The 57671-nt window shown below is 39.6% G+C and carries 47 protein-coding genes and 2 tRNA genes (2 of these 49 only partly in view); 31 read left to right on the forward strand and 18 right to left on the reverse strand.

Features of this window, described 5'->3' with window-relative positions; genetic code table 11:
* From rpoC to htpG, 8 genes are all read left to right on the forward strand, one after another.
* Window positions 1-3624, forward strand: the 3' portion of a protein-coding gene (gene rpoC, locus H0S58_RS01095; protein ID WP_053579374.1) for a DNA-directed RNA polymerase subunit beta'. Its footprint begins 576 nt before the window's first position; the window shows 3624 of its 4200 coding nt (coding positions 577-4200); its start codon lies off the left edge, out of view; its stop codon occupies window positions 3622-3624.
* Window positions 3625-3803: 179 nt separating this feature from the next.
* A complete protein-coding gene (locus H0S58_RS01100; RefSeq protein WP_195726908.1) occupies window positions 3804-4346 on the forward strand; it encodes a hypothetical protein in 543 nt (180 codons plus the stop codon).
* A 163-nt stretch (window positions 4347-4509) separates the two neighbouring features.
* Window positions 4510-4869: a DNA transfer protein p32 gene (locus H0S58_RS01105; protein ID WP_193893799.1), complete on the forward strand. Its 360-nt coding sequence runs from the start codon at window positions 4510-4512 to the stop codon at window positions 4867-4869.
* Window positions 4870-5384: 515 nt separating this feature from the next.
* Window positions 5385-6254, forward strand: a complete 870-nt coding sequence (locus H0S58_RS01110) for an alpha/beta fold hydrolase (protein ID WP_195726909.1) — start codon at window positions 5385-5387, stop codon at window positions 6252-6254.
* A gap of 129 nt (window positions 6255-6383) precedes the next feature.
* Complete coding sequence (locus tag H0S58_RS01115; protein ID WP_053579378.1) at window positions 6384-7796, forward strand: Na+/H+ antiporter family protein; 1413 nt, start codon at window positions 6384-6386, stop codon at window positions 7794-7796.
* Window positions 7797-8076: 280 nt separating this feature from the next.
* Window positions 8077-8679, forward strand: coding sequence for an OmpW/AlkL family protein (locus H0S58_RS01120; protein WP_195726910.1), 603 nt, complete (start codon window positions 8077-8079; stop codon window positions 8677-8679).
* 165 nt (window positions 8680-8844) lie between these two features.
* A complete protein-coding gene (locus H0S58_RS01125; RefSeq protein WP_053579380.1) occupies window positions 8845-9189 on the forward strand; it encodes a lysozyme inhibitor LprI family protein in 345 nt (114 codons plus the stop codon).
* Window positions 9190-9281: 92 nt separating this feature from the next.
* The gene (gene htpG, locus H0S58_RS01130; protein ID WP_195726911.1) at window positions 9282-11207 is read left to right on the forward strand and encodes a molecular chaperone HtpG; all 1926 of its coding nucleotides are present in this window, start codon (window positions 9282-9284) and stop codon (window positions 11205-11207) included.
* A 203-nt stretch (window positions 11208-11410) separates the two neighbouring features.
* On the opposite strand, the gene H0S58_RS01135 is transcribed toward htpG, so the two are convergent.
* From H0S58_RS01135 to H0S58_RS01150, 4 genes are all read right to left on the reverse strand, one after another.
* A complete protein-coding gene (locus tag H0S58_RS01135; RefSeq protein WP_195726912.1) occupies window positions 11411-12541 on the reverse strand; it encodes a hypothetical protein in 1131 nt (376 codons plus the stop codon).
* Window positions 12542-12626: 85 nt separating this feature from the next.
* The gene (locus H0S58_RS01140) at window positions 12627-14189 is read right to left on the reverse strand and encodes a hypothetical protein (RefSeq protein WP_195726913.1); all 1563 of its coding nucleotides are present in this window, start codon (window positions 14187-14189) and stop codon (window positions 12627-12629) included.
* A gap of 9 nt (window positions 14190-14198) precedes the next feature.
* Entirely contained in the window at window positions 14199-14378 is a 180-nt protein-coding gene (locus H0S58_RS01145; protein WP_092718825.1) for a hypothetical protein, read from the reverse strand.
* Window positions 14379-14857: 479 nt separating this feature from the next.
* Window positions 14858-15073: a hypothetical protein gene (locus H0S58_RS01150; RefSeq protein WP_053579385.1), complete on the reverse strand. Its 216-nt coding sequence runs from the start codon at window positions 15071-15073 to the stop codon at window positions 14858-14860.
* Window positions 15074-15346: 273 nt separating this feature from the next.
* On the opposite strand from H0S58_RS01150, the gene H0S58_RS01155 reads away from it, so the two are divergent.
* Window positions 15347-15547 carry a dodecin family protein gene (locus H0S58_RS01155; RefSeq protein WP_053579386.1) on the forward strand — a complete coding sequence of 67 codons (201 nt, stop codon included), beginning with the start codon at window positions 15347-15349 and terminating at the stop codon, window positions 15545-15547.
* A gap of 118 nt (window positions 15548-15665) precedes the next feature.
* Here the strand turns inward: H0S58_RS01155 and H0S58_RS01160 are convergent, their stop codons facing one another.
* Complete coding sequence (locus H0S58_RS01160; RefSeq protein ID WP_195726914.1) at window positions 15666-16367, reverse strand: DsbA family oxidoreductase; 702 nt, start codon at window positions 16365-16367, stop codon at window positions 15666-15668.
* A gap of 176 nt (window positions 16368-16543) precedes the next feature.
* Here H0S58_RS01160 and H0S58_RS01165 point away from each other — a divergent pair, with 176 nt between their 5' ends.
* Window positions 16544-17293, forward strand: a complete 750-nt coding sequence (locus H0S58_RS01165) for a hypothetical protein (RefSeq protein ID WP_195726915.1) — start codon at window positions 16544-16546, stop codon at window positions 17291-17293.
* A gap of 119 nt (window positions 17294-17412) precedes the next feature.
* Here the strand turns inward: H0S58_RS01165 and H0S58_RS01170 are convergent, their stop codons facing one another.
* From H0S58_RS01170 to ompR, 3 genes are all read right to left on the reverse strand, one after another.
* Complete coding sequence (locus H0S58_RS01170) at window positions 17413-18930, reverse strand: acetyl-CoA hydrolase/transferase family protein (RefSeq protein WP_195726916.1); 1518 nt, start codon at window positions 18928-18930, stop codon at window positions 17413-17415.
* Between the two features lie 205 nt (window positions 18931-19135).
* Window positions 19136-20596, reverse strand: a complete 1461-nt coding sequence (locus tag H0S58_RS01175; RefSeq protein ID WP_053579390.1) for an ATP-binding protein — start codon at window positions 20594-20596, stop codon at window positions 19136-19138.
* 256 nt (window positions 20597-20852) lie between these two features.
* A complete protein-coding gene (gene ompR / locus H0S58_RS01180; protein ID WP_004650626.1) occupies window positions 20853-21617 on the reverse strand; it encodes a two-component system response regulator OmpR in 765 nt (254 codons plus the stop codon).
* A gap of 336 nt (window positions 21618-21953) precedes the next feature.
* On the opposite strand from ompR, the gene H0S58_RS01185 reads away from it, so the two are divergent.
* Window positions 21954-24317 (forward strand): Tex family protein, encoded by a 2364-nt coding sequence (locus tag H0S58_RS01185; protein WP_195726917.1) that lies wholly within the window; start codon window positions 21954-21956, stop codon window positions 24315-24317.
* Window positions 24318-24372: 55 nt separating this feature from the next.
* Here the strand turns inward: H0S58_RS01185 and H0S58_RS01190 are convergent, their stop codons facing one another.
* The 3 genes from H0S58_RS01190 to H0S58_RS01200 all read right to left on the reverse strand — a co-directional run bounded on the left by H0S58_RS01190 (window position 24373) and on the right by H0S58_RS01200 (window position 27246).
* Window positions 24373-24687, reverse strand: a complete 315-nt coding sequence (locus H0S58_RS01190) for a hypothetical protein (protein ID WP_092718807.1) — start codon at window positions 24685-24687, stop codon at window positions 24373-24375.
* 80 nt (window positions 24688-24767) lie between these two features.
* A complete protein-coding gene (locus H0S58_RS01195; RefSeq protein ID WP_092718804.1) occupies window positions 24768-25655 on the reverse strand; it encodes an SDR family NAD(P)-dependent oxidoreductase in 888 nt (295 codons plus the stop codon).
* 313 nt (window positions 25656-25968) lie between these two features.
* Window positions 25969-27246: an O-acetylhomoserine aminocarboxypropyltransferase/cysteine synthase family protein gene (locus H0S58_RS01200; protein ID WP_195726918.1), complete on the reverse strand. Its 1278-nt coding sequence runs from the start codon at window positions 27244-27246 to the stop codon at window positions 25969-25971.
* A gap of 312 nt (window positions 27247-27558) precedes the next feature.
* On the opposite strand from H0S58_RS01200, the gene ettA reads away from it, so the two are divergent.
* The 5 genes from ettA (at window position 27559) to H0S58_RS01225 (ending at window position 35693) form a co-directional block, all read left to right on the forward strand.
* Window positions 27559-29220 carry an energy-dependent translational throttle protein EttA gene (ettA, locus tag H0S58_RS01205; RefSeq protein WP_053579395.1) on the forward strand — a complete coding sequence of 554 codons (1662 nt, stop codon included), beginning with the start codon at window positions 27559-27561 and terminating at the stop codon, window positions 29218-29220.
* Between the two features lie 197 nt (window positions 29221-29417).
* Window positions 29418-29828 (forward strand): cation efflux protein, CzcI-like, encoded by a 411-nt coding sequence (locus H0S58_RS01210; RefSeq protein ID WP_195726919.1) that lies wholly within the window; start codon window positions 29418-29420, stop codon window positions 29826-29828.
* A 58-nt stretch (window positions 29829-29886) separates the two neighbouring features.
* The gene (locus H0S58_RS01215) at window positions 29887-31248 is read left to right on the forward strand and encodes a TolC family protein (RefSeq protein WP_195726920.1); all 1362 of its coding nucleotides are present in this window, start codon (window positions 29887-29889) and stop codon (window positions 31246-31248) included.
* Between the two features lies 1 nt (window position 31249).
* Entirely contained in the window at window positions 31250-32506 is a 1257-nt protein-coding gene (locus H0S58_RS01220) for an efflux RND transporter periplasmic adaptor subunit (RefSeq protein ID WP_195726921.1), read from the forward strand.
* Between the two features lie 76 nt (window positions 32507-32582).
* Entirely contained in the window at window positions 32583-35693 is a 3111-nt protein-coding gene (locus H0S58_RS01225) for an efflux RND transporter permease subunit (RefSeq protein ID WP_195727536.1), read from the forward strand.
* Between the two features lie 48 nt (window positions 35694-35741).
* Here H0S58_RS01225 and H0S58_RS01230 read toward each other — a convergent pair whose 3' ends face one another.
* Window positions 35742-36542: a DUF4198 domain-containing protein gene (locus H0S58_RS01230; protein ID WP_193890817.1), complete on the reverse strand. Its 801-nt coding sequence runs from the start codon at window positions 36540-36542 to the stop codon at window positions 35742-35744.
* A 150-nt stretch (window positions 36543-36692) separates the two neighbouring features.
* Here H0S58_RS01230 and H0S58_RS01235 point away from each other — a divergent pair, with 150 nt between their 5' ends.
* Complete coding sequence (locus H0S58_RS01235; RefSeq protein WP_195726922.1) at window positions 36693-37658, forward strand: cation diffusion facilitator family transporter; 966 nt, start codon at window positions 36693-36695, stop codon at window positions 37656-37658.
* Between the two features lie 34 nt (window positions 37659-37692).
* On the opposite strand, the gene H0S58_RS01240 is transcribed toward H0S58_RS01235, so the two are convergent.
* The 5 genes from H0S58_RS01240 to H0S58_RS01260 all read right to left on the reverse strand — a co-directional run bounded on the left by H0S58_RS01240 (window position 37693) and on the right by H0S58_RS01260 (window position 40345).
* A complete protein-coding gene (locus H0S58_RS01240) occupies window positions 37693-38034 on the reverse strand; it encodes a hypothetical protein (protein ID WP_053579405.1) in 342 nt (113 codons plus the stop codon).
* 131 nt (window positions 38035-38165) lie between these two features.
* Window positions 38166-38241 (reverse strand) — tRNA-Glu (locus H0S58_RS01245).
* Between the two features lie 34 nt (window positions 38242-38275).
* Window positions 38276-38351: transfer RNA gene (locus H0S58_RS01250), tRNA-Ala, on the reverse strand.
* Window positions 38352-38408: 57 nt separating this feature from the next.
* Window positions 38409-39917 carry a glutamate--tRNA ligase gene (gene gltX / locus H0S58_RS01255; RefSeq protein WP_195727537.1) on the reverse strand — a complete coding sequence of 503 codons (1509 nt, stop codon included), beginning with the start codon at window positions 39915-39917 and terminating at the stop codon, window positions 38409-38411.
* Between the two features lie 125 nt (window positions 39918-40042).
* Window positions 40043-40345, reverse strand: a complete 303-nt coding sequence (locus tag H0S58_RS01260; RefSeq protein WP_195726923.1) for a hypothetical protein — start codon at window positions 40343-40345, stop codon at window positions 40043-40045.
* A 506-nt stretch (window positions 40346-40851) separates the two neighbouring features.
* Here H0S58_RS01260 and H0S58_RS01265 point away from each other — a divergent pair.
* From H0S58_RS01265 to H0S58_RS01305, 9 genes are all read left to right on the forward strand, one after another.
* A complete protein-coding gene (locus H0S58_RS01265; protein ID WP_227592247.1) occupies window positions 40852-41853 on the forward strand; it encodes a sulfate ABC transporter substrate-binding protein in 1002 nt (333 codons plus the stop codon).
* Window positions 41854-42087: 234 nt separating this feature from the next.
* Window positions 42088-43107 carry a sulfate ABC transporter substrate-binding protein gene (locus H0S58_RS01270; RefSeq protein ID WP_227592248.1) on the forward strand — a complete coding sequence of 340 codons (1020 nt, stop codon included), beginning with the start codon at window positions 42088-42090 and terminating at the stop codon, window positions 43105-43107.
* Window positions 43108-43309: 202 nt separating this feature from the next.
* On the forward strand, window positions 43310-44233 hold the full coding sequence (rsmH, locus tag H0S58_RS01275) for a 16S rRNA (cytosine(1402)-N(4))-methyltransferase RsmH (protein ID WP_195726924.1): 924 nt from the start codon (window positions 43310-43312) through the stop codon (window positions 44231-44233).
* Complete coding sequence (ftsL, locus tag H0S58_RS01280; RefSeq protein ID WP_053579410.1) at window positions 44233-44565, forward strand: cell division protein FtsL; 333 nt, start codon at window positions 44233-44235, stop codon at window positions 44563-44565. Before rsmH ends, ftsL begins: the two co-directional genes overlap by 1 nt.
* Window positions 44566-44578: 13 nt before the next feature.
* On the forward strand, window positions 44579-46402 hold the full coding sequence (ftsI, locus tag H0S58_RS01285; RefSeq protein ID WP_053579411.1) for a penicillin-binding protein PBP3: 1824 nt from the start codon (window positions 44579-44581) through the stop codon (window positions 46400-46402).
* A 10-nt stretch (window positions 46403-46412) separates the two neighbouring features.
* On the forward strand, window positions 46413-47906 hold the full coding sequence (locus H0S58_RS01290; RefSeq protein WP_195726925.1) for a UDP-N-acetylmuramoyl-L-alanyl-D-glutamate--2,6-diaminopimelate ligase: 1494 nt from the start codon (window positions 46413-46415) through the stop codon (window positions 47904-47906).
* Window positions 47907-47918: 12 nt separating this feature from the next.
* The gene (locus H0S58_RS01295; protein ID WP_195726926.1) at window positions 47919-49325 is read left to right on the forward strand and encodes a UDP-N-acetylmuramoyl-tripeptide--D-alanyl-D-alanine ligase; all 1407 of its coding nucleotides are present in this window, start codon (window positions 47919-47921) and stop codon (window positions 49323-49325) included.
* Window positions 49325-50443, forward strand: coding sequence for a phospho-N-acetylmuramoyl-pentapeptide-transferase (gene mraY, locus H0S58_RS01300; RefSeq protein WP_053579414.1), 1119 nt, complete (start codon window positions 49325-49327; stop codon window positions 50441-50443). Before H0S58_RS01295 ends, mraY begins: the two co-directional genes overlap by 1 nt.
* A gap of 68 nt (window positions 50444-50511) precedes the next feature.
* A complete protein-coding gene (locus H0S58_RS01305; protein WP_195726927.1) occupies window positions 50512-51315 on the forward strand; it encodes a putative RNA methyltransferase in 804 nt (267 codons plus the stop codon).
* A gap of 307 nt (window positions 51316-51622) precedes the next feature.
* On the opposite strand, the gene ponA is transcribed toward H0S58_RS01305, so the two are convergent.
* Entirely contained in the window at window positions 51623-54151 is a 2529-nt protein-coding gene (ponA, locus tag H0S58_RS01310) for a penicillin-binding protein PBP1a (RefSeq protein ID WP_195726928.1), read from the reverse strand.
* Between the two features lie 165 nt (window positions 54152-54316).
* Here ponA and H0S58_RS01315 point away from each other — a divergent pair, with 165 nt between their 5' ends.
* From H0S58_RS01315 to pilQ, 5 genes are all read left to right on the forward strand, one after another.
* Window positions 54317-55378 (forward strand): pilus assembly protein PilM, encoded by a 1062-nt coding sequence (locus H0S58_RS01315; protein ID WP_195726929.1) that lies wholly within the window; start codon window positions 54317-54319, stop codon window positions 55376-55378.
* Complete coding sequence (locus H0S58_RS01320) at window positions 55378-56007, forward strand: PilN domain-containing protein (protein WP_053579418.1); 630 nt, start codon at window positions 55378-55380, stop codon at window positions 56005-56007. Before H0S58_RS01315 ends, H0S58_RS01320 begins: the two co-directional genes overlap by 1 nt.
* Complete coding sequence (locus tag H0S58_RS01325; RefSeq protein WP_195726930.1) at window positions 56004-56744, forward strand: type 4a pilus biogenesis protein PilO; 741 nt, start codon at window positions 56004-56006, stop codon at window positions 56742-56744. Before H0S58_RS01320 ends, H0S58_RS01325 begins: the two co-directional genes overlap by 4 nt.
* The gene (locus tag H0S58_RS01330; protein WP_195726931.1) at window positions 56744-57271 is read left to right on the forward strand and encodes a pilus assembly protein PilP; all 528 of its coding nucleotides are present in this window, start codon (window positions 56744-56746) and stop codon (window positions 57269-57271) included. The genes H0S58_RS01325 and H0S58_RS01330 overlap by 1 nt, the downstream gene beginning before the upstream one ends.
* A gap of 61 nt (window positions 57272-57332) precedes the next feature.
* On the forward strand, window positions 57333-57671 hold the 5' end (the start) of the coding sequence (gene pilQ / locus H0S58_RS01335; RefSeq protein ID WP_195727540.1) for a type IV pilus secretin PilQ family protein. 1791 nt of this gene lie beyond the right edge of the window; only the first 339 of its 2130 coding nucleotides appear in the window; its start codon is at window positions 57333-57335; its stop codon lies beyond the right edge, outside the window.

A 57671-nucleotide genomic window follows, 5' to 3' on the forward strand; every position in this document is an offset into this window, starting at 1 on the left:
TTGTTGAAAGACATCGATCTTGAAAACGAAATTTCGCGTCTTCGTGAAGAAATTCCACAAACAACGTCTGAAACGAAGCTTAAAAAAGCGTCTAAGCGTTTGAAATTGATGGAAGCATTCAAAGAGTCGAACAACAAACCAGAATGGATGGTGTTGACTGTACTTCCAGTACTACCACCTGATCTTCGTCCGTTGGTTCCGCTTGAAGGTGGTCGTTTCGCGACTTCTGATTTGAACGATCTTTATCGTCGTGTGATTAACCGTAACAACCGTTTAAAACGTCTTCTTGATCTTTCAGCGCCAGACATTATCGTACGTAACGAAAAACGTATGCTGCAAGAGTCTGTGGATGCATTGTTAGATAACGGTCGTCGTGGTCGTGCAATTACGGGTTCGAACAAACGTCCGCTTAAATCTTTGGCTGATATGATCAAAGGTAAGCAAGGTCGTTTCCGTCAAAACTTATTGGGTAAACGTGTCGACTATTCAGGTCGTTCAGTGATTACCGTAGGTCCGACTTTACGTTTGCATCAATGTGGTCTTCCAAAGAAAATGGCACTTGAGTTATTCAAACCATTTATTTTTGCGAAACTACAAGCTTCGGGTCAAGCCACCACCATTAAAGCTGCGAAGAAAATGGTTGAGCGCGAGACTCCAGAAGTTTGGGACGTTTTAGCTCACGTGATTCGTCAACATCCAGTGATGTTGAACCGTGCGCCAACGCTTCACCGTTTGGGTCTTCAAGCATTTGAACCGACCTTGATTGAAGGTAAAGCGATCCGTCTTCACCCACTCGTATGTGCTGCGTTCAACGCCGACTTCGATGGTGACCAAATGGCGGTACACGTACCATTAACGTTAGAAGCGCAATTAGAAGCGCGTGCGTTAATGATGTCGACCAACAATATCTTGTCTCCAGCCAACGGTGAGCCAATCATCGTACCTTCTCAAGACGTGGTCTTGGGCTTGTATTACATCACACGTGATGCAATCAATGCCAAAGGTGAGGGCATGGTATTTGCTGATACTGATGAAGTAAACCGTGCACTTGCTACCGGTCAAGTGGATTTACATGCTCGCGTTAAAGCACGTGTACATCAGACTGTGATTGATGAAGATGGTAATCGTGAAGATCAAACCATTATTGTTGATACGACTCCTGGTCGTTGTTTACTTTGGGAAGTTGTGCCTAAAGGGATGGACTTCCAGCAAATTAATCTTGAGATGAATAAAAAGAACATCTCGAAGTTGATTAACTCTTGCTACCGTAAATTGGGTCTGAAAGATACTGTAATCTTTGCGGATCAATTGATGTACTTGGGCTTCCGTCAAGCGACGCGTTCAGGCGTATCAGTCGGTATGGAAGACATGCTTATTCCACCGAATAAGCAAGCGATTATTGATAAAGCTGAAACTGAAGTTCGTGAAATTGAACAACAGTTTGAACAAGGTTTTGTTACTGCTGGTGAGCGTTATAACAAAGTGGTCGATATTTGGGCACGTACCAATGACCAAGTTGCAAAAGCGATGATGGACAACTTGTCTTTCACGACTGTTAAAAACAAACAGGGTGAAGATGAGAAGCAGAAATCATTTAATAGTATCTACATGATGTCCGACTCTGGTGCCCGTGGTTCGGCAGCGCAGATTCGTCAGCTTGCAGGTATGCGTGGTCTAATGGCGAAACCAGATGGTTCGATCATTGAAACCCCAATTAAAGCAAACTTCCGTGAAGGTTTGACAGTACTTCAGTACTTCATTTCAACACATGGTGCACGTAAAGGTTTGGCCGATACCGCACTTAAAACTGCAAACTCAGGTTACTTGACACGTCGTTTAGTCGATGTAGCACAAGATTTGGTGATTACTGAACCTGATTGCGGTACTTTAAGTGGTCTTGTAATGACACCGTTCATTCAAGGTGGCGATGTCATCGAAAACTTAGGTGCACGAGTATTAGGTCGTGTTGTTGCAGAAGATGTGACGCGCGTTGGTTCAGAAGAAGTTCTTCTACCACGTAATACTTTAATTGATGAAAAACTTGCTGCCTTTATTGAAGAAGCAGGCGTCGATGAAGTTAAAGTACGTTCAGTCGTATCTTGTGAATCGACCTTCGGTGTATGTGCGAAATGTTATGGTCGTGATCTTGCACGTGGTCATCAGGTGAACCCTGGTGAGTCGGTTGGTGTAATGGCTGCACAATCTATTGGTGAACCGGGTACCCAGTTAACCATGCGTACATTCCACGTGGGTGGTGCTGCAAGCCGAACATCTGCTGCCAACAGTATCCAAGTACGTAATAAAGGTACAGTACGTTTCCACAATGTGAAAACTGTAGAGCATATCAAGGGTCACTTGGTGTCTACGTCTCGTTCAGGTGAAATTGGTATTGCTGATGACCTAGGTCGTGAACGTGAACGTTACAAAATCCCATATGGTGCTTCTATTATCTTAAAAGATGGTGAAGCTGTCGCTGCAGGCGGCATCGTTGCTACTTGGGATCCGCATACGCATCCACTGGTAACTGAAGTTGCAGGTAAAGTACGTTTCAGCCAAATCGCTGATGGTGTAACTGTAACCTCAAAAACTGATGATGCAACAGGAATGAGCACGATTGAAATCTTACCAGTGACTTCTCGTCCTGCGTCAGGTAAAGATTTGCGTCCTGCAGTTGTACTCGATACAGTTGAAGGCGGTGAGCAGTTCTACTTCTTACCACAAAATACGATTCTTTCTGTCCGTGATGGCGAAACCATTGGTGTTGGTGACGTTATTGGTCGTGTACCTCAGGAAACTTCACGTACTCGTGATATTACCGGTGGTCTGCCGCGTGTAGCTGACTTGTTCGAAGCACGTAAACCGAAAGAGCATGCAATTCTTGCTGAAATTTCAGGTGTTGTGAGCTTTGGTAAAGAGACCAAAGGTAAAAATCGCTTAGTGATTACGCCAGACGATGGCTCTGAAATTTATGAAGAGTTGATTCCGAAATGGCGTACCATGAACGTGTATGAAGGCGAACATGTGAACCGTGGTGAAACTGTTTCTGATGGTCCACAAAACCCGCATGACATTTTACGTCTGAAAGGTGAAGTGGCGTTGACCAATTACATCGTGAACGAAGTTCAGGACGTTTATCGTCTACAAGGTGTAAAAATCAACGATAAACACATCGAAGTGATTGTGCGTCAAATGTTGCGTAAAGTTGAAATTACTGATGGTGGTGATACCAGCTTTATTAAAGGCGAACAAGTGGATTACATCCGCATGGTTGCCGAAAACCAAGCAGTATTGGCTCAGAATAAGTTCCCTGCGAAGTATGAACGTCAATTGATGGGTATTACCAAAGCATCGCTTTCGACTGACTCATTCATCTCTGCTGCATCGTTCCAGGAAACCACACGTGTGTTGACTGAAGCTGCTGTAACAGGTAAAGAAGATGAGTTACGTGGCTTGAAAGAGAATGTAGTCGTGGGTCGTTTGATTCCAGCGGGTACAGGTCTTGCATATCACTTAGAGCGTCGTCGTCAAGAAGCAGAAGCTGCTGAACACGAACTTGTAAATGACTTTAGTGATGTTGACCAAGCATTAAGTCAAGCATTTAGCGATGAGTTTAACGGTCTGTAATTCGTCAGTTAAATCGTAAAAAAAGACGCTTTCGAGCGTCTTTTTTTATGTCTTTTGTTACTCAGAAGGTATAAATCTTCAATCAAAATCATATTTTTCTTATAATAATTAAAGGTAATTTAAATTGCTGAGTTATTGAAATCAAATGTATTTATATATTGTAAGAGGATAATTAAAACATGAAAATTCTAAAAAAATTATTCAGTATGGCTATTTTGGCGACAGCTGTGAATGCTGCTTTTGCTGCCCCTATGCCATCGACTATTGTCGTGCAAGATAAAGCAGTTGTACCTATTGTGAAAACTCAAACAATTCAAACGATGCAAGGTGAACAGCCAATACGCACCACAGAAGCTACGATTTTTGAAGTAAGCAATCAAGGTCAAGATATTGTTGCACGTGAAATGATTTCAAAAGATCATGAGCAGCACTTTTCAGATAAACCGTTGTCTACACCTGTAATAAAGAAAGGAGCAGTGGTTGTCCCGACCTCTAAAGTCGAAGAGAAATCTACCCTTAAGCAAGCAGGAAGTGTGATAGCAGAAACGAAACAAATTGATGCAAAAGGGATAGCGTTTAAGAAAGGTCAAAGTCCTACTCAAAAAGAACTTCAACTTAAGCAGCTAAAACAAGCTGAGGAGAATAAAAGTATGAGTCACGCGGTTATTCAAGAAAATGGTAAAATTACCCAAGATATGATTTTGCTTAAAGACAATGATTAAAGTGCTGAGAATGATTATTTTTGAATTCGTGAGCAATATTGATCATGCTTGATTAGCTGCTTGTTACAAAATACTGCATATTCGCTGTAGTGAGTAACATTTAAAACTTAATCATTGCATTAAATAAGTCTAAGCTAAATAGAATGAAAAAAGGGGAAAGACCATGAAAAAATTAATGAGTATCGCTGCTATTGCGACAGTTTCTGCTTTAATATTTACAGGTTGTGAAAGTATGTCTGCCAATGAGCAGCGTATTGGTGCTGCTGCTTTAGGTGGTGCTGTTGGTGGTGGTGTAGGTAATAATGTTGGTGGTGGCGTGGGTGCTGCAATTGGCGGCGGTGCAGGTGCAGCTGTTGGGAGTAAAACCCAAAATGGTTCTAATCGTAATGCGACGTATAGTGGTGTAGGTGGTGCAATTGGTTCTGCCGTGGGTAAAAGCATTTTCGGTGGCAATTCAGGTGCTGCGATTGGTGGTGCAATCGGTGGCGGTGCAGGTGCTGCGATTGAGCAGAAAAATCGTTAAAAACCATTCATGAAATTAAAAAAAGCGTTTATCTATAAACGCTTTTTTTAATTTCGATAGGTCTGTCTTTTTGCTATACAGCGATGGCATCAATTCTAAAATAAGAATAATGATCTAAATCTTGTTGGTGTTTAAACAAATAAAATTAATACGTATTCATCCAGCCAAAAGGCTACATATTGACCCCAAATGATGTCTAAGAAGCATATATCATAATAATCAAGCTAAAACATACACAGATCGATTTCTGTACTGATCCTATTTTAAGTGTATATACCTCTGATCGTATCTTAAAATTTAACCTTCCATTTTAATGATGGCTTCCATGAAGTGGGTAAAATTAATAGCGTAATAGGGAAAATAGGCATTGTCGGAAGTCATCAAAAAAAGGGTGGATAAAGGTCAATTATTTTTCCATCTGTTTTCAACATACTGAACAGAACAGTGAGATTGAAACATGGATGATCATATTCCATGGATAGAATAAATCGCCAATAAAAAAATAGGAAAAAATGATGCAAGCTATCACTCAATGGGTTGCGACCCAAGACCAACAGCGTTTAAATGTTAAGTTATGGGGCGATCCAGAAAAACCTGCTTTGGTTTTGGTACATGGTTATCCAGATAATCAAGAAGTGTGGGAACCCATTATTCAGCAACTGATCGACGATTTTTATATTGTGACTTATGATGTACGTGGAGCAGGTCAGTCTTCGCTGCCACGCTGTATCAAAGACTATCGTTTAGAGCAATTATCATTGGATTTAGAAAGTGTGGTCCAAGCTGTTTTGAAGGATAAAGTTTTTCATTTGGCGGCACATGACTGGGGATCTATCCAATCTTGGGAGTCAGTCACTGAAGCAAAATTTCGTGATCAGCTGCTTTCTTACAGCACTATTTCTGGTCCATGTTTAGACCATGCTGCATTCTGGATGCGTAATCAATTTAAACAAAATAAATCTAAATTTTTTAAACAACTCACTAAATCTTGGTACATTGCAGCTTTTCAGTTGCCTTGGCTTGCGCCGACCGTATGGCGCTTCTTTAAACCTGATCAATGGAGCAAAGTGCTTGAGCAGTTAGAACATAAAAAAAATCTACCTTCAAATACCAATATTGCCTCGGATGGAAAACACGGCATTGGATTGTATCGTGCGAATTTTATTCCGCGTCTAACTCAGCCACGCCAGCGTTTTGCAGTTTGTCCTGTACAGGCGATTGTCTTAAAAAGAGATAATTTTGTCAGCCCTGAACTGATTGATGAAATGCCTAAATGGGTTGAAGACTTTCATCGAGTCGAAGTAGATGCCAATCATTGGGCAATATTAAGTCAGCCAGAATTGATAGCAACTTATATCCGTAACTTTGCATTACAGTATGAATAAGTATGTATCTTTTTTTATAATTTATTGAATTTTAAAAATAAATCAGGCGGTGGATAAAAGCGATCAATTTACAGTTTCAACAGATTGGATCTGTTAAAATGTCGGCTTTTCGTCTTCCTTAAAATTTTCATGAATGCAGTAATAATTGCGATTGCCGTGATGTTTATTCTCTCACTGGCGCGAGTTTCTGTTGTTTTGACTTTGGTCATTTCAGCAATTATAGGTGGTTTGGTTGCGGGGCTAAGTCTGTCAGAGACTGTTGCAGCATTTAATGCGGGGCTAGGCGATGGGGCAGAAGTGGCCTTGGCTTATGCAGTATTGGGTGCGTTTGCTTTGGCTTTATCTAAATCAGGTTTGCCTGATTTGTTGGCGCACAAATTGATTGGCTTATTGGGTGCAGAAGCCAGTCATCAAAAAACCAAAAAGGTCAAATATTTGCTGCTGACGATTTTATTGATCGCTGCAATTTGTTCTCAAAACTTAATCCCAGTCCATATTGCCTTTATTCCTGTTTTAGTTCCGCCTTTATTAAAAGTCATGAATCACATGAATTTAGACCGTCGTGCTGCTGCATGCGTATTGACCATGGGCTTAGTCGGAACTTATATTTTTCTACCTGTTGGTTTTGGTGCTATTTTCCTAGATCAAATTTTGATGGGTAATATCAATAAAATTGGCGCTGCTTACAACTTACATGTGGAACGTTGGATGATGCCCATGGGAATGGCAATTCCTGTGATTGGTATGTTGATAGGCACCATTTTTGCTGTATTCGTAAGCTATCGTAAACCGCGTCATTATATTGATCATGCCGTGGCACGTGTGACCACCATTGATTTAGATAAACCGATTCGTGCTGGCGAAGTAACGTTACAAGCCGATGCTAAAGAGCTTCAGCAAGAAGCTGAACGTGCACCTATTATTGCGAAAAAAACAATTTTTATGGCTTTGCTTGCCATTATCTTGACCTTAATTGCACAGTTATATTCGGGTTCTATGATTTTAGGTGGGTTGGTTGGTTTTGCAGTCTTGTCTGGTGCAGGCATTTTTAAATGGCAAGAAGCAGACGATGTCTTTGTTCAGGGCATGCGAATGATGGCTTTGGTGGGTTTTATCATGATATCAGCAGCAGGCTTTGCCTCTGTCATGACCCATACAGGAGATATCAACAGTTTGGTCAATGGTGTGGTTCACATTATTGGGGAAAATAAAGCATTGGCTGCCTTCTTAATGTTGTTCATTGGTTTATTTGTGACGATCGGCATTGGTTCATCATTCTCCAGTGTGCCTGTTCTGGCCGTGATTTATGTACCACTTTGTGTACAATTCGGTTTTTCACCTTTGGCAACCGTAGCATTGATTGGTACAGCAGCAGCACTTGGGGATGCAGGTTCACCAGCTTCAGATTCGACCTTGGGGCCAACAGCAGGTTTAGGCGTAGATGGTCAACATGATCATATTTGGGATACGGTTGTACCAACCTTCATTCATTTCAATATTCCATTATTAATCTTTGGTTGGATTGCTGCGATGGTACTTTAAATTGAAAAATATTTACTCAATTTAAAATGATTTAATGGCTTTATTTAAAATAAATTTTTTAGTATTTCTTTATAATAAAACCAAGTAATATAATCGGAATACAGTCAATTTAATCCATTTAAATGGTTGATTTAAAAACCAACCATTTAAATAGGATATAAATAAATATTTATAAATATTAATATCTTGAAAATAATATAAATGAATATATAAATACCACTCTTGCATATTAATAATCCGATAGGTTTAATATTTATTATTCATTCTAAGAGTTTTTATAATGTTAAGAAAAACTATAGTTATTGCTTTATTGGGTTTTTGTTCTTCAGCGATGGCAGAAGGATGGCAAGTCAAGGTTGGTGCTTCTGCGATTGCACCCAGTAATGATACTTTTGTAAATGGTGTGGGCGTGATAAAGGTAGACAGTGAATTGGCCTTTACACCCTCTATCGAATACTTTTTTGCCAACAGTGCATTTTCAACTGAACTTTTATTGGCAGCTCCTGTAAACCATAGTATTACAATTAATGGGGTAGATGCGCTAAAACTTAAACATCTGCCACCAACACTCACTGCAAAATACCATTTTAAAAATTCAACGGGTTTTACACCTTATATTGGATTAGGTGGTACTGCATTTATTGCCTGGGATGAGCAAACAAAAGGTGGTTTGACAGGTACTACCGTTAAAGTGAAAGAAGAATTTGGTTTTGCAGGTCAAGTCGGATTTAATTATCAACCTGCCGATGCTAAAAATTGGGGCATCTTTATGGATGTTCGTTACGCACAATTAAGTCCAGATGTTGAAGTAGAAAAAGTCACAAGTTTTGATTTAGACATTGATCCAGTAATCTATAGTCTAGGGTACAGTTATAAGTTCTAAAAGATAAAATCCATAATAAGAATCCATCTTTTGATAGATTCTTATTATTTAATAATGCATGAAGTCAGCAAAACAGATCAAATCAATTACACAAAGTATCTTCTTTATAAAGCACTGTTGTTGTTAAAGTAAGTTTAGAAAAATGACCAATAAAAAAGGAAAAAAATGAAAGCAGGGATATTAATTTTTTTAATAGGTTTGAGTGGGTGGGGTGCTTCGATCCATGCAGCCAGTTTTAATTGTGAGAAAGCGCGAACTCAGACAGAACATGCCATTTGTGAACATCGAGCAGTAAATGATGCTGATGTAAAAATGGTCACGACCTATAATATTATTAAGCGTTTGGTCCCCATGGGAACCCGAGGTGTTATACAGGATGAACAAGTGAGGTGGCTACAATTACGTGATCAATGTGTCGATTCGAGTCGTTGTTTAATTGAAGTCTATAAAATGCGTCAACAAAAACTAGAAACTTATATGGATCGGGTCTATCGGCAAGGGCCTTTTTAATAAAATTTTTCCTTTAACTATTGAAATTTTTTCAAGTCACTCCATTCATTAAGCATTCTAGAAAAATGTTTAATGAATTTAAGGAGCGATTAATGAGCGACCAAAACCCACAAAAACATAGTTTCCAAGCGGAAGTAGCCCAACTTTTACATTTGGTGACGCATTCACTCTATTCAAATCCTGAAATTTTCTTACGCGAATTGATTTCTAACGCTTCAGATGCGTGCGATAAGTTGCGTTTTGAAGGGATTAATCATCCTGAATATTATGAAAATGACCCTGAATTGCATGTTCGTATTCATTTGGATAGAGAGCAAAAAACCCTCACCATTTCAGACAATGGGATTGGTTTAACTGAACAAGAAGCAATTGATAATTTGGGAACCATTGCTAAATCGGGTACCAAGGACTTTATGTCTAAATTATCGGGTGATCAAAAAGCTGATGCACAATTGATCGGTCAGTTTGGCGTCGGTTTCTACTCAGGATTTATTGTTGCTGAAAAAATTACGGTTGAATCTCGTCATGCGGGTATAGCAGCGTCGGACGGTGTGCGCTGGATCAGTACAGGTACAGGTGAGTTTGAAGTAGAACAAGTCACCAAGGAAAGCCGCGGTACAGATATTATTTTACATTTGCGTGATGATGCGCTGGAGTATTTAGAAGCACACAAAGTGAAGCAGATTGTAAATAAATATTCTGATCACATTAGTCTACCCATTGAAATGCAAAAAGAAGTTTGGCAACAAGATGAAGTTGCTGAAGGTGAAGAAGCTCAAGAAAATGCTGGCCAGATGGTTAAAACAGATGATTGGGAAGCCATTAATTCTGCGAGCGCACTTTGGACGCGCAATAAGAATGAGATTACTGAAGAACAATATATTGAGTTCTATAAAAATTTAAGCCATGACTTTGAAGCACCATTAGCATGGGCACATAATCGTGTAGAAGGCAGCACTGAATATACACAATTGTTATATATTCCAAGTAAAGCGGCTCACAATATTTTTACCCGAGAAGCCAAAGCGGGCATTAAGTTGTATGTAAAACGCGTGTTTATTATGGATGAAGCAGATAACCTGATTCCAAATTATTTACGCTTTGTACAAGGGGTCGTCGATAGCGCAGATTTACCACTCAACGTCAGTCGTGAATTGCTACAAGAAAGCCGTGATGTCAAAACTATTCGTGAAGGAAATACCCGCCGTATTTTGACCATGCTAGATGGTTTAGCGAAATCGGAAGATGAAAAAGATCAAGAAAATTTCAAACAGTTCTATGCTGAGTTTGGTTCAGTAATTAAAGAAGGTTTGGGAGAAGACTTTGGTAATCGTGAACGTATTTTAAAACTGTTACGTTTTTCAACGTCAAACAATGATGAGGTTTCAACTTCTCTGGCAGATTATAAAGCACGCATGAAAGAAGGTCAGAAGGCCATTTATTATGTGACTGCGGATAGCCTAAATGCTGCAAAAAATTCACCGCAACTTGAGTTATTCAAGAAAAAAGACATTGAAGTACTTTTGATGGCTGATCGTGTAGATGAATGGTCGATGGAATTCGTGAATGAGTTTGACGGTACGCCTATGCAAAATGTATCTAAAGGTGCTGTAGATTTAGGAGATTTACAAGACGCTGAAGAGAAAAAAGCATTAGACGTTGCAGCTGAACAGTTTAAACCTGTGGTCGATAAAATGACCAATTCATTAAAAGCCAAAACTAAACAAGTTCGTGTGACGACACGTTTAGTCGATTCACCTGCATGTTTGGTGACAGGTGAGGGTGAACTTTCTCCTCAGCTTATCCGTATGCTTAAGCAGGCAGGTCAGGCGATTCCAGAAAGCAAACCAATTTTAGAAATCAATCCAGAACATCCACTGGTGAAAAAACTAGAATCTTCAAATCAGTTTGATGATTTGGCGCATGTGATTTTTGATCAGGCTGTCATTGCTGAAGGTGGTTTACCTGAAAATCCAGCTGAATATGTAAAACGTATTAATAGTTTGTTATTAAAATAATATTACGTAATTCAGCGCAAGATAAAAATATTTTGTGATGAATACCAGTCAGTTAAACCACTGACTGGTATTTTTATTTGTAGAAGAACGGTATTCAAAAATGGGTTATGGTTTTATGACACAAAAACATTCACGATTTGAATCACAGTAGAACATTCAGTTTTTATGGTTTTCTCGCTTGAATCCTATCAATGAAAAGAAATTTAGAATAAAGCTTCCAGACGAATCATCGTACTCAGAAAATGACTACGATCTTCTCTATGATCATTAAAATAATTTAAATTTCCTTGAACATAAAACCATTCACGCCATACCGGTTGTCGCCACGACATAAAAGGCCCCCAGCTGTTTAATCGTAAATCTTTGTTATTCAGGAAACCGCCGGTATAGAGACCATAACTAAAACTATTTTCATGAAAAAACTGATGTTGTCTAAACAGATTATTATCCCAAGTGAAGTCATCATCTTGTTCATCTGCATAGGTCAAATTCAATTGATTGGAGAGAAAAGCCTGATTGGGGCGAGCATGAATCAACTCTAAATTGGTTCTTAAATAATTTTCACTATCCACGCCATAGCGATAAATTTGCTCGGCATGGAATTTGAAATCATTTTCTAACTGCCAATCTTTAGAGGCTTTTAGACGTAGATAAACATCATCCCCCGAACGTAAACCTAAATCTAAATCTGTTTCGAAAGGAATATACTTAGAAAAATCTGACCAGCGTAAGGCAAAAGAGCTGTTATTTTCTCGGGTGCGCTGTGGGTCTAAGGTTTTATTATTGAGGTTACTGGCATTTTCATTGGTAATCGCGACATTATTCTCTAATTCATTGTCGAGTGAATCATCACCAAAAACCAGACTCACTTTACGCTCTAAAGTAGGTAGCTTAATCCGGCCACGTATACGGGGTTTAATTTCGTAACCATCGTGTTTGTCCCAGCTGTTGTCTAGCAAGATCCTTAAGCTGGCAGAAGCAGGTTGATCGGGATCAGTTTCACCAAACCAGTTATCAATTTTATGGGAGGTACGATCTGCCCAATTCTTAATTTTGACTTGCTTACGATCGACCCAAGTACGATCTTCAGTTTCAATCACTGGAGGAACAATTGGTTCATTGGATTGTTGTGGTAAAAAAGTGGGTGTTGCATCAATCCAACTGGGAATTTGATAGAGTAAATTTCCATCGACTTTTGGACTGGATAATGAATTCTGATTTTCAGGTAAATCAATTTGTGTGGTTGATGTTTCCGCTGCATAAGCAGAATACATCATTGCTGATAAAACCGTAAATAAGAGTAATTTTGATAACATTTTTTTGTCTTGAGACATAGCCCTGCTCTTATAATTTTAACCCTGACCTAGTGTGATAAAAAAATAGGTGAAAAAGCAAGTTTTTTCTACAAAAAATAGAGACTTAATGGGTAATGTTTTTTTGAATTGCGTCATAGAGTTGGGTCACATGAATTGGTGAGTTTAACTGGTTGATCACCGATTGAATGCGTTGCCAAGTGATACCTTGTTGGCGATCTAATAATAGATAAGGATAAGCAGATTCTTGTAAGGATAAATTTAAACGATTTTTGCCATGAATGAGGCGTATTTTTTGTTTTTCTTTTAACAACAGGAGGGGCGTTTGTATATCGGCAGGGCTTTCTTCAAACTGAATAAATTTCTGAGTCTGAAAAAGGCTGTTAGGAATAAAAGCTTGATAATTTTCCATGTGCCAACTGAAATCCGATTGCTGCATATAGCAATAAAATAGGTGTTCAATATCGGTCAAATTAGCTTGTAAATTGTCCCAAGAAATCGTTTTAATGGCCGAAATATATTGTTGATTTTGAGCAGTAAAGCGATGCATCAATTGTGCGGCTTGAGTACTATCATCTGCACCAAACAAAGCCAGATATTTAATGAATTGCCCTTGTTTGGAAAGCAGCTCAGCCAAATAAATTGGCTGATGTTGCCAAAGGTTCAAACTAGATGAATAAAATAATAAATCAAGATGTCGAGAAAGATCAGGCAAACCCACAATATTCATGACATATAAATCGACAGGTGAAAAATCCTGATTCATCATTGGATTCAAATCAGCTAAATATTCATTTAAGCTGATTTGCTTTGCAAAAGTTTGCGAAACAGCATTTTGATTTGAAGAATCTTGACTGATTGCTGTTATTGGAATTTCGGTACTATTCGGTGTTAAAGAATGGACTATTGGGTGTGATTCAATCGCTGTGTCAGAGTCAGCCTGCTGTTGAAAAGTGGTCAAATCAATCGGTTGTGACTTTTTTGACAAATGTAATAGGGATATAGATTGTTGAATTTGACTTGAATGAACGTGCTCGCTTTTTTCTTGCGTAGTTTGAATAGATAAATTCAAATCTGTTTCTGTTTCTGTTTCTGTTTCTGTTTCTGTTTCTGTTTCTGTTTCTGTTTCTGTTTCTGTTTCTGTTTCTGTTTCTGTTTCTGTTTCTGTTGGCTGAAATACAGCTTCAATATTCATCAAAGGTTGTTTGAGTTGAACGTCAGTTTTTAAGCAATGATAGATGCTTTGCTGTTCAAGTAACCAAGAATAAATATCATCTAAATCGCCCCACTGACTGGTGATTGCTGTACCTTTTGAGGCTGTCATTAACCAAATTTGCCAACCTGTTGCTGGATGATACAAAATCCCCCAACCAGAATCTGGATATGCAGATAATGCTTCTTCAAGCAAATTAGTATGCTGAAATACTCCCTGAAAAGCTTGTCGATATAGCGTGTGATCGGCAAAATCATGCGCTGCCTGTTCAGGTTGTGTCCGTGCTTTAAATTTTAAAATTTGTTTTTTGAAAATAGGTTCATCACATAAATTAAAAATTTCATGCAAACGAGCTTTCGAATAGGCAATTTGATAAAACGATAAGGAACGATGTTCTAAGCCATCAATTAATGCATGTAATTCTTGGATCAGCTGAGCTTTTTCTAGAACATTCATGCGCTGACCTTAAAGATGCTGATGTGCTTTTTCTAAATAGCTCGCTAAAACCAGATTTATTGCCAGTTCTAGTAATTTATATTCAGACGACGTCGGATTGGTATGCTTTTTGGCAAGCATCATTAATTGATCAATATTGATCGCTTGTGGTGGAAGTTTGCCTTGAATAAGCGCTTGAAGTTGCTGCATAAGAAAATATATTAATTCTAGGATAAGTGATTTAAATAGCCCATTTGATTATAGGGATTTATATGAAAAAAACATGATAAAAAATGTCATATTTTGTGCATTTATAGACCGGAATAACAAGAATGGTAAGCCTATAATGAAGTCTTCTAGGAGAGATTAATTCAGCGAAATATATCGCTCATCAATTCAATTGAACAAATTCTTTAAGCTAATATTTTTATTCTTATTGATGATTCCACACGTATCTTTTAAAAGACATTTTAAGGTAAGTTTTGAGTAGCAATGGCTCGAACCGTAGTTATAGTTTATTTTGTAGATATAGCTTTCAGGGTATTTTTAAGGCGAAAAATTAAAAATAAATCTTAAAAAACGATAGTTTAAGTTCAATTTAGTTTTAAAAATTGAATATAAATCATCTAATTATAGTGATGAGGTCAAGACAAATTGCTGATGCAATTTATCTTGAGAAATTAAAAAAATCAGTTTTTATGACACTTGCTCTGACATTTTTTTTCATAAACTTTGCCAGAAATACCACCAATAATCGCACCACTAATTGTACCAAAAACGGGTAAGACACTGCCAGCAACTGCACCAATCAAAACACCCTTCGCAGTTGGCGAAAAACGCGACTTAGCTTTTGGCGTGGTTTGTGTAGTTGAATCATGAGCTGAATTATGAATGTTAGTGTTCATGTTGACCTCTTGATATGATGAGAATGAACAAAAAGTTCGACATCAATATGATGAGAATGAACAAAAAGTTCGACATCACTAGCCTAACCAATTGGCCAAATTATGCTGTCCTCGCCTTGTGTAGATACGTTGTCTTTTGTAAGCATTGCAGGTCTGACGATATCATTGTGATGTTAGATGTAAGTTTTTGCGATGTAATGTAAAAAACCCCAAACCTGATTAAAAAATAGCTTATGATCATGCTTCAAAATAATAAATTTTAAGGGTTAAATTATGGCTATTGCAAAAGTAGTAGAAGTAAACTCAAGCAGTAATAAAAGTTTTGAAGATGCAATTCAGACAGGTATCCAAAAAGTCACAGAGACAATCAAAAATGTTCAAGGTGCTTGGATCAACGAACAAAAAGTAGTGATTAAAGAGAATAAAATTATAGAGTATCGGGTCAATTTAAAAATCAGTTTTTTGGTAGATTAAATTCAAATCAAGCAGTCCATCTGTCCGCATTTGAGTGTTGAAGATCATTGAATATTGCACTTAGAAAAAATCCCCTTAATTGGGGATTTTTTTTTCATCAAAAAATTATTGATTCATTTTAGCTTTTAGGCACATTACAGACATCATCTTGGCCATGCTCAGCTGCTTCAGTGTCTAAATTTTCTACTGCTGCGGTCTGTAAAGCTTTTTCAAAAACTTGTAAAAATACTTCACGAGGCTGAGCACCAGCTAAAGCAATACGTTGATCAAATACAAAGAAGGGTACACCTGTGACTTTTAATTGATCACGTGCAACATCTTCATCAAATTTAACAAAATCTGTGTATTCCTCCGAATCTAACACATCTTCTACTTCAACTGGATTTAGCCCAATCCGTGCTGCGACATCTTCAATCGTTTCGCGCTCGCCAATCGGTAAACCTTGAGTCATATAACTATAGAAAAATGCTTCTTTGGCTTCTGAACCCAAGCCTTTACTTTGTGCTAAATGAATAATACGGTGCGCATTAAATGTGTTGCCTGAGTTGGCATTTTCCCAGTTAAACTGGATACCTTCTTCAGCTGCCATAGTGGCAATATTGCGTTGCATTTCTTCAACTTCTGCAATGGTTCGCCCATATTTTTGCGCAAGGCGTTCAGAGTTGGAGACTTCTTGACGAATAGGTGCGTCTGGATCAAGCTCATAGCTATGCCAGTGTACTTCAAGTTCAAGGCCTGCTTGTTGGGCAGCGGCTTCTAAACGTTTTTTACCAATATAACAAAACGGGCAAACCACATCTGACCAAATATCTACGCGCATGCTAAATCTCTTCTGTTTACTTGTCTATAATGATAGGGCTTTGGACAAAAATTTAAAGTATTAAATGTGAATTAAAAAATTGGGTATAAAAACCACTTCTATTTTAGATGAATAAATGATCAGCTGGCTGCTAAATCAGGCTATGATAATAAAAGTCCGTACAAAAGGAGTTTCGTATGCCTAGAGTTTTTATCATCTTGGCGTTGGTAACGTGCAGCCTATTTGGCTGGATGTTTTATCAATATACGGCTCAACAAAAGGAACTTCATCAACTTAAAAGCTATCAAACCGTGCTATATGAAAAAGCAGAACTGATTTATGAGCAAGCACAAGACTGGACGCAGCCGATTCAACTTGATGTTTCAGACCATCGTCTACACGGTGATTATAAAATCATGGCAGATTTTGTTTTAAATGACATGATTGAAAATGCAGAAGCCCGAAATCAATATTTACGTCAGCTCAAAGCCATTCAATGGGATCAGTTTTTAAATATTGAGCGTTTAGACAAAGACCGGAAACAAAAATTTATTGCAACTGAACAGATGTTAAAACAGGCACATCTTTTGGCTGCGCAATACCAACAACAGACTCAACGACGTGAAGCCGAGAGTTTAGAAAAAGCCAAACATTTATCGATTCAAACTCGTCTAAGACAGCAATTAATCAAAAGTTTACGTGAAAGTCGGGAGAGTGATCAATCACAGGCTTTATTTGCACTAGAACTCAAAATATTGAATAAGGCCGATGCTTTATTTGCCCTGCTTAAAAATAATCAATGGGAAAAAAAGAACAAAACCTTCATGTTTTATCAGGATAAAGCGGTAAAGCAATTTAATACTTTATACCAAGAAGTTTTACAGCTCAATGCAGCAATCGACAAGGTCAAAAAACAGAATCGAAAAGCTATTGAGCAGCGTTTATAAGATAATTTAGTGCTCTACTTTAAATGCTTTGCTGGATGTGAGGTTTATATTTTTTCTGAATAGAGAACAATAAAAAAGCGTACCGAGGTACGCTTTTTAAATCATATTAGCTGATTTGATTAAGCAATTTTAGCTTCAGGAAGTGCGACCAGCATTTGACCTTGTTCTTCAAAGTTAACATGCCATGAAAGTGCTTCACGTAATAAGTGTGGCGTGTGTCCACCTTTTGCCGCTGCACGATCAAAGTAATCATTTAGTGCATCACGATACATTGGATGTGCACAATTATTAATAATCGCGTGAGCGCGTTCACGTGGGGCTAAACCGCGTAAATCGGCAAGACCTTGCTCAGTCACCAAAATATCAACATCGTGTTCAGAATGATCTACATGAGAAGCCATAGGGACGATTGAAGAAATATCACCGCCTTTCGCAATCGACTTGGTTACAAAAATAGCCAAATGTGCATTACGTGCAAAGTCGCCAGAACCACCAATACCATTCATCATTTTGGTGCCACAGACATGTGTTGAGTTAACGTTACCGTAAATATCAAACTCTAATGCTGTGTTAATTCCAATAATCCCTAAACGACGAACCAATTCAGGATGATTAGAGATTTCTTGTGGGCGAAGAATCAATTTGTCTTTATAGGCTTCAAGATTGTTAAATACTTTTTCACCGTATTTTGCAGACAGGGTAATTGAGCTTCCTGAGGCAAATTTCATTTTGCCTGCATCAATCAATTCAAAGGTACAGTCTTGTAGTACTTCGGAATACATCACCAAATCTTCGAAATTCGAATCTTTTAGACCAGTTAAAACTGCATTGGCAATAGAGCCAATACCTGCTTGTAATGGCCCTAAGTTTTTAGGTAAACGACCTTGTGCTACTTCTTGTTCAAAAAAATTGATCAAGTGATTGGCAATGCCTTGAGTCTCATCATCTGGAAGGGTCACAGTCGATGGAGAGTCATGATATTCATTGTTAATGACGATGCCTACAATTTTTGCTGGATCAATATTAATTGCATGAGTACCAATACGTTCATCCACTTGGGTCAGTGGAATAGCTTGACGCGTTGGACGATAGGTCGGGATGTAAATATCGTGCAAACCTTCAAAAGCTGGACTTAAGTTGGTATTAATTTCAATAATGACTTTTTCTGCAAAAATGGCGAAACTCGCAGAGTTACCTACAGAGGTACTTGGAATAATGCCGCCATCTTCAGTGATTGCAACAGCTTCAATAATAGCGACATCTGGTTTCTTCAACTGTTGATTGCGCATTTGTTCAACTGTTTCAGACAAATGCTGATCGATGAACATCACTTCGCCATTGTTAATTGCTTTACGTAAAGTATTGTCTACTTGAAAAGGTAAGCGACGTGCCAATACACCTGCTTCAGTTAATTGTTTGTCTAGGTCGTTGCCTAAACTCGCACCAGTAATTAACGTAATTTTTAAAGGATGTTGCTTTGCTTGTTTCACGAGAGCTAATGGGACTGCTTTTGCTTCTCCTGCACGAGTGAATCCACTCATGCCTACAGTCATCCCATCTTGGATAAAAGTTGCAGCTTGTTCTGCGCTCATGACTTTATCATGAAGTGATGCTAAACGAATACGATCTAAAGACATGGGTTACGCTCAATTCTTGTTCAAACTTAGACGGATTGTACCGTCCTAAAAACAAATTGTGCATGCCTGTTAGGCTAAGGTCTAATTTTTTGAAAAAATGCAGCTATAAGATATTTTGATGATTTTTAAGCACCTGATTTTCATAAAATAAAAATAAAGAGATAATATATTTAGCAAAATTAAATGGAGTTAAATTGACCAAGTGTTAAAAATGATCAGTAAAAGTTTGCTTAATTTTTTCTAAAGTACTGTGAGGTAAAGTTTCTTCTACGGGTTCCTGAGGAATCGGTAGGCGGATCAGTGCTTCTAAACCACCTTGAGCCCGATTATGAATAGTCAATTGGCCTTGGTGTAAATCGACAATGCGTTTGACAATTGCAAGTCCCAAGCCGCTGCCTTGTATCGTACGCGCTTCATTGCCTCGAACAAAAGGCTGCATTAAGTCTTCAATTTGATCTTCTGGAATACCTGTACCGTTGTCAGCCACACAAATAAAAATATGATCATTTTCGACATGAGCTGACAATTCAATTGGTTCAGCTCCATAGCGTTTTGAGTTATTGATTAAATTACCAATTAAACGCTTTAAGGATTGGCTACGTGCCTGAATGAGTGGAACGTCTTGTGCAGTAAAACGTACATCTAAAGGTTTGAATTGAATCATTAACTCTTGTAATAACATGTTAATGTCAGTGTCTTGTAATTCCTCATCTGAACCATCACGCATATAAGAAATAAATTGATTTAAGATGGCATCCATATCTTCAACATCATAAATCAGACCCTCTTTTAAGAAGTCATCCTCTGGCATCATTTCAGCACTTAAACGAATACGGGTTAATGGCGTACGCAAATCATGTGAAATACCTGCCAACATAATACGGCGGTCGCGTTCGGTTTGGTCTAAAGTGTAAATCATATGATTAAACGCTTGATTGACTTCTCTAATTTCTTGAGGTCCATGATTGGTTTCAAGATAGGGTGCAGAACCTGTTTTACTGTAATTATTGGCCGCATTTTGCAGACGTCGTAATGGACGATTCAGTTGACGAACCAGCGTTAAAATAATGGCAGCAGCGATCAGCGGCACACCGAGTAACCAGCCAAACACCAACTCTGGACTATAGTTGGCATAGGTTTTTAACGGTTCTCGAACCCAATGTCCGTTCATTTCAGGAGTTTGAATCCAAATACGCGGACTTGGCTTAAATTGGAAATAAACAGTCACATTTTCGACTTTAAGTTCTTTGGCGAGTTTTTCTTCAATTTGATTGGTAAAAAATTCCGCAATGACTTTGTCTCGCACACTTGGATATTCTTTAGGGTCGGTAATATATTCAATACCGACCCGATTTTTTAACCAAGTATCCACATCAACTTCAGCGTCGTTATGAAAAATACGTAAATCTGGATTATTAATAATTTCTAATTCAACACCTAAATAACGCGCATGTTGCTGAATTTCTGGTAAATACAAGGTACGCCAAAAGAACCACAACGACATAAATAGACTAAAAAATACAATGAACAGAACCAATACTGTAGTACGCATGGCAGCTGAACGTGGCTTGATTTTGTCCAAAAAGCGTTCCCATCGGGTACGCTTCTTTTCTGAATAAGCTTCAAAATCTGTAAATTTTTGCGGGTCGATGGGTTCAAGTTTCACATTAGATTCCTGTGAACGTATCTGAGTGTGGGTAGTTTTTTATTCTTTATTGCATTGGACTGCTGATGTCTTCAAGGGAAGCAGTGTGTGGTATAAATTTTTAAGACTAAATAATACTATTACATCAAGTCATGTTTTACCATTCGCTGAACCTGCAGGTTCCTATTTATTATACTTTACTTAATAAAGTTTGGCTCACACAGCAGCGAATGGCGTTACAGGACAAATAGAGGGATTATATGGTTAAATTTCGTTCTTATTCTGCACCATCTGGAACAAAAACATAACCCACACCCCAAACCGTTTGAATATAACGTGCACGTGCAGGATTTTCTTCAACTAAACGACGTAAACGGGAAACTTGAACATCAATCGAGCGTTCCATGGCCCCCCATTCACGACCACGTGCTAAATTCATTAATTTATCACGGGTTAAAGGTTCACGCGGATGTTGTACCAACGCTTTTAATACTGCAAATTCACCCGTAGTGAGCGTTACTACTTGACCTTCACGCGTTAAAGTACGGGTAGACAAATCTAATGACCATGGTCCAAATGAAACCACTTCCATATGCTGGCTTGGCGCGCCTGGCACTTCACGAACTTGACGACGCAATACCGCACGAATTCGCGCAAGTAATTCATTTGGATTAAAGGGTTTTGGTAAATAGTCGTCTGCGCCTGCTTCAAGTCCTGCAATACGGTCAGAATCACTACCGCGTGCAGTCAACATAATGATAGGCGTATCGATGTTTGATTGGCGTAAACGTCGGCAGATACTTAAACCATCTTCAACCGGAAGCATAAAATCGAGCACAATAAGCGAGAAAAGTTCGCGCTGCAATAACCGATCCATTTGTGTTGCATCATGTGCAGTTTTGACCACGAAACCTTTATCTTCTAAAAAGCGCTGCAATAATGTACGCAAACGCACATCATCATCCACCACCAAAATCCGTTCGACGCGATCGGTTTCGGTATGTACGGGATCGGTCTTTTCCGCAGGTACAACTAAACTCATGATGTGCTCCTTTATTCTTTATTGTCATCGTAAACAAAAGTACGGATAACCTCGAGTATACGATTCATTTGTATCTGTTTACTATGCTCTAAAGCAACAAATATTGCAGTTAAAATCAAGACATAGATACCAAATGTATACATCTTGATTATGCTTTAGAAAGCTTAATCTAGCCGCTAAAAATCAGCTAATCGGTTAATTTTGTCGTGAATTATAAAAAATAATTGAATTGGCAATATTGCCCACTTAAAAATTTAATCAAAACAATTGTGGATTTTATAGTCTTGGTCTTTATAATCATGCCATTTAGTACTTATCCTTGTGGGATCAAACACGATGACTGACTTAGTTCAGCAGTTAGCAAAAGAAATTGCGGTACGTCCGAATCAAGTAGAAGCGGCCATCAAACTCATTGATGATGGTGCAAGTGTTCCTTTTATTGCACGTTACCGTAAAGAAGCAACTCAAGGTTTAGACGATACGCAATTACGTCAACTCGATACACGGTTATCTTATTTACGTGATTTATTTGAGCGCCGTGAAAAAGTCATTGAATCATTGAAAGAACAAAATAAATTGTCAGATGATTTGCTGAATCGCGTCAATGCTGCTGAAACCAAGAATGCACTAGAAGAGCTATATGCGCCGTACCGTCCAAAACGTACCAGCAAATCGTTTAAAGCCAGAGAAGCGGGTTTAGGTCTAGCTGCAGAAAAAATTGCGCATGAGATGATTGAACCAGCAGCAGCTTTAGCTGGCTTTAGCCATGAAGATTATCCTGATTTAGAGAGTCAGCTCGATGCAGTTCAGCATATTTTAATTGATGACTGGGCTCAAAATATTGCTTTGACCACCGATCTCAAAGCAACATTTGCCAAAACAGCGCTACTTAAAAGTTTAGTGGCCAGTGATGAGAAAAAAGAAGTCGGTAAAAAGTTCCGTGATTACTTCGATTTTTCTGAAAACTTGAATAAAGTACCTTCACATCGTTTATTGGCGATGTTGCGTGGTCGTCAAGAAAATGTCTTGGGCTTAAAAGTCGATGGTGAGGATACTGCACCACTGTCCCGCATTGAAACTGAATACAACTTAGATACTGTTCAGCCACAAGCACGTCAAGATTATTTAAAACAAACAGCTAAACTGTTCTGGCTGGGTAAAATTCGTCCGCAAATTGAACATTCATTATTGACTGAAAAACGTTTAACGGCTGAAACCGAAGCCATGAATGTGTTTGCTGAAAATTTACGTCATTTATTGCTATCTGCACCTGCAGGGGCACGTACAACCTTGGGCGTTGACCCAGGAATTCGTACTGGCGTGAAGTTGGCGGTGGTCAATCAGTCAGGTGATGTATTGGCGCATAGCACCATTTATCCATTTGCTCCGAAAGAAGACAAAGAAGGTTCTATTGCTGAACTTACGCGCCTATGCCGTGAATTTAATGTCGATTTAATTGCAATTGGTAATGGGACAGCAAGTCGCGAAACTGAAGCGGTCGTCGCTGAAATGATGGCTGCGAATGCAGATCTGAATTTAACACGTGTTTCAGTATCAGAGGCGGGTGCATCGGTTTATTCAGCTTCCGAATTGGCATCGAATGAATTACCTGATTTGGATGTTTCTATCCGTGGTGCTGTATCGATTGCGCGTCGTTTACAAGATCCATTGGCAGAATTGGTGAAAATTGATCCAAAATCTATTGGTGTGGGGCAGTATCAGCATGATGTCAATCAAACCGGTTTGGCAAAAACCCTAGAAGCTGTGGTCGAAGATTGTGTGAACTCGGTGGGTGTTGATGTGAATACTGCATCACCCGCGATTTTGTCTTATATCGCAGGTTTAAATAAATCGATTGCACAGCAAATTTTTGATTATCGTAAAGAAAATGGGCCTTTTGACAACCGTCAAGCGTTAAAGAAAGTGCCACGTTTAGGTGAACGTACATTTGAACAAGCAGCTGGTTTTTTGCGTATTCAAGCGGGTTCAGAACCATTAGATGCATCCGCAGTGCATCCTGAAAGTTATGCTTTGGTCAGTAAAATTGTGGAAGCGAAAGCGACTACAGTGAAAGATATTATTGGAAATTCTGAAATTATTCGCCAAGTGAATGCAGAAGAATTTGCTGATGAAAAATTCGGCCTACCGACCATTCAAGATGTTTTAAGCGAGCTTGAAAAACCGGGCCGTGATCCACGTCCAGAATTCCGTACTGCAAAATTCCGTGAAGACATTACTGAGTTATCTCAACTTACGGAAGGGATGCAACTAGAAGGTGTAATCACCAATGTCACCAACTTTGGTGCATTTGTAGATGTAGGTGTACATCAGGATGGTTTGGTACACATTTCTGAATTGGCCAATGAATTTGTTGCCGATCCACATAAGGTGGCTAAACCTGGTCAAATTGTTCAGGTTCGTGTATTAAGCGTAGATGCTGAGCGTAACCGTGTGAATTTGTCGATGCGTCCTGAAGGTTCAGAAGCACCTGTAAAAGCACCACGTCAGCCACGCCGTGAGCAAAACACTTCAACTGAACCACGTACTGAGCGTAAGCCACAAGCGAAGCGTCCACAGCAGACGCGCCCTCAAAGTGATCGCCCACAAGTGAAGAAACCTCAATCAGCTAAACCTCAAGAGCAAAAAATTGGTGGTTTAGGTGCATTGTTATTACAAGCCGGGATTAAGGGTTCTAAATAATTTTTAGAATGCTTTAACTGCCAAAGAAAACCTCCCAATTGATTGGGAGGTTTTCTTATGCAAGTTTGGGCACAATCCAGCTACAAAGAATCAGCATAATGCCCAAATGACCCAGCTTGCGAGTGATTTTTTCTAAAGTTGAAAGTTCGACTGATGATTGTTGCGAGGTGGCTTTAACTTTCAGTGCGCTAATCGACTTGTTAAAATGTAAAAAAACGCCTAAATCGATACAGATCAGCAGGGTACCAATATTTGCGGCTATTTCAAGAATCTCATAATTTTGTTGGTAGAAGGCAGAACTGACTTGATAACCCAAAAATAAGGCATAAGCAAAACAGATATATTGGAAAATGAGAGCAGCAATACGCATAAAAATCTAACAACAAAAAACAATACTTATTTATAGCATAAAAAAACCAGTCTATTGACTGGTTTAAGAGTGAATCAATCTTACCAATGTTCGCCTGGGAACAAACGTGCATATGCTTTTTGAACCCAATTTAATTTTTGTGGCTCACCGACTGAAGCTGAAGAGCTAGGGAACAAGTTGTAGCCAATTGACATCAATTTATTATTAATATCAGGTGCAATTGAATAAGTAATCGATGCCAAACGACCTAAGTGTGTGGCCACTTTCTTTGGACGTTTCACAATGGCATACGCAATTAAATCTGCGGCTTGTTCTGGTGATAAAGTGGGCACATATTTATAAATTTTAGTGGGTGCAATCATGGGTGTACGTACCAATGGCATATACACAGAAGTAATCGCAATTTTATGTGAATGAACTTCGGCAGACAAACAACGGCTAAATGCATCTAGTGCCGCTTTAGAAGCCACATAAGCTGAGAAACGTGTTGCATTGGCCAATACGCCAATAGAGCTAATATTAATAATTTGACCATCACGACGTGCCATCATTTGCGGCAAAATGTTCATGACCAAGCGAATGGCACCAAAATAATTCAATTGCATGGTACGTTCAAAATCATGAAAACGGTCTGAAGATTCGTGTACTGCACGGCGAATCGAACGACCTGCATTATTAATGAGAATATCAATATGATCCACAGAAGCTAAAATTTGTTGTGACACTTCATCAATTGATTCCATATTATTTAAGTCACATGGAAAAACAGAAGCCTGCCCACCTTTTTTTTCAATTTCAGCTTTGACTTCATCTAAAGTTTCTTTGGTACGTGACACCAGTAAAACGTGAGCACCTGCGGCTGCCAGTTTATGTGCCGCCGTTAAACCAATCCCGCTTGATGCGCCGGTGATTAAAACAACTTTACCGTTTACTCTATTTTGAAAGAGTTTCTCTAATTTTGAATTCACGCTATTTTTTCCTGATTAAATACAACAAAATTCTAGATTATGCTTTTTTATATTCCATTATTTAGCTCGAATTTTCCGCAATTGAGCTATTGTGATTAAGTCCATGATACTCAATGCTAAAAAAAAAGCCATAAATAAGTCACTGAATTTACAAATATAATTAGAGTAATTGCTCTATTGTTATGCGACCCGTTCCTTGTTTTTTATCATAGGTTTAAAACAAAGCAAAGAGAAATAAGCAAAAAAACCTATTCTTTATAAAAAACCATCTTTCTCTATACAAAAGATGGCTAAAAATAGGTTTTTGAAAAATTTAAACCTGTGAGAGTGCTTGTTCTAAATCTGCAATTAAATCATCGATGTGTTCAATACCCACCGATAAGCGCACCATATCAAGACTGACGCCTGCAGCTTTTAATTCAGCTTTATTCAACTGACGGTGCGTGGTGGTGGCAGGATGACAAGCCAGACTTTTGGCATCACCAATATTGACCAAACGGGTGAAAAGTTGCAAGGCATCAATAAAACGTGTGCCGCCTGCGATGCCATCTTGCACACCAAAAGACAAAATAGCAGAGGGTTTGCCTTTCACATATTTTTGCGCCAATGCATGTTGTGGGTGGTCTTTGAGGCCTGCATAGTTGACCCATTTCACTTTGGCGTGTTGTTGTAAATATTCAGCCACTTTCTGCGCATTTTCTGTGTGGCGCTCCATGCGTAAGTTAAGCGTTTCTAAACCTTGTAAGATTAAAAATACGTTGTGTGGGCTAATGGCTGCGCCAGTATTTCGCAAAGGAACTACACGGGCACGAGCAATAAAAGCAGCTGCGCCTAAAGCTTCGACATAGTTCACCCCGTGGTAACTTGGATCGGGCGTATTCAACACTTTAAAGCGTTCAGGATATTTGCCCCAAGGGAACTTCCCGCTATCAATAATGGCACCGCCAATGGAGTTACCATGACCACCAATATATTTGGTCAGTGAATGCACCACAATGTCGGCCCCATATTCAAACGGTTTAAGTAAGGCAGGGGTGGCGACAGTATTATCGACAATGACAGGGACACCATATTCATGGGCAATTTTTGTAATGGCCTCTAAATCAATGATATTACCGAGCGGATTACCAATCGATTCAACAAAGACCAGTTTGGTCTTTTCATCAATTAAATTATGCAATTCTTCGGGGTTTTGGTAGTCAAAGAAACGTACTTCAATACCTTGTTTCGGCAGGGTATGTGCAAATAAGTTGTAAGTACCCCCATATAAAGTCGAAACAGAGGCAATATTGTCACCAGCTTCAGCAATGGTTTGAATGGCATAGGTAATCGCAGACATGCCTGATGCGACAGCTAAGCCCCCAATTCCACCTTCAAGTGCAGCCAAGCGTTGTTCCAAAACTGCTGTAGTGGGATTCATAATCCGAGTGTAGATATTGCCCTGTACCTTTAAATCAAATAAATCGGCCCCATGTTGGGTATTGTCAAAAGCATAAGATGTGGTTTGATAAATCGGGACGGCCACGGCTTTTGTGGTGGCTTCAGGGGTATAACCTGCATGAATAGCGAGTGTTTCGTCTTTATAGGTCATGTTGACATCATCTTTGTGAAGTTAAATATTGATCCAGTGTAGCATTGCTATATATGAATGAAATTGCGATTTAAATTAAATTGTTATCTTAAATATTCATATAAAGGATACTATTCATAAATAGTCATTTCACAAGTAAAAGCCTGATTGCCATGTTTAAAAAATAAACATGCCGAGAGTTGTAACATTCTATTCAAGATCACAGCTATCCCTTATTTTTTCACTGCTTTCATCGTATAATGCCCAGAATATTTGTTCGCATGCGGTTTTTGATCACGTGCGAATTTTGCTTTTTCTATAGAGGAGTCCTACGTGGCCCAATATATTTACACGATGAACCGTGTGTCGAAAATGGTTCCGCCTAAACGCGAAATCTTAAAAGACATCTCTTTATCATTTTTCCCAGGTGCAAAAATTGGTGTACTTGGTTTAAACGGTGCAGGTAAATCTACTTTGCTTCGTATTATGGCTGGCGTAGATAAAGATTTCTCAGGTGAAGCACGTGCTCAGCCGGGTATTAAAATCGGCTATCTTGAGCAAGAACCACCACTTGATCCCGCTAAAGACGTTCGTGGTAACGTTGAAGATGGTTTACGTGAGCCACTTGATGCCTTAGCACGTTTGGATGAAGTTTTTGCAGAATATGCAGCAGAAGATGCTGACTTTGATGCCCTTGCCAAAGAGCAAGAGAAATTAGAGTCGATCATTCATGCTTGGGATGCACATAACTTAAGCAACCAAATGGATCAAGCTGCTGCGGCATTGAACCTTCCTGCTTGGGATGCTGACGTTACTTTGCTTTCAGGTGGTGAACGTCGCCGTGTTGCACTGTGTCGTTTACTTTTGTCTAAGCCAGACATGTTACTTCTTGATGAACCGACCAACCATTTGGATGCAGAATCTGTCACTTGGTTAGAACGTTTCTTGAAAGACTTTGCCGGTACAATCGTGGCAATTACGCATGACCGTTATTTCTTGGATAACGTGGCTGAGTGGATTCTGGAGCTTGACCGTGGCATGGGTATTCCTTACCAAGGGAACTATACCAATTGGTTGGAACAGAAAAATGCCCGTTTAGAGCAAGAGAATAAGCAAGAAGAATCTTTTGCTAAAGCATTAAAGAAAGAACTTGAATGGGTTCGTTCTAATGCCAAAGGTCAACAAAAGAAAAACAAAGCGCGTATGGAACGTTTTGAAGAGCTGAACTCTAAAGAATTCCAACAACGTAATGAAACTTCAGAAATCTATATTCCACCGGGTCCTCGTTTAGGGAACAAGGTGGTTGATGTTGAAGGTATCAGTAAATCGTTTGATGGTCGCTTGTTGTATGAGAACTTAACCTTCTCTGTTCCACCAACGGCAATTGTCGGTATTGTGGGGCCGAATGGTGCGGGTAAAACGACATTATTCCGTATGATGACAGGCGAACAGCAACCCGATACAGGTTCGGTGATACTGGGCGAATCGGTTAAAGTGGCTTATGTCGGTCAGTTGCGTGATACTTTAGATGATAAGAAAACGGTTTGGGAAGAAATTTCTGGCGGTTTAGATATCTTACGTATTGGCGATTATGAAATTGCATCGCGTGCCTATATCGGACGTTTTAACTTTAAAGGTCAAGATCAGCAAAAACGCGTAGGTGAATTGTCGGGTGGTGAACGTAACCGTTTACAGCTTGCGAAAATCCTGCAAATGGGCGCAAACGTGATCTTACTGGATGAGCCATCGAACGACTTGGATATTGAAACTTTACGTGCACTTGAGGATGCAATTCTTGTATTCCCAGGCACAGTGATGGTGGTATCGCATGACCGTTGGTTCCTAGACCGTATTGCAACGCACATCTTGTCATTTGAAAACGAACAACCTGAGTTCTATGCAGGTAACTATGCTGAATATGAAGCATACCGTCAGTCACGTTTAGGTGATGCGGGTGTACAAAAGCGTTCTAAATACAAAAAAATTGGCGGCTAATCTCCAGTTTTAAATTAAAAAACCAGCCTACGGGCTGGTTTTTTTGTCAGAGTTTTGATCGATGGATGCTTTACAAGCATCAGATTTGTGAGATTTCAATCCGACCATGCTTTCTGAGTTTAAACCTTGTAATTTTATAACATCAACTAAACTGCTATAGTGCCGTATCGTTTGATTATTGCTCAGAAGTTTATGGTGTGAAGAAGTCTAATATTTTTATCACCTTCATGTTAAGTTTGTTCATATTCCAAAGTCTATGGAATGTGGCAGCTGCATTTTGTGTGCATGAAACATTGTCGACTCATTCAACCACATTGCCCCATTTTGGTCATCATGGTGCGGTACGTTGTGAACAGAATCAAACGACAAAACATACCCAGATGCAAGCATTGCAAGAAAAAATGCAGTTATCAAGTGTATTTGCAACAGATGATCATCGTGATCATTTGCCTTCATTTGCACATTTTATATTGAGCGATGTGCAACAATCAGCGAACGAACCCTTGTTCTCTGCATACGTGCCGCGTCTAGAATTTGACTGGCATAATTTATATCAGTCCCCGCATTTATCTCGAGCAAACCCACCGCCCGTTCTTACCCCGCTATAAGGTGGGGTAGCCTAAAATATGACCCACCACTTATTTTCTTATTAAGTGGGGCAGTCAAATGTCTAAAATTATATGTCATCTCGAAACACAGCATCATGCTGTTCAGTTTTCCTTAATTGGTGCGTTATTGTTGGGGTGCTTATCCTCGGTGGTCTACGCAGAATCTGGGCAAACAGGTCTAAGCTTGGAACAAGCAATACAAAACACGACCGATTATCAGCAGTCACAAACCATCTGGGCAACGCAACACAAGATTGCCTCGGCGAATATTCATCAATCAAAATTGTGGATAAATCCTGAGTTATCCATAACGCAAACTGGCTTTGGCTCAAATCAAGATCAAGAGTTATCCATTGGTCTTTCTCAGCCCTTAGATATTTTTGGTGAACGTAAAGCCCATCAGAAACTGGCCCAAATTGCCCAAACTAAAATGAGTTTGAATGAGCAAATTTATCATGCGCAACTTGAGCTTGCCGTGAAATATTTGTGGTCGCAACTGGCGATTTTTGAACTGGAACGTCATGTGGTTCAAGAACAGCTTAATGTCAGTCAAGATAATTTGAATGCCATTGAAAAGCGCTATCAAGCAGGTAGTGTCGCAGAGGTCGATGTCGATCGTGCGCGTTTAAGCCATGCAGAAAATATACGTTTATATCGACAAGCTGACTTACAAGTACAGGTTGCGACCCAGCAATTGTCCAATGTCTGGGGTGTTTCGGATAAAACGATTCAGATTGGTTTATCACCGAAGTTGTTATGGCCGTCTTCAACCCATCAACAAGTACAACAGTATTTGTCAAAAAATTTATTTGAAAAATCACGTCAGTTACAGCTGCTTGAGGCTAAAGCAAGTGTGGATCAGCTGAAAGTATCGGCACGCCCAAATCCCACTTTAAATGTGGGGATGAATCGAATCAAATCGCCTCAGACATCAACAGAAAATGAATTGATGCTGGGGGTGTCTATTCCGCTGAATATTTTTAATCGTCAACAATATGGGGTGAAAATTGCCCAAGCCAAATACGATGTTTTGGAGAAGCAACAGGCATTTTATTTGAAACAGAATGCCTTGCAAGTCGGTACGTTATTAACTGAATTACAAGGATTGGAAGTGCAATTCAAGCATGTGGATCAAACTCAAATTCCATTGGCGATGCAAGTACAACGCAAAACATTGCTGGGCTTTAGTGCAGGAAAATTTGCAGTGACTGAGGTGCAACAAGCGACTTTACAATTGCAAGAAGTGCGTATGTGTAAAGTGCAATTGCTGAAAGAAGCTTGGCAACGTGCCATCGAAGCAGAAAGTTTAAGTTTGGGTATTCAGCCTAGCCAAGTCATGGCGAAAGATGCTATTGCACAAATCAATCAGAATTTATGGCAAGACACACAAGCTTTAGCAGTCATTGGCGGGGAAAAATAATATGCGACAAATGCAAAGAAATTTAAAAAATCAATTAGGCAAAATTTCCCAAAAATTACTCATTGTGATGGCTTTAATCGTGACTGCATTGCTTGCACTGGGTTTGTTGATTTCAGATAAAGGTAATTCTGTGAAACAAGATGCGCATGGACAGAAGGAAGAGGGTGAACATGCGGAAGACGAGGCTGCAAATACTGCACATGCTGAGACTGAACATGGCGAGGAAATTGCGCTGACAGCAAAACAAATTACGGAACAAGGCATACAGCTCGCTTTGGTTGAGGTAGGTGCAGTTACAAAATCGGCTTCTTATCCTGCCAAAGTGACCGTAAATACGGACCGACAGGCGCATGTTTCTCCTGCATTTAGTGGTTATGTGGAAAAAGTGAATGTGGAACTTGGGCAACGGGTAGCAAAAGGTCAAGCATTGGCGACGTTGATGGTGCCTGATTTGGTAGATCAACAAGCCAACTTGCAGATTGTTCAAGCCAATTTAGAATTGGCACATCAGGACTATGAACGTGAGCGACAGTTGTGGTCACAGGGGATTTCTGCAAAGCAGGATTATCAACGGGCTTATCATGCTTACAAACAGGCACAAATTCAGGTACAAGCCAGCAAATCGCGTTTATCGGCTTTTGGCGCAGCATCGGGTTCAAATGGTCGTTATGTTTTAACTGCACCTATTTCAGGCATCATCAGTAAAAAAGATTTGGTGGTGGGGGAAAATGTTCAGCTTGCAAATCAATTATTTATTATCGATCAATTGGATCAACTCTGGCTTGAGTTTATTGCACCCAGTGCTGACTTGAGTGCAATTGGTCTAAATCAAAAAATCGAGTTTAAATCGCTACAAACAGGCAATCTGTTTAAAGCACAAATTCAAAGTTTAAATACCGAAGCCGATTTACAAACAGGTCGATTGCAAGTTCGTGCCAAAATATTATCGAGTGCGACCGAGCTGCGTCCAAATTTAATGGTCAATGTGCAATTGCAACAAGCGGGATCATCTCAAGCATTGCGTATTTTAAAAAGTGCTATTCAAAAAGTTGAAGGCAAAGATGTCGTTTTTGTTGCCTTTGAACATGATCAGAACATTGAATTTAAAGCACAACCAGTGGTTTTGGGACAAATTTCAGGTAATGCTGAATGGGTTGAAGTGCAATCGGGTTTGACTCAAGGACAGCAATATGCGGCACAAGGCAGTTTCTTATTGAAATCTGAACTGGAGAAAGGAGAGGCGAGTCATGAGCATTAATGACGATTCTTCAAACCAGTCAACCTCAAAAGTGAACAAAACATTCAATTCAGATCAACTTCCTGCGCCTGAAGGGATGTTTGATCGTCTGATTCAATTCTCGATTCAAAATGCCATTTGGGTAATGTTATTTATTGTCGCTTGGATTGGCATTGGGATATACAGTTATCAAAAATTACCGATTGATGCTGTCCCTGATATTACCAACACCCAAGTTCAAATTAATACACAGGCCACAGGATTTACCGCATTAGAAGTTGAACAACGCATTACCTATCCGATTGAAAATTCGATGGCAGGTTTGCCCAAGCTTGAACAAACCCGTTCAATTTCTCGTTATGGTTTGTCACAAGTCACGATTATTTTTAAAGATGGCACAGATATTTATTGGGCTAGACAGCAAATTAATCAGCGTTTACAAGAGGCTCAAGCAGAATTACCCAATGAGATTGCCCCGACTATGTCACCTGTTTCAACAGGATTGGGAGAAATTTATCAGTGGGTAATCAAAGCTGAACCGAATGCAAAAAAGCCAGATGGTACAGCTTACAGCGCGACGGACTTGCGTGAAATTCAAGATTGGATTGTACGTCCACAATTACAACGTGTTGCAGGGGTGGCAGAAGTCAACTCGATTGGTGGATTTAATAAAACCTATGTGGTGACCCCCGATTTAAATCGGTTGCAACAATTGCAAATTCCGTTAACCGATTTACAAATCGCTTTAACCCAAAACAATGAAAACCGTGGTGCAGGTTTTATTGAGAATAATGGTCAGCAGATGACAGTGCGTGTACCTGGCACACTCAATAGCATTGAAGATATTCAAAATGTCACGCTTGCCCACAAAAATGGTTTTCCAATTCGGGTTGCAGATGTTGCAACGGTGTCGATTGGGCATGATTTGCGTACAGGTGGAGCCACTTACAATGGTGAGGAAGCCGTGTTGGGTATCGCCATGATGATGATGGGTGAAAACAGTCGAACGGTTGCGCAAGCTGTGGATGCGAAAGTGAAAACCATTCAACAATCTTTGCCTAAAGGGGTAATGATTGAAACGGTATATGACCGTACAGATTTGGTCGAACGTGCGATTAAAACCGTACAGAAAAATCTAGTCGAAGGCGCAATTCTGGTCATTGTGATTCTGTTTTTATTTTTGGGAAATTTTCGTGCTGCACTGATTACAGCCTGTGTGATTCCGCTATCCATGTTATTTACTTTGGCAGGTATGGCTGAGCAAAAAATCAGTGCCAATCTGATGAGTTTGGGCGCATTGGACTTCGGTATTATTGTAGATGGTGCCGTGGTTATGGTTGAAAACTGTATTCGTCGCTTGGCTGAAGCACAACATGCGAAAGGTCACTTATTGACCAAAGCCGAACGTTTTAAAGAAGTCTTTCTCGCGGCCAAACAAGCACGCCGTCCTTTAATTTTCGGACAGTTAATCATTCTTGTGGTGTATTTGCCCATCTTTGCTTTAACTGGCGTAGAAGCCAAGCTGTTTCATCCTATGGCGATGACAGTGGTATTGGCCTTGTTCGGTGCAATTATTTTATCTGTCACCTTTGTACCTGCCGCAGTGGCTTTATTTGTCAATGGTGAAGTCAAAGAAACAGAAAGCCGTTGGATGCTGTGGCTGAAACAAAAATATGAAAAGCTGCTAAATCTGGCATATGAATTTAAATTTTTTGTGGTCACCTTGGCGCTGTGTATTTTAGTTCTATCAGGTGTGCTTGCCAGCAAAATCGGCAGTGAGTTTTCACCGACCTTAAGTGAAGGTGATTTTGCCGTTCAGCAAATGCGTTCACCCAGTACAGGTTTGGAACAATCTTTACGCATGCAGGAAAATACTGAAAAATTGCTGCTCAAAGCTTTTCCAGAAATTAAAGCGATTTTTGCCCGTACAGGTACAGCAGAAGTGGCGACTGATGTGATGCCCCCCAATATATCTGATGCAGTATTGTTGTTAAAACCGCGTGACCAATGGAACAACCCCAAAGAAACCATTGATGAATTACGTCAGCGTATGATTGCTTTTTTAACCACTTTACCTGGAAACAATAGTGAGTTTTCACAACCCATCGAGCTTCGATTTAATGAATTGATTTCAGGTGTACGAAGTGATGTAGGCGTGAAAATTTTTGGTGATGATATGGTGGTTTTAAATCAACAAGCCACCCGTATTGCACAGCACATTAAAACCATTTCTGGCGCCACTGCTGTCAATGTTGAACAAACCTCAGGTTTGCCCCTGTTAAATATTGAAATAAATAAAGCAGCCGCAGCTCAATATGGTTTATCTGTCAGAGCGATTCAGGATTTGGTTGCCACCAGTGTAGGTGGTCAGAATCTTGGGCAAATTCTGCAAGGTGATCGTCGTTTTGACTTTGTGATTCGTTTGGATGATGCGCAGCGTACTCCTGAATATTTAGCGGTATTGCCGATACAAACGCCAAATGGTGGTCTGATTCAACTTCAAGATGTGGCCAAAGTTGAAAATATTTTAGGCATTAATCAAGTCAGTCGAGAAGATGGCAAGCGTCGTGTGGTGGTCACGGTCAATGTAGAAGGTCGTGATTTGGGTTCATTTGTAACAGAATTACAAACAACCTTGGCAAAACAAGAAATGCCTGCGGGATATTGGTTAGATTATGGGGGGCAGTTTGAAAATCTGAGTTCTGCCAAAGCACGTATGCAGTTGGTGGTGCCTTTGGCGTTAATCACTATTTTTATTTTGCTGATGGCGGTGTTTCATAACATTAAGGAAAGCTTGCTGGTATTCACAGGCGTACCTTTTGCTTTATGTGGGGGCTTAGTTGCGCTGTGGCTACGCGATATTCCATTGTCTATGTCCGCAGGAGTGGGTTTTATTGCTTTGTCAGGTGTTGCGGTACTCAACGGTTTGGTGATGTTGACCTTTATTAAAGAGCTACGCCAACAATTGGATGTCTATCAAGCCACATGGCAGGGTGCAATTCTGCGTTTACGTCCAGTCTTGATGACGGCATGTGTGGCATCGCTAGGGTTTATTCCCATGGCGATAGCGACAGGTACAGGTGCAGAAGTACAACGACCTTTGGCTACAGTGGTCATCGGTGGAATTGTCTCATCTACTTTACTGACCTTGTTCATTTTACCTGTGATCTATCGTTGGATGAATGAAAAAGTTGGCTTGAAAAATTAAATATTAAGCCGCGCTATACCTGAATATTTTCAGATATAGCGCGTTGGATTAAGATGTTGAATTGTTTACGCCTAAGCTGATGATGGTGTAATACTGATTTTTAGGTACAGCTTTCGGATCTGACTTTTCATTGACTTCAATTAAATAGCCACCTGCTTGAGGAAACGTGATGGTGCTTGAGCCATTGGCATTGACAGAGATCGATTGTGCTTGTTGATCGGTTGCACCTTGTTTACGCAGTAAAACCTCTGCTTGAACAAGGGGTTTGCCTGCTTTGCTTAGTTGAAGTTGGACAGGTTGTCCAGCTATGATTTGATTTGGATGGATATTGAAGCTGACTTGAATCGGTGCGGGTGTCGCTGCAACGGGAGAGGTATTTTCTTTACTGAGGTAGCTTTGAATGCTCCACTCACGCACAGTATCTACTTTTTTAGGTAATTTGCCTTTAAAGTCACTTGGAATCACATAATCACGTTCAGCTAATGCGGGTACTTTGTCAGCCGCGACATCTGAAAATATTTTCCACTGTTTATTGTGTTGTATATATTGAATTGGATAAGAAGTTTTGGCATGAAGGGTATACGTCCCTTTTTCAGGCAACTTAAGATCAAATGCCGTGACTGATTCTAAAGTACTTTGCGGTTGAACAGTCACAACAGTTTGATTGGGTTGAATGACATTAAATTGGACATCTTTTAAGGCATATTCACTATTTAAGGCTTCTTCAGCATAGCCACTAAAGATAGGCATTTGAGTATTTGTGGTGGTGTAATTTAAAGGTGCTACATAAGGTTCATGCGCTTGGCTGTACGAGCAAATGAGTAAAGCAAAAGCTAAATATGGTTTCATCAAGCATGATCCTAAATCAGAGGTTTATATTTTCAAGAAAGAATTAAATTGTATAAAAATGAGTATAACGAAGAAATATTTTAATTGATAATAATAATGATTATCAATATTAATTTAAAACTAAATAGATTGAATAATAAGAGGTAACTTATGACGCAACATGGACATGATCATAGTCATGCACTGGTCACAGAAGACAATGCAAAAAAATTAACCTTTGCATTGATTTTGACCACATCATTTTTAATTATTGAGGTGATAGCTGGATTTATGACCCAAAGTCTGGCTTTGCTGTCAGATGCTGCACATATGTTTACTGATGCAGCAGCGCTTGCGATTGCTTTGGTTGCCATTAAAATTGGCAAACTACCCGCAGATGATAAGCGCACTTTTGGTTATCAGCGCTTTGAAATTTTGGCCGCATTATTTAATGCTTTGATGTTGTTTGTCGTAGCGATATATATTTTATTTGAAGCTTATCAACGGTTTTCTCATCCACCCGAAATTCAAAGTCTAGGCATGTTAATAGTTGCGTCGATAGGTTTAGTGATTAATCTTATTTCGATGAAAATACTCGTTTCAAGTGCACAAGAGAGTTTAAATATTAAAGGCGCTTATCTAGAAGTCTTGAGTGATGCCTTGGGTTCTGTGGGTGTGATGATTGGTGCAATCGTGATTTATTTTACCCAGTGGTTTTGGGTAGATACCTTAATAGCTGTATTAATTGGGTTTTGGGTATTGCCACGTACTTGGATATTACTCAAACAAAGTATTCATATTTTACTTGAAGGTGTGCCTGAAGAAATTGATATTGAACAACTGCGAAATGATTTGCTGAGTCTAAATGCCGTAGAAAGCATTCATCAACTCAAAGTCTGGGCGATTACTTCAAAAAATGTACATTTAACGGTTCATCTATATGCACCAAATGCCGATCATAATGCCTTATACCAGCAAGCATGGCAGATGCTCAGTCACTCCCATGGGATTACCGAAATGACACTGCAAATTGAGGAGGAAGAATGTGTGGTACATTCATATCCACATGCTGGTCATTCTAAACATGATCATGAACAGCCTTTGCATGATACAAATCAAGACTCACATCAGCACTGACATTTGGCACAGTGCTGATGTGAGAGAGGAATGCTTAAATTTCCCATTCGTGATCACATTCACGACATTTCCATTTCTTTTGTGATTGCATGAAACTTTGCATCGAAATTTTAAAGTCGGGTAGGTCACGCCAAAACAGAATGCCCGCGACAACACAAATGCTAAAAACAATGACAGTCGCAATTTGTAAATTTTGCCCAGCACCATCTCCAAAGATCCACATGGAAACGCTAATTAAAACCAGTAATAACAGTATAAAAATGGCAGGAATTAAAAAAACCAAGCTTTTGGGAACCACAGGTCGTGGTGCGGGTTGCCCTGTTTGTGCGACGGGCATAATTTTAGGACTTTGGCATTTGGGGCAACGGTATTGCATTATGACTCCACAATTTAAATCTATGCGTTATTTTAATCGGAATAACAAAGAAAGCAAAAATACCCAGAACAAAATAGTTAAAATTTTCCATAAAAAAAAGCCACTGACTTGATCAGTGGCTTTTTAGAATTTGGCGTCCCTACGGGGATTCGAACCCCGGTTACCGCCGTGAAAGGGCGATGTCCTAGGCCTCTAGACGATAGGGACTTATCGAGGCAACACAGGTAAAGCATAAAAAACTTGGTGGAGTCAAGGAGGATCGAACTCCTGACCTCTACAATGCCATTGTAGCGCTCTACCAACTGAGCTATGACCCCAGTCTGTGTGAGCGCAATATTAGGGGCATTGTGCTTACACGTCAACTATAAATTTAATTATGCATCATCAACTGCATCATTTTTCGGCAATTTTAAGCTTTCATTCAGTTTTTCCCACACTTTTGTTTCTTTTTTACTCGGTCCGCCAACAATTTCAAGTGCATGACGTAAACGAGCAAAGGTTAAATCTGGTCCAAGAGTAACCATCGATTGCATAACAGGCGTTGAACTGGTCGAACCTGCAATGGCAATAAAGAAAGTCGGCATAAAATCACGGAGTTTAATTTCCATTTGGTTGGCTAAATCCATCAGGGTTTGGCTTACCGTGTCATTATTCCAAGTAAATAAATTTTCTAAACGCCAAATTGCAAATTGTAAACTTTGACGCACTTGTTCTTCGGATAATTTTTTGCTTTCAAATTGTTCTTTGGAAAGTGTCGGAAATTGGTTGAAATAGAAACCTGCCCAATTCACAGCTTCAGACAATAAATTAATTCGTGGTTGAATCGCAGCAGCAATTGCCTCAAGGGTGTTACGATCAGATTTCCAAGCCAAAAGCGTATTGAGTAATTCAGCAGGGGAAAGTGCTTTAATCCACTGACCATTCAACCAATTGAGTTTTTCCACATCAAAAATTGGACCACCAAGTGAGACACGTTGAATGTCGAAATGCTCAATCATGTCGGCCAAAGAGAATTTTTCACTTTCATCAGGCATAGACCAACCCATGCGACCCAAATAATTGAGTAATGCTTCAGGTAATACGCCAATATCCTTGTAGTAATTAATTGAAGTTGGATTTTTACGTTTTGATAATTTTGATTTATCCGGATTGCGAAGCAAAGGCATATGACACAACACTGGCATGTCCCAGCCAAAGTATTGATACAATAATTGATGTTTTGGTGCCGACGGAATCCATTCTTCGCCGCGAATGACATGCGTAATTTGCATCAAATGGTCATCGACCACGTTTGCAAGATGATAGGTTGGCAAGCCGTCTGTTTTTAACAGGATCTGCATATCCACTTGTGCCCATGGAATTTCTACTTCACCACGGAGCAAATCATTAAATTTGCAGCTGCCTTCGGACGGTACTTTCATCCGAATAACATGTGCCTCACCCGCTGCCAAGCGACGTGCTACGTCATCGCTGGATAATTCTAAACCACGTCCATCATAACGCGGGTTTTCACCTCGCGCTTGTTGCTCGACACGCATTTGATCTAATTCTTCTGCACTGGCAAAACAATAGAAAGCATGACCTTTTTCCACTAGATCTAAAGCATATTGTTTGTAAATATCCATACGTTCAGATTGACGATAAGGTGCATGTGGGCCACCAATATCTGGGCCTTCTGACCAATTTAAGCCTAACCAACGCAGTGAATCTAAAATCATTTTTTCAGATTCAGGTGTTGAGCGCAGTTGGTCGGTATCCTCAATACGAAGAATAAATTCACCGCCATGTTGTTTGGCAAAACATAAATTGAATAAGGCAATATATGCAGTACCTACATGTGGAAAACCAGTAGGAGAAGGGGCAATACGAGTACGAACAGTCATCATTAGTATTTTTCAGAATGTGAATGATGACTATTATAACGAAAAAGCCTAATCACTTAATGCTAAATTCAACATTGAAATGATTAGGCTGAGTTTTAATTTCTAATCATAGAAATTAAATAAATTTATGAGTAATTTTGAGGGAAAAGCGCTTGCACAAAACGGCTAAATTTTTGATTTTGAGCAGCAAAAAAACTTTGTGTTGGTGCTACTTTAATTTCTGTTAGTACTTTTAAATCATTATCTGGACGTAAAGTATTTGCACCTTGCTTTTGTTGCTGTAACACTTTTTCAATCAGGGATGAGCGTTCAGGACTCAGCGTTACTTTGGTATCTGCGGTTTTAATAGCAGCAGTATGGCTTAGTTGGGTCATGAGTCCGACCGTCAAACTTAAACTTAATACTTTAACAAACGACATATACTTCATTTTCCACATCCCCCTTTTGGTTCTGAAACTGCTAAATATTGTTTTTCTATGCTTACACTACTATTTAACCACATAAAAAAATACAAAAGTAGAATTGAGTTACACTCTTTTACAAAACGATAAAAAAGTAATTTAATTTATAGGCTTTGTACCACAAGAATATGTAGATAGCGTGAAGATTAAAGAGGGCTAAGATAAATTTTTATAGACAAAATTGCAAAATCAGACGTTGTAATCTGTTCGAAATGAAAAGAATAAATCTTAAATACTTATTTAATTCTTTGTAATTTAAAGATTTATTTATTTTATTTCAATGATTGTATATTTATCGAGGTGTTTTATAGAGCGATGGTATCTAAGTGCTTAGATAAAAAAGTGTAAATTTTAGTACTTTAATGAATATCTTTAAAACTGATGAAGAATAAATAAAATAATATAACTATATGATTGTTAAAATAATTTTGTATAAATATAGTGGCATTATTATGACGATAGAGTTGATACAAATGAAAAAAATAATCGCTTCTGGTTTTTTGCTTTTATTGGGGAGTGTGACTTCAGCGAGTTTCGCTGCAAAAGATTTTTTAAATGTTTCCTATGATCCAACGCGTGAATTTTATCAAGAATATAATCAGGCCTTTGGCACTTTCTGGAAACAAAAAACGGGACAAGAAGTGAATTTTAAACAATCACATGGCGGATCTGGAAAACAAGCCCGTTCTGTCATTGATGGTTTACAGGCAGATGTAGTGACTTTGGCTTTGGCCAATGATATTGAGGAAATTGTAAATGCAGGTTTAATTCATAAAAATTGGCAAAAACAATTTCCCAATAATTCTGCACCTTATACTTCAACAGTCGTATTTTTAGTACGTAAGGGGAATCCTAAAAATATTAAAGATTGGAATGATTTAACCAAATCTGGGGTAGAAATTATTACGCCTAATCCAAAAACAGGCGGTGCGCCACGCTGGATTTATCTTTCTGCTTGGGGATATGCGCTTAAACAACCCGGTGGCAATGATGCGAAAGCACGTGAGTTGGTCAAAAAACTTTACGGTAATGTGAAAGTACTCGATTCAGGCGCACGTGGTTCTTTAACCACTTTTGCTGAACGAGGCATAGGCGATGTATTGCTTTCTTGGGAAAATGAAGCTTTGTTGGCAACTCAAGGTTTAGGAAAAGACAAATTTCAGATTATTTATCCTTCTATTTCAATCTTGGCAGAACCATCGGTGGCTATTGTGGATAAAAATGTGGATAAAGATGGTAATCGCAATTTAGCTAAAGGATATTTGAATTATTTATATTCGCCTAAAGGACAAGACTTAGCTGCGCAATATTTTTTCCGTCCTCGTAATGCGCAAATTGCAGCAAAATATGCAGCACAATTTCCAAAAATAAAATTGTTTAGTATTGGTGATGTATTTGGTGGCTGGGCAAAAGCACAAAAAACTCATTTCGTGAATGGTGCCGTATTTGATCAGATTTATGCTGAAAAGAAATAGTACATTGATGAAGTATAAATAAAGGAAGAAATGAATAGCTGATCATCTATTCATTTCTTAGACTAAAAATGCTGATCCTCATTGAAATTATTGAAGTATTTCAACCCTATTTTTTCAAAATAAAACAAAGAAAAGATACATGAATTTGAAATTAAACAATTAAAAATGGATGAATTGCGATTTTTAACTTTATTTCATATAGTTAGTTACATGAGATAAAAAGTAGACCTTGTGATGAAAATTCAATTTAAAGCTTTAATCAGTGCAGTGTTACTGACCAGTAGTGTTGCTTTTACTGCGACCACTACCCAAGCGGCTGACCGTGATTTCTTAAATGTGTCCTATGATGCTACCCGTGAATTTTATGATGAATTCAATCAATCTTTTGGTGCATATTGGAAGCAACGTACTGGAAATACAGTAAAGTTCAAACAGTCACATGGGGGTTCGGGTAAACAAGCGCGTTCTGTGGTTGATGGTTTAAAAGGCGATGTCGTGACTTTGGCTTTAGCCAATGATATTGAGGAAATTGTAAAATCTGGGCAAATTCAGTCTGGTTGGCAAAAAGAATTTCCAAATAATTCAGCGCCCTATACATCGACTATCGTGTTTATGGTGCGTAAGGGTAATCCAAAACAGATTAAAGACTGGTCTGATTTAACCAAGCCAGGCGTACAAATTATTACCCCAAATCCTAAAACAGGAGGCTTGCCACGTTGGGTATATTTATCTGCATGGGGATATGCCTTAAAACAGCCGAATGGAAGCGATGCTAAAGCGCAGGATTTCGTCGGTAAACTGTATCGCAATGTCAAAGTCATGGACTCAGCAGCACGTGCTTCAATGACCACCTTTGCGGAACGTGGCATCGGTGATGTTTTGCTGACGTGGGAAAATGAAGCTTTAGTGACACAAAAAACCTTGGGTAAAAACAAGTTCGATATTATTTATCCGTCTATTTCAATTTTAACTGAACCTTCAGTCGCAATTGTTGATAGAACGGTAGAGAAAAATGGCAATAAATGGTTAGCCAAAGGATATATCAACTATTTATATTCACCTTTAGGTCAAGAAATGGCAGCAAAACATTTCTATCGTCCACGTAATCCACAAGTGTTGGCGCAGTATTCTGCCCAATTCCCTAAAATTAAAACCTTTACCATTGATGAGGTATTTGGTGGATGGGCTAAAGCACAGAAAACTCATTTTGTGAATGGGGCAATTTTTGATCAGATTTATAATGCGCGTAAATAATGCGTGTCCAATAATTTAATAAGCTTTCAATCCGTTAATGCCAGTCAATGCACACATTGACTGGCATTTTTATGCTTTTATAAAAAGTTAAAACGTATTTCCCTATCGAAAGTAATATTTTCCAACAAAAAGTCGTTTGGAGCTTTGTTAAAACAAGGTAATAATGTGCAGTTACATTTTCCATAGTTTTGATTGAACCCTTATGTCGCACATTTCTGTATTACTTCACGAAACTGTTGATGCCTTGTTGGCAGGTCGCAATACAGGAATTTATATAGATGGCACGTTTGGACGTGGTGGGCATACCCGTTTACTGTTATCTAAACTGGATGAAAATGCACGGGTTTATGGGTTTGATAAAGACCCTCAAGCTTTAGAAACGGCAGCAATATTAGAACAAGAAGATTCACGCTTTAAAATTATTCATGCTAGCTTTGCCGATTTAAAACAAGAACTTGAAGCGCGTGAGATAGGTTTGGTTGATGGCGTAATGGCAGATTTAGGCGTGTCTTCTCCACAATTGGATCAAGCTGAACGTGGTTTTAGCTTTATGAGAAATGGTCCACTCGATATGCGGATGGATAATTCACAAGGGCCGACTGCGGCTGAATGGTTGGTTCAAATTGAAGAAGAAGATTTGGCCAATGCTATTTTTCAATATGGTGAAGAACGTTATAGTCGCCGTATCGCAAAAGCCATTAAAGCTGCGGGCTATATTGAAACCACTGCACAATTAGCAGAAATTGTGAAAGTTGCCCATCCGAAATGGGAAAAAAATAAACATGCAGCGACACGAACTTTTCAAGGAATTCGTATTGCCATTAATAAAGAATTAGAAGATATTGAAGCTTTCTTGCCGCAAGCAATAGATGTGCTCAAAACAGACGGTCGTTTAGCGGTCATTAGTTTCCATTCGTTAGAAGATCGTTTAATTAAACAATTTATTCAAAAAGAATCTACTTTAGCGGAAGATACCAGTTGGGGCATGCCACAAGAACGGGAAGATACCCGTCGTTTAAAGAAAATTTCCCGAGTACGTGCCAGTGAAGAAGAGATCAAAGCCAATTTTCGTTCACGTAGTGCATGGCTCAGAGTTGCAGAACGCTTAGCTTTAAAAGGCGAATAATGAAAACTGAAGTTGTTGCAAAGAAAACAGAAAAAAAAGCGATGAAAAAAATCATCACTTATATCGTTTTATTGATATTGGTCTTTGTGAGCGCCATTATGGTGGTTTTTCAAGTCTTTGAATACCGTCATGATTACCGTGAACTGAGTTCTTTTACCCGAGAAAAAGATGACTTAAATGCAGAGTGGGGACGTTTGCTCATCGAGCAACAAACCTTTGGTGCAACAGCGCAAATTGGAACACGTGCTGTGACCCAATTGCGGATGTATTCACCGCCTGCAGGGCAAACGGTGGTCATTTCTTTACCAATAACTTCAGAAGATAAAAAATAAGGCTAGCGGTCATATGTTGGACAACAGAAATAAACAGGTGCGAAAAAAGCAGCCGTCTACTAGCAACAAAAATACACTGACTCTAGATCGGTGGCGTTTTTATCTGATGTGGAGTGTGGTTTTACTTTGCTTTCTGGCTTTAGTGGGACGGGCATTTTACGTCCAAATTATTAATAAAGATTTTTTACAAAACAAAGCCAATGCCAATATTCTAAGAACTGAAAAAGTTAAAGCGATGCGTGGCGTCATTTATGACCGTCATGGTGTGCCTTTAGCCATTAGTACACCCGTGATGAAAGTTGTGATTGATCCACGTGACTATTTTGATGCAAAAAAACAGTTTGAGGAAATCAGCGCAGAACTGGTGAAAGATCCCAATAACCGTAAGCTTAAACGTCAATTACCCGATAAAAATTTAAATTTAGATGAACTGGCCGATGCCGTCGGCATAGACCGTGCCGATCTGAAAAAGAAAATGAACGACCGTCCGCGCTCACGCTATTTAGTGTTGCAAAAAGAAATACCACCTCAGCAAGCGGATCTCATTGCAAAGCGTGAATTTCAGGGGGTTTATACCGAAAAAAACTATAAGCGTTATTATCCACAGCCTCAACCGAATGCACAAATTATTGGTTTGACCAATAGTGAAGGAATCGGCATTGAAGGCTTGGAAATGCAAATGAATTCGGCATTAGCAGGCAATGATGGAGAACAACAAATTGTTCGAGATAAAAAAGGCAATCGTTTTAAAGACCCTGAAGTGATTAAAGAGGTTGAAGCCGGAGAAAATATTACGTTAAGTATCGATTCTCGTTTGCAGTACATCATGTATCGCGAATTAACAGCGGCAGGGGTGGCCAATAATGCACGTTCAGCAACTGCGATTGCGGTAGATGTGAAGACTGGGGAAATTTTGGCAATGGCCAGTTGGCCTTCTTATAATCCAAATGACAAAAAAAGTTTAAATAATAAAGATGCGATGCGTAACCGCGGTGCGGTCGATTCATTTGAACCCGGTTCCACCATGAAACCTTTGACCATTGCCATGGCATTGGAGAGTGGCAAATATATGCCTAACTCGGTGGTCAATACTTCACCAGGAAGTATGCGGGTGGGTAATCATACCATTCGAGATACCCATAATTATGGTGCATTGACCTTAGGCGGTATTATCCAGAAGTCTTCTAACGTTGGGGTTGCGAAACTGGCCTTGTCTTTGCCTTATGCCACACTACCAACATTCTATAAACGGGTCGGCTTTGGGCAGCGTTCAGCAGTCAAATTCCCAGGTGAAAGTGGTGGTTTAATTTTGCCACCAAGTAAATGGAATGTTTCAGAAGTCGCTACCATGGCCTATGGTTATGGTTTAAATGCGACGGTATTGCAGATGGCAGATGCCTATGCGATGTTGGCGAATAAAGGCTTAAAAATGCCTTTGAGTCTATACAAATTAGAACAGCCACCCAAAGGTGAACAACTGATTGATGCTAAAATTGCTGATCAGGTACTCTTGATGATGGAAACTGCCACTTTACCTGGCGGAACGGCAACACGTGCCACGATTCCAGGTTATCGGGTTGCAGGAAAAACAGGAACAGCGCATAAACTACGTGCAGATCGTAAAGGCTATTCACAAAGTGATTACCGCGCACTCTTTGCAGGGGTTGCACCTGTAAGTGACCCACAACTGGCTATGGTGGTGGTGGTTGAAAATCCAAAAGGCTCCTACTACGGCGGCACAGTGTCTGCACCTGTATTTGCCCGTGTGATGCAAGAATCATTACGTTTAATGAATGTTCCTTTAGATAAACCCTTAGATGCTCCCAAAATTCAGTAATAGGTGATGAATGTCCATGACATTTCAAGATTTTTACCCAGTTGAGAAAGTGGCGAAATGGATGACTCTGCCATTCATTGGCTTTTGTTTGGACAGCCGTAAAGTTAAAACAGGGCAAATTTATATTGCCCTGAATAGTTTTTCACAACCTGAAAAAACGATGCAGTTTGCACAGTCAGCTTTGACCAAAGGTGCTTTAGCGGTGGTCAGTGAGGTTGATTTAGGTCTTGATCACAGTGTGATTGTACCGAATGTTCGTCATTTAATGGGGCAGTGGCAAAAACAATATTTACAGGAAACCGCACCTGTTGAGGCAGCACGGATACTGGCAGTCACAGGCACCAATGGAAAAACCACAATTTCGCGTCTGGTGGCCGAGTTAATGACTTTGCAACAGCAAAAATGTGCGGTCATGGGCACTACAGGTAACGGTATTTTACCGAATTTAGAAACTTCATCGCATACGACGTTAGATGCTTTACATTTACAAACGGCTTTACATGAATATGCCCAACAAGGGGCGCAATTTGTGGCGCTTGAAGCCAGTTCTCATGGTTTGGAACAAGGTCGTTTAAAAGGCTGTGATATTGAAATTGCAGCCTATAGCAATTTAAGTCGTGATCATCTAGATTATCATGGCACGCTAGACGCTTATGCAGAAGCGAAATCTGGTTTGTTTAAATTTCCAAGTTTAAAAGTGGCGATCATTAATCTAGATGACGAATATGCATCGTTGATGATAAATACTGCTCAAAATAATCCTGCCCAACCTAAAATACTTACTTATTCCACGACACAATCCGCAGATTATCAAGTGTCTAATATTGAATATGGTTTAAGTGGGGCGCAGTTTAAATTAACCACTGCACACAGTGAATTTGAGGTGCACAGCCCATTATTGGGGCATTTTAATATTGAAAACTTGGTGGCAAGTTTAGTCAGTGCAGAGCAAGCGGGCTTTGGACTAGTGGATTTAATTGCAACGGTGCCACAATTAAAAGGTGCACCTGGACGTATGCAGGTTATTCCTGATGGCGAGCGTTTGTTTGTGGTCGATTATGCACATACACCTGATGCCTTAATTCAAGTTTTACAGACCTTAAAACGTCATGTAGCCAAAAATTTATGGGCCGTTTTTGGCTGTGGTGGTGATCGTGATCGTGGCAAGCGCCCACTCATGACACAAGCAGCATTAGAGCATGCAGATATTGCCTTAATCACGTCCGATAATCCACGCTCTGAAAATCCAGAACAGATTTTTGCTGACATGAAAGCAGGATTAGATGTTTCCAGTCAGAGTGTGCATGAAATTCATGATCGTCGAGAAGCGATTAAATTTGCTGTTGAAAATGCTCAAGCTGGCGATATTGTGGTGATTGCGGGCAAAGGACATGAGAACTATCAAGAAATTGAAGGAGTGCGACATTGGTTTGATGATGTGATTGAAGTCCAATCCGCTATAGAAGCGCAGCATCACAACACAAATTCAGCGTATCAGGCTTAATAGGAAATCATTATGCATACTTCCACCACCAGTACAGTGCCTTTAACGCCATGGACCCTAGAGCAATTACAACAAGCGACTCAAGGCTATTGGCATAACAATAAAATACCTTCAGGTGAAATTAAACGAATTTTGACTGATTCGCGTCATGCCGAACAAGGCGATGCTTTTTTAGCGATACAAGGCGAACGTTTTGATGCGCATGATTTTGTGGCACAAGTGGCAATACAGGGTTGTGAAATTGCGATTGTGAGTCATCCTGTGGATGCTGATATTTATCAGTTGGTCGTTGCGGATACACGCTTGGCTTTGGGGCATTTGGGGGCTTATCGCCGTGCTCAAAATTTACAATTAAAAGTGATCTCGCTCACCGGTAGTAGTGGTAAAACCACCACCAAAGAAATGCTGGGCAGCATTTTATCTCGTCTTGCACCGACCTTGATTACGCGTGGCAACTTAAATAATGATTTAGGCGTACCGATGATGTTGCTGGAGCTGCGTGCTGAACATCAATATGCCGTTATGGAATTGGGTGCCAGTCATCAGGGTGAAATTGATTACACCTCGAATTTAGTTCAACCGCATGTGGCAGGCATTATTAATATTGGCACAGCACATTTGGGTGAATTTGGCGGACGCGATGGGATTTGCCGAGCCAAATCTGAAATTTATGCGCATATTACAAAAAAGGGTATTTCGATTGTTCCTGCGGCGGATGATTTTGCAGAAGTTATTGTAAAAGCGGTACACACTGAACGAGTTTTAAGCTTTGGAGGAAATGGAGATATTTTCGCCACAGAAATTGAATTGCATCCGCAATCCTCGAGCTTTAATTTAAATACACCAGTAGGTCTACGTCTGCTAAATTTGCCTTTTGCAGGTGATCATAATATCCAAAATGCTTTGGCTGCCACTGCTTTTGCACTCGCGATTGGTATTGCTCTGGATGACATCGTCACTGGTTTGGAGCAAGCTCAAGGTGCAAAAGGCCGTTTGAATTTTATTCAACAGGATAAATACCTATTCATTGATGATACTTATAATGCAAACCCAACTTCAATGCGAGCAGCAGCAGAAGTACTTGCTCAGCAAGAAGGGATAAAAGTGATGGTCATCGGGGACATCGGAGAGTTGGGTGCAAGTGCGGCACAGCAACATTATATGTTGGGTCGAGATTTGGTTGCGACAGAGGTTAATTTTGTTGTCGCGGTAGGTGAATTTGCACCAGCGACACAAGAAGGGGCACGTAGTACCCAATATGGTAAAAAAATGCAGGCTTTTTTGACACAAGCACAAGCGCTGCCATTTTTACTGAGTTTAATTGAAACACATCAACCTCAATCCATGAGTTTCCTGTTTAAAGGTTCTCGTTATACCCACATGGAAACATTGATGGCTGATTTGATGGAGAAAATTTAATGCTGTTATGGCTCTTTGAACAACTGGCGGGTTATAACAGCTCGTTCCAAGTGGTTCGTTATTTAACATTACGTGCTTTGCTGAGTGTTTTAACAGCTTTGACGATTGGCTTGGTGTTGGGCCCAGTCATGATCCGTAAGTTGCAGGCACTCAAATATGGTCAAGCGGTCAGTTCATTTGCACCTGAAAATCATGCAAAAAAAATGGGCACACCGACCATGGGTGGGATTTTAATTCTACTCTCGATTGGAATTTCAACTTTACTCTGGGCAGATCTATCCAATCCCTATGTTTGGATTGTGCTGGCAGTGATGGTGATTTTTGGTGCGGTGGGCTGGGCGGATGACTGGATTAAAGTCCGTTATAAAGACAATGCGGGTTTACCGGCCAAGAAGAAATTCTTTTGGACTTCGGTTGCATCGCTAGGTGCAGGTATTGCACTGTATGTGATTGCGACACAACAAACGAATCCTATCCATACCGCGAATATGCTGGATTTATTAATTCCATTCTTTAAGAATTTGAGCATTCCACTTTCCGCGATTCCGCTCGGCATTGGTTTTATCATTTTTACCTATTTGGTGATTAATGGTGCATCGAATGCAGTCAACTTAACCGATGGTTTAGATGGTTTAGCCATTATGCCTGTTGTCTTGGTTGCAGCAGGGTTAGGTGTATTTGCTTATCTTGCAGGTGATGTTCGTTTTGCTGATTATTTGCATATGCCCTATGTTAAATATGCCTCTGAGTTGGTGGTGATTTGTGCAGCTATGATTGGAGCAGGCTTAGCATTCCTTTGGTACAACGCACATCCAGCACAAGTCTTTATGGGCGATGTCGGCGCATTATCTTTAGGCGCGATGTTGGGCACCATTGCCGTAATGGTTCGTCAAGAAATTGTTTTTGCAATTATGGGCGGAGTATTTGTGGTCGAAGCTATTTCGGTATTTTTACAAATTGGTTCATTACGGATGCGCAATAAACGAGTCTTCTTGATGGCGCCTTTGCATCATCATTATGAGAAAAAAGGTTGGCGTGAGACTCAAGTGGTCATTCGTTTCTGGATTATTACAATTATGCTGGTAGTTTTAGGCTTATTGACCTTAAAATTGCGTTAAGCAAATATTTTTAAAAAACTGACATTTGTTTGATCAAATGTCAGTTTTTTTATGTCTGGGAGAAAATGATGAATCTGCTCATGTGTCCGGTGTGTCGTGAGGAATTACTCTTAACTGATCAAACATGGCGGTGTGCAAATCAGCATAGTTATGATGTGGCAAAACAGGGTTATGTAAACTTACATGTCGTTCAACACAAACACAGCAAAAACCCTGGAGATACACCCGAATCAGTACAAGCACGCCGCGCTTTTTTAAGTGCTGGTTTTTATGCGCCGCTACAACAGGCTGTGGTTGAAAAAATTCGTGAGCTTGGTGTAGATCATCTGCTCGATATTGGTTGTGGTGAAGGTTACTATACCCATGCTATGCAGGCTGAAGTGAAACAATGCGTAGGTGTCGATATTGCCAAAAATGCGGTACAGATTGCAGCTAAACTGAACAAGCATATCACTTGGGTCGTCGGTACAGGTGCTACTTTGCCTGTACTTGATGCATCGATTGATTTATGTACCAGCTTATTTAGTCCAATTCCAAAACAAGAAATATTGCGTGTACTCAAACCGAATTCGTATTTAATGGTGGTGGCACCTGCAATTGAGCATTTATATGCAATGCGTGAAGTGCTTTTTGAAGAAGTCAATCCACATGAGTCACATAAGTTTGTGGAACAACTGCAAAATGAATTTGAATTGCTTGAAGAATATGTGATTGATGCGCCTTTTGTTTTACAACAGGCTGACTTAAAGAACTTGATTGCAATGACGCCGTATGCTTACAAGGCGAAACCAGAACGCCGTCAGGCTCTAGAGCAAAATCAAAAGTTTGCGTTAAAAGGGCAATTTCAAATCTATTTATTCAAAAAGAAATGAGACCAATAACAATGCCTATCAAATTAATTTAGAGCATTGTTATTAATTTATTTTTAGGCGCTCAAAAATTAGAAACTTAGAAATATATTATAAGTTCTGAAGATTATTCTTCAGTTTTCTGTTTTTTCTCATAATTGTAAAAATGATGCTTGAATTTCTTGATTGCCACACTACCAACACTTCAAATAGTGCTGAGTGATATTTCTGAATATTAACCAATCAAATCAGTTTTAACATAAAAATGCCAGTCTATTTTTAAATGGACTGGCATGATTACAGATGCTGACTTGAATAGACCTGATTTGATTTATAAAACTTGATCAATCAGGTTCTGAAGTGCGTCTGGCTTGTTAGTTGGTGCTTTTTGCATTGTTGGAGGTGCAGCATCATTTGGCAGCAAAATTTCCTCTCCGGGTAAGTCATCAAAGTCACGTTCAGGTGCTCGTGTCGGTGCAACAGGAGCAGGACGATAAAGAGGGCGAGCTAAAGGTGGAGATGAGCGATCTTCTGCAACATATTCACCTGTGGTTTCCGTTCGACGATTGGTCGGTGCTTTGGCATTTTTATCAAAATGTACCCAAGCTGCAGGTGTGCCTTTCAAAGCCTGACCCATAAAATTAGTCCAAATCGGCAAAGCGGCTACGCCACCATATTCACGGCGACCAAGCGTATTGGGTTGGTCAAATCCAACCCATGTTATGGTGACCAGTTTGCCATTAAAACCAGCAAACCATGCATCTTTAGCATCATTGGTCGTTCCTGTTTTACCACCAATGTCACCACGACCAATTTTAAGTGCAGCTCGACCTGTACCATGTTGAATGACATCACGCAAAATATTTGCCATATCATAGGCAGAACTTGATTTTAAAATACGCTGAGCCTGACGATATTGGCTTTTAGATTCATCCACTTTAATGGGTGCTAACTCTTTTTCAGTTGTTAGGGTGGTGTTGGTTACTTCAAAGACTTCATCGTCTGGTGTTACTGCTTCAGCAGATTCAGGATCTTCATCTTTTTGATTGATACAGGCAATACAGGCATAGTCTGGATTACTTTGATAAATTACTTTGCCATATGCATCTTCAATACGATCAATAAAATGAGGTTGAATGCGATAACCACCATTGGCAAAAGTAGCGTAGCCTGTTGCCATTTGAATCGGGAGAACTTGTGGTGTACCCAATGCAATAGTGAAATTACGTGGAATCTGATTTTCCTGTAAACCAAAATCCATAAATAATTGACGCGTTCGTTCAATACCGACCGTTTGTAATAGGCGCACAGAAACAGTATTACGGGACAAATACAAAGCACGACGTAATGGAATCACCCCCAAATAACGCCCATCCGAGTTTCTTGGTGACCATTTTCCAATGGTAATCGGACTGTCATTGACCATGCTATAAGGTGTCATGCCACGTTCAAGTGCTAAGGCATAGACAAAAGGCTTGATGGTAGAGCCGGGTTGACGCCAGCCCTGTAAGGCACGGTTAAATTTAGATTGATAAAAATTATAACCACCCACAATAGCTTCAATCGCTCCATTATTAGGATTGATCGCAATCAATTGACCTTGAACTTTAGGGACTTGAATTAGTGCCCAAGAGGTTTTATTGTCATTTGGCCGTAAGCGAATAATATCTTTGACTTTCACAATTTGAGAGGCACGGCTAGGAGCTCCTCCCACACTGTTTGCATTTCTATATGGGCGAGCCCAAGACATTCCTGACCATGGAACCGTCACTGTAGAGCCATCTTGCATCACGGCTTCAAAAGAGGTGTTATTGACTTTAACCACTTTGGCAGGATAAGTATTGGCATATGCCCCAAATTCATTTAAGGGTTTATCATGCGCTTCAGCCCCTCGCCAGCCGTGGCGTCGGTCATATGCTTCTAAACCCTCTTGAACCGACTGCTCGGCATAGGCTTGGCGTTTGCTATCCACTGTGGTGTAAACTTTATAACCTGAATCGATCGCTTGTTGCCCAAATTTTTCAACCAGTTCTGAACGAACCATTTCTCCAACATAAGGAAATTTATTACTAATTCCTCGGTCGGGCATATCTAGATTAACAGGTTCAGCAATCGCTTTTTGATATTGACTTTGGTTGATGTACCCCAATTGCAACATACGACCCAAAATCCAGTTACGACGTTCCAAAGCACGCGTGGGATTAACCACGGGGTTGTATTTTGACGGTGCTTTAGGAAGACCAGAAATCATTGCCATTTGAGCAATACTCAGATCATCTAAGCTTTTGTTGTAATAAATTTTAGCTGCAGCTGCAATGCCATAGGCATTTTTACCCAAGAAAATTTTATTGACATATAACGTTAAAATTTCTTCTTTACTTAAATTCTGCTCAATTTTTCGTGCCAGAAAGATTTCAGTTAGTTTTCGTTTTAGAGTTCGCTCTGGGCTTAAATAATAATTTTTGGCTACCTGCATCGTAATGGTCGAGCCACCCGTTTGCACACTTGACCCTGTAATCGTTTCGCTGACTGCTCTTCCCAAGCCTTTAAAACTGATGCCACTGTGCTCAAAAAAAGAAGAATCTTCAGCAGCTAAAAATGCAGAAATAAAAGGTTTTGGAATTTGTTGATAATCTACAGGAACCGATAATTTGCCTCCATATTCGGAAATCAACATATTGTCGGCACTATAGACTTGTAAGGGCTTTAATAATGGCGCCTTTTTTAAAGTCGTCATTTTAGGTAACGATGGGGCAATATAGAGATACATGCCATAAAAGCCCATCGGAATTGAGACTAAAATTATAATTAGGACCAAAAAAAAGGGGTGAACATGGCCTGAACGAGATAGCTTTTTCATAACAAGTAAGTTTTAATAAGAGCTAATGGCAAACTAATTGACGATCAGTATAGCCTTTACACATACAGATTGTTAGATGAGTTATTGTATCTGTAGAAAATTATAGACCGACAAGGATTAGTAAGTTACTTTTGTTGGGGATAAAAAAATAATAGGAATTATATTGTGCTCAGGTTATATCGTAAGCCAAATAAGGGGTTAGTAGGGGTAGATATTAGTTCTACTTCTGTTAAGTTGCTGGAACTTTCTGTTAAAAGCGGTAACAGGTATTGGGTAGAAAGCTATGCTTTAGTCCCTTTGCCTGAAGGCAGTGTGGTCGAAAAAAATATATTAAATCCAGAGGCGGTTGGAGAAGCATTAGAGCGAGCAATCAATCTTGCCAATATCCAATCAAAATCTGCTGCTATAGCCATTCCTACGTCTATGGTGATTACCAAAACGATTGAAATGGACGCGGATATGACAGATGATGAACGCGAAGTTCAGATTCGTATGGATGCAGAACAATATATTCCTTTTCCTTTAGATGAAGCGAGTCTTGATTTCGAGGTTCAGCCTGAGCGTTTAGCCAATCCAAACCGTGTAAATGTTCTGTTGGTTGCAACGCGTCTCGAAAATGTAGAAGCGCGTTCTGAAGTGTTGGAACTTGCCAATTTAAGTCCAAAAATTGCGGATATAGAAAGCTTTGCAATAGAAAATGCGTATCAAGTATTTTCTGATACTTTGCCTATGGGTGTGAATACAGTAGGCATCTTGGATATTGGTCATACCATGACCACACTGTCTGTGATGCGAAATAATAAAATTATTTATACTCGCGAACAGGTCTTTGGCGGTAAACAGTTAACGCAGGAAATTCAGAATCGTTATGGTTTGTCTTTTGAAGAAGCTGGTCGTGCTAAAAAAAGTCGCTCACTTCCTGACGATTATGATGTTGAAGTATTAGGGCCTTATCTTGAAGCCTTGGTTCAACAAGCCGCAAGATCATTACAGTTTTTTTTCTCATCTTCACAATTTAACGAAATTGATCATATCTTATTGGCAGGCGGGAATGCGAATATTCCTGGGCTAGCGAAACTTTTACAACAAAAACTGGGATATCGTGTTACCACTGCTAATCCATTCTTGCAAATGGGCTTTTCTCCACAAATTGATATTAAAAAAATAGAAAATGATGCTTCATCGCTGATGGTGGCATGTGGTTTGGCATTGAGGAGTTTTGATTAATGGCAAGAATTAACTTACTCCCTTGGCGCGATGAGCTAAGAGAGAAACGAAAAAAAGAATTTATAGCCATTTGTATTGGGGCAGCTTTAATTGGGGCATTCATCGTTGCATTAACATGGTTTTTCTACAATCATAAACTTGAAGATCAGGAACAAGCCAATCAACTGATTAGCAGTACCAATCAAAATCTTGATGTACAGTTAAAGTCTTTAGAAGGTTTGGAAGCTCAACGTAATGCCATTATCGAGCGTATGAAGCTTATTCAGGGATTACAAAGCCAAAGACCCATTGCAGTGCGTTTAATTGATGAGATGGCACGCGTAACACCAAGTAATTTATATATTACTAAGTTTGTCCGTGTGGGCGATAAATTTACCATTGAAGGTAAAGCTGAAAGTCCGAATACAGTAGCAGAATTCTTACGTAATCTTGAAGCCTCTGCTTGGTATCGTAATGCATTTATGAATTCTTTTTTAGCAGTAGAAGAGAAAAAGGATAAAGCACCAAGTTCTGTGGTGCCACGTGTTGAAGAAAGTTATGGTTCATTTGTTGTAACGGCTGATCTAGATGAAATTGCATCACCTTCAGAACCAGAAGCACCACAAACTACAGTGGAGGCGGCACAATGAGTCTCGATGAATTTGATGAATTAAATTCCCAAGAAAATGTAAGTCCCAAGAAAAAGATGACACTGGATAAATTTTTTCAGCAGTTTAATACTTTGGACATGAATAACTATGGCAGTTGGCCGTTATCCGTTAAAATTACCTGTTGGATTTTGATTATTTTAATGATTGCTTTGCTGGGGTATTTCTTGGCGATTAAAAGCAAATTAGAAAATATTTCTAATGCACAGGCGCAAGAACAAAATTTACTGAATGAATTTCGTGAAAAAGATTCAAAACTGCGTAATTTGCAGCAGTTGCAAGCTCAATTACAAGAAATGGAAGCAAATTTTAATCAACAATTAGAGCAGTTGCCTAAAGAAACTGAAATTCCTGGCTTAGTTGAGGACATCAACGTCAGTGGCGTAAATTCAGGTTTAAAATTTAAGAATATTCGTTTGGAAAATGAAATTAAACAAGAGTTTTTCATTGAGCAACCGATTTCTATTGAGGCAACAGGCGACTATCATGCTTTTGGTTCATTTGTGAGTGGTATTGCTGCACTGCCGCGTATTGTGACTTTGCATGATTTTGATATTTCAGCAATAGAAAATAAAGAGAAAAAAACAGACATTCCTCAAGTGACTTATAACGTTAAAGCAAAAACATATCGTTATATTGGTATAACAGAGGCTGTAACTAATCAACCATCAGTAAATACTGCTGCTAACTCAGCTGCTCAAGCTGGAGGGACACAGTAATGAAATTAGAAAAAATTACACTAAGTCTGTTATTGGGTATGTTGTTGGTCGGATGTGACTCTCGAATTGATGCAGTGAATGAGCAAATGGCGAATATTCGTAATCAGCCCCCTTTGCCAATCGAACCAGCACCTATTTTTTCTCCAGTGCCGACGTTTAACTATTCAGCTCATCAGCTCAAAAGTCCTTTCTTGCCAAGTTCACTGGCTGCAGAGTTAAGGGTGATGGCAGGTAAGCGAGTCTATCCGAATTTGTCGCGTCAGCTGCAACCTTTAGAAAGTTATGCGATTGAATCGCTGAATATGAAAGGCAGCATGCGTAGTCAGGCTGGGCAAATTGTGGCCTTGATTCAAACACCAGACGGTGAAATTGAACGAATACAACGCGGCAGTTATATGGGTGTCAATCACGGACGTGTGGTGCATATCACACCAACTCAAATTGATCTTGTCGAGATTATTCCAGATGGACGAGATGGATATGTGGAACGTCCAAGAAGTTTGGTATTAATTGGGCCAGCACCTTAAGTTTAAAGGAATAAAAATGAATAACAGTGTTAAAGATTTTATATTTGGGGATGGCAATAAAATGAACCATTTGTTCCGTCAATTTTCTATGGGTGCTGTTGCAATTGCAGTCATGCAGGTTGCCAATGCTCAAGTTAGTATTACCAATATTGTTCCTATGCAAGTGGCAGGGCAAGGTACAGAAATACGTGTTATGTTCAATGGTATACCACCGCAGCCACAAGCCTATCAGCTTGAACAACCTTCACGTTTAATATTGGATTTTGATAAAGCACAGCAAAATTTAAAACAAAGTACGATTGCTGTGGCGACGAAAGAAGCCAATTCTGTTGATGTGAGTTCTGATGCGCAGCGTTCACGTTTAACAGTTAATTTAGCTGATGCGGGTGCATTTACCACG

It is taken from the genome of Acinetobacter sp. TTH0-4 (assembly GCF_015602665.1).
Taxonomy (GTDB): domain Bacteria; phylum Pseudomonadota; class Gammaproteobacteria; order Pseudomonadales; family Moraxellaceae; genus Acinetobacter; species Acinetobacter albensis.

Coding starts and splice junctions, on each gene's coding strand:
- H0S58_RS01100 (WP_195726908.1), top strand. CDS start 3,804: ATGAAAATTCTAAAAAAATTATTCAGTATGGCTATTTTGGCGACAGCT.
- H0S58_RS01105 (WP_193893799.1), top strand. CDS start 4,510: ATGAAAAAATTAATGAGTATCGCTGCTATTGCGACAGTTTCTGCTTTA.
- H0S58_RS01110 (WP_195726909.1), top strand. CDS start 5,385: ATGCAAGCTATCACTCAATGGGTTGCGACCCAAGACCAACAGCGTTTA.
- H0S58_RS01115 (WP_053579378.1), top strand. CDS start 6,384: ATGAATGCAGTAATAATTGCGATTGCCGTGATGTTTATTCTCTCACTG.
- H0S58_RS01120 (WP_195726910.1), top strand. CDS start 8,077: ATGTTAAGAAAAACTATAGTTATTGCTTTATTGGGTTTTTGTTCTTCA.
- H0S58_RS01125 (WP_053579380.1), top strand. CDS start 8,845: ATGAAAGCAGGGATATTAATTTTTTTAATAGGTTTGAGTGGGTGGGGT.
- htpG (WP_195726911.1), top strand. CDS start 9,282: ATGAGCGACCAAAACCCACAAAAACATAGTTTCCAAGCGGAAGTAGCC.
- H0S58_RS01135 (WP_195726912.1), bottom strand. CDS start 12,541: ATGTCTCAAGACAAAAAAATGTTATCAAAATTACTCTTATTTACGGTT.
- H0S58_RS01140 (WP_195726913.1), bottom strand. CDS start 14,189: ATGAATGTTCTAGAAAAAGCTCAGCTGATCCAAGAATTACATGCATTA.
- H0S58_RS01145 (WP_092718825.1), bottom strand. CDS start 14,378: ATGCAGCAACTTCAAGCGCTTATTCAAGGCAAACTTCCACCACAAGCG.
- H0S58_RS01150 (WP_053579385.1), bottom strand. CDS start 15,073: ATGAACACTAACATTCATAATTCAGCTCATGATTCAACTACACAAACC.
- H0S58_RS01155 (WP_053579386.1), top strand. CDS start 15,347: ATGGCTATTGCAAAAGTAGTAGAAGTAAACTCAAGCAGTAATAAAAGT.
- H0S58_RS01160 (WP_195726914.1), bottom strand. CDS start 16,367: ATGCGCGTAGATATTTGGTCAGATGTGGTTTGCCCGTTTTGTTATATT.
- H0S58_RS01165 (WP_195726915.1), top strand. CDS start 16,544: ATGCCTAGAGTTTTTATCATCTTGGCGTTGGTAACGTGCAGCCTATTT.
- H0S58_RS01170 (WP_195726916.1), bottom strand. CDS start 18,930: ATGTCTTTAGATCGTATTCGTTTAGCATCACTTCATGATAAAGTCATG.
- ompR (WP_004650626.1), bottom strand. CDS start 21,617: ATGAGTTTAGTTGTACCTGCGGAAAAGACCGATCCCGTACATACCGAA.
- H0S58_RS01185 (WP_195726917.1), top strand. CDS start 21,954: ATGACTGACTTAGTTCAGCAGTTAGCAAAAGAAATTGCGGTACGTCCG.
- H0S58_RS01190 (WP_092718807.1), bottom strand. CDS start 24,687: ATGCGTATTGCTGCTCTCATTTTCCAATATATCTGTTTTGCTTATGCC.
- H0S58_RS01200 (WP_195726918.1), bottom strand. CDS start 27,246: ATGACCTATAAAGACGAAACACTCGCTATTCATGCAGGTTATACCCCT.
- H0S58_RS01215 (WP_195726920.1), top strand. CDS start 29,887: ATGTCTAAAATTATATGTCATCTCGAAACACAGCATCATGCTGTTCAG.
- H0S58_RS01220 (WP_195726921.1), top strand. CDS start 31,250: ATGCGACAAATGCAAAGAAATTTAAAAAATCAATTAGGCAAAATTTCC.
- H0S58_RS01225 (WP_195727536.1), top strand. CDS start 32,583: ATGTTTGATCGTCTGATTCAATTCTCGATTCAAAATGCCATTTGGGTA.
- H0S58_RS01230 (WP_193890817.1), bottom strand. CDS start 36,542: ATGAAACCATATTTAGCTTTTGCTTTACTCATTTGCTCGTACAGCCAA.
- H0S58_RS01235 (WP_195726922.1), top strand. CDS start 36,693: ATGACGCAACATGGACATGATCATAGTCATGCACTGGTCACAGAAGAC.
- H0S58_RS01240 (WP_053579405.1), bottom strand. CDS start 38,034: ATGCAATACCGTTGCCCCAAATGCCAAAGTCCTAAAATTATGCCCGTC.
- gltX (WP_195727537.1), bottom strand. CDS start 39,917: ATGACTGTTCGTACTCGTATTGCCCCTTCTCCTACTGGTTTTCCACAT.
- H0S58_RS01260 (WP_195726923.1), bottom strand. CDS start 40,345: ATGAAGTATATGTCGTTTGTTAAAGTATTAAGTTTAAGTTTGACGGTC.
- H0S58_RS01265 (WP_227592247.1), top strand. CDS start 40,852: ATGAAAAAAATAATCGCTTCTGGTTTTTTGCTTTTATTGGGGAGTGTG.
- H0S58_RS01270 (WP_227592248.1), top strand. CDS start 42,088: ATGAAAATTCAATTTAAAGCTTTAATCAGTGCAGTGTTACTGACCAGT.
- rsmH (WP_195726924.1), top strand. CDS start 43,310: ATGTCGCACATTTCTGTATTACTTCACGAAACTGTTGATGCCTTGTTG.
- ftsL (WP_053579410.1), top strand. CDS start 44,233: ATGAAAACTGAAGTTGTTGCAAAGAAAACAGAAAAAAAAGCGATGAAA.
- ftsI (WP_053579411.1), top strand. CDS start 44,579: ATGTTGGACAACAGAAATAAACAGGTGCGAAAAAAGCAGCCGTCTACT.
- H0S58_RS01290 (WP_195726925.1), top strand. CDS start 46,413: ATGTCCATGACATTTCAAGATTTTTACCCAGTTGAGAAAGTGGCGAAA.
- H0S58_RS01295 (WP_195726926.1), top strand. CDS start 47,919: ATGCATACTTCCACCACCAGTACAGTGCCTTTAACGCCATGGACCCTA.
- mraY (WP_053579414.1), top strand. CDS start 49,325: ATGCTGTTATGGCTCTTTGAACAACTGGCGGGTTATAACAGCTCGTTC.
- H0S58_RS01305 (WP_195726927.1), top strand. CDS start 50,512: ATGAATCTGCTCATGTGTCCGGTGTGTCGTGAGGAATTACTCTTAACT.
- ponA (WP_195726928.1), bottom strand. CDS start 54,151: ATGAAAAAGCTATCTCGTTCAGGCCATGTTCACCCCTTTTTTTTGGTC.
- H0S58_RS01320 (WP_053579418.1), top strand. CDS start 55,378: ATGGCAAGAATTAACTTACTCCCTTGGCGCGATGAGCTAAGAGAGAAA.
- H0S58_RS01325 (WP_195726930.1), top strand. CDS start 56,004: ATGAGTCTCGATGAATTTGATGAATTAAATTCCCAAGAAAATGTAAGT.
- H0S58_RS01330 (WP_195726931.1), top strand. CDS start 56,744: ATGAAATTAGAAAAAATTACACTAAGTCTGTTATTGGGTATGTTGTTG.